Source organism: Phytobacter sp. V91, from assembly GCF_965644225.1.
In the GTDB taxonomy this organism is placed as follows: domain Bacteria; phylum Pseudomonadota; class Gammaproteobacteria; order Enterobacterales; family Enterobacteriaceae; genus CBFFRJ01.
The window spans coordinates 1-57,671 of the sequence record NZ_CBFFRJ010000003.1; the positions used below are offsets into that span (position 1 = coordinate 1).

At 54.2% G+C, this 57,671-nt stretch carries 51 protein-coding genes (1 of these 51 running past the window's edge); 19 read left to right on the forward strand and 32 right to left on the reverse strand.

Going from position 1 to position 57,671, the window contains the following annotated elements:
- From ACSZO4_RS00930 to ACSZO4_RS00940, 3 genes are all read right to left on the reverse strand, one after another.
- Nucleotides 1-335, reverse strand: a 335-nt coding sequence (locus ACSZO4_RS00930; protein ID WP_437886954.1) for a transposase, incomplete at its 3' end; no start/stop codon positions are given.
- A 272-nt stretch (nt 336-607) separates the two neighbouring features.
- Entirely contained in the window at nt 608-826 is a 219-nt protein-coding gene (locus ACSZO4_RS00935; RefSeq protein WP_437886955.1) for a helix-turn-helix domain-containing protein, read from the reverse strand.
- Nucleotides 827-918: 92 nt separating this feature from the next.
- Nucleotides 919-1,149 (reverse strand): helix-turn-helix domain-containing protein, encoded by a 231-nt coding sequence (locus tag ACSZO4_RS00940; RefSeq protein ID WP_437886956.1) that lies wholly within the window; start codon nt 1,147-1,149, stop codon nt 919-921.
- Between the two features lie 105 nt (nt 1,150-1,254).
- Between ACSZO4_RS00940 and ACSZO4_RS00945 the strand changes: the two genes are divergently transcribed.
- From ACSZO4_RS00945 to ACSZO4_RS00955, 3 genes are all read left to right on the forward strand, one after another.
- Complete coding sequence (locus ACSZO4_RS00945; RefSeq protein ID WP_437886957.1) at nt 1,255-1,503, forward strand: helix-turn-helix domain-containing protein; 249 nt, start codon at nt 1,255-1,257, stop codon at nt 1,501-1,503.
- A gap of 207 nt (nt 1,504-1,710) precedes the next feature.
- The gene (locus ACSZO4_RS00950) at nt 1,711-2,517 is read left to right on the forward strand and encodes an AraC family transcriptional regulator (protein ID WP_437886958.1); all 807 of its coding nucleotides are present in this window, start codon (nt 1,711-1,713) and stop codon (nt 2,515-2,517) included.
- Nucleotides 2,518-2,563: 46 nt separating this feature from the next.
- Complete coding sequence (locus ACSZO4_RS00955; protein ID WP_437886959.1) at nt 2,564-3,214, forward strand: LysE family translocator; 651 nt, start codon at nt 2,564-2,566, stop codon at nt 3,212-3,214.
- Nucleotides 3,215-3,238: 24 nt separating this feature from the next.
- Here the strand turns inward: ACSZO4_RS00955 and ACSZO4_RS00960 are convergent, their stop codons facing one another.
- Nucleotides 3,239-3,430: a YfgG family protein gene (locus ACSZO4_RS00960; RefSeq protein WP_437886960.1), complete on the reverse strand. Its 192-nt coding sequence runs from the start codon at nt 3,428-3,430 to the stop codon at nt 3,239-3,241.
- A 341-nt stretch (nt 3,431-3,771) separates the two neighbouring features.
- Here ACSZO4_RS00960 and ACSZO4_RS00965 point away from each other — a divergent pair, with 341 nt between their 5' ends.
- Complete coding sequence (locus ACSZO4_RS00965) at nt 3,772-5,991, forward strand: EAL domain-containing protein (protein ID WP_437886961.1); 2,220 nt, start codon at nt 3,772-3,774, stop codon at nt 5,989-5,991.
- A 10-nt stretch (nt 5,992-6,001) separates the two neighbouring features.
- On the opposite strand, the gene ppx is transcribed toward ACSZO4_RS00965, so the two are convergent.
- The 4 genes from ppx to purM form a co-directional block, all read right to left on the reverse strand.
- Nucleotides 6,002-7,543 carry an exopolyphosphatase gene (gene ppx / locus ACSZO4_RS00970; RefSeq protein WP_437886962.1) on the reverse strand — a complete coding sequence of 514 codons (1,542 nt, stop codon included), beginning with the start codon at nt 7,541-7,543 and terminating at the stop codon, nt 6,002-6,004.
- A 3-nt stretch (nt 7,544-7,546) separates the two neighbouring features.
- Nucleotides 7,547-9,613: a polyphosphate kinase 1 gene (gene ppk1 / locus ACSZO4_RS00975; RefSeq protein ID WP_437886963.1), complete on the reverse strand. Its 2,067-nt coding sequence runs from the start codon at nt 9,611-9,613 to the stop codon at nt 7,547-7,549.
- A 233-nt stretch (nt 9,614-9,846) separates the two neighbouring features.
- Entirely contained in the window at nt 9,847-10,485 is a 639-nt protein-coding gene (gene purN / locus ACSZO4_RS00980; protein ID WP_437886964.1) for a phosphoribosylglycinamide formyltransferase, read from the reverse strand.
- On the reverse strand, nt 10,482-11,519 hold the full coding sequence (purM, locus tag ACSZO4_RS00985) for a phosphoribosylformylglycinamidine cyclo-ligase (RefSeq protein ID WP_437886965.1): 1,038 nt from the start codon (nt 11,517-11,519) through the stop codon (nt 10,482-10,484). Before purM ends, purN begins: the two co-directional genes overlap by 4 nt.
- A 278-nt stretch (nt 11,520-11,797) precedes the next feature.
- Between purM and upp the strand changes: the two genes are divergently transcribed.
- The 3 genes from upp to ACSZO4_RS01000 all read left to right on the forward strand — a co-directional run bounded on the left by upp (nt 11,798) and on the right by ACSZO4_RS01000 (nt 14,666).
- Nucleotides 11,798-12,424, forward strand: a complete 627-nt coding sequence (gene upp, locus ACSZO4_RS00990) for a uracil phosphoribosyltransferase (RefSeq protein ID WP_437886966.1) — start codon at nt 11,798-11,800, stop codon at nt 12,422-12,424.
- Nucleotides 12,425-12,579: 155 nt separating this feature from the next.
- Nucleotides 12,580-13,869, forward strand: coding sequence for a uracil permease (gene uraA / locus ACSZO4_RS00995; RefSeq protein ID WP_437886967.1), 1,290 nt, complete (start codon nt 12,580-12,582; stop codon nt 13,867-13,869).
- A gap of 95 nt (nt 13,870-13,964) precedes the next feature.
- Nucleotides 13,965-14,666: a DnaA inactivator Hda gene (locus tag ACSZO4_RS01000; RefSeq protein ID WP_437887024.1), complete on the forward strand. Its 702-nt coding sequence runs from the start codon at nt 13,965-13,967 to the stop codon at nt 14,664-14,666.
- A 34-nt stretch (nt 14,667-14,700) separates the two neighbouring features.
- On the opposite strand, the gene arsC is transcribed toward ACSZO4_RS01000, so the two are convergent.
- Together arsC and bepA are read right to left on the reverse strand one after the other, a co-directional pair.
- Nucleotides 14,701-15,060, reverse strand: a complete 360-nt coding sequence (gene arsC / locus ACSZO4_RS01005; RefSeq protein ID WP_437886968.1) for an arsenate reductase (glutaredoxin) — start codon at nt 15,058-15,060, stop codon at nt 14,701-14,703.
- 12 nt (nt 15,061-15,072) lie between these two features.
- The gene (gene bepA, locus ACSZO4_RS01010) at nt 15,073-16,536 is read right to left on the reverse strand and encodes a beta-barrel assembly-enhancing protease (protein WP_437886969.1); all 1,464 of its coding nucleotides are present in this window, start codon (nt 16,534-16,536) and stop codon (nt 15,073-15,075) included.
- A 224-nt stretch (nt 16,537-16,760) separates the two neighbouring features.
- Between bepA and ACSZO4_RS01015 the strand changes: the two genes are divergently transcribed.
- Nucleotides 16,761-17,828 (forward strand): AI-2E family transporter, encoded by a 1,068-nt coding sequence (locus tag ACSZO4_RS01015; RefSeq protein WP_437886970.1) that lies wholly within the window; start codon nt 16,761-16,763, stop codon nt 17,826-17,828.
- A gap of 124 nt (nt 17,829-17,952) precedes the next feature.
- On the opposite strand, the gene focA is transcribed toward ACSZO4_RS01015, so the two are convergent.
- The 14 genes from focA to ACSZO4_RS01085 form a co-directional block, all read right to left on the reverse strand.
- Nucleotides 17,953-18,810, reverse strand: coding sequence for a formate transporter FocA (focA, locus tag ACSZO4_RS01020; RefSeq protein WP_437886971.1), 858 nt, complete (start codon nt 18,808-18,810; stop codon nt 17,953-17,955).
- A 154-nt stretch (nt 18,811-18,964) separates the two neighbouring features.
- Nucleotides 18,965-20,911, reverse strand: a complete 1,947-nt coding sequence (locus ACSZO4_RS01025; RefSeq protein ID WP_437886972.1) for a sigma 54-interacting transcriptional regulator — start codon at nt 20,909-20,911, stop codon at nt 18,965-18,967.
- 223 nt (nt 20,912-21,134) lie between these two features.
- The gene (locus ACSZO4_RS01030; protein WP_437886973.1) at nt 21,135-21,545 is read right to left on the reverse strand and encodes a formate hydrogenlyase maturation HycH family protein; all 411 of its coding nucleotides are present in this window, start codon (nt 21,543-21,545) and stop codon (nt 21,135-21,137) included.
- Entirely contained in the window at nt 21,538-22,314 is a 777-nt protein-coding gene (locus ACSZO4_RS01035) for an NADH-quinone oxidoreductase subunit B family protein (protein WP_437886974.1), read from the reverse strand. The genes ACSZO4_RS01030 and ACSZO4_RS01035 overlap by 8 nt, the downstream gene beginning before the upstream one ends.
- A complete protein-coding gene (gene hyfH / locus ACSZO4_RS01040) occupies nt 22,311-22,859 on the reverse strand; it encodes a hydrogenase 4 subunit H (protein ID WP_437886975.1) in 549 nt (182 codons plus the stop codon). The genes ACSZO4_RS01035 and hyfH overlap by 4 nt, the downstream gene beginning before the upstream one ends.
- A 10-nt stretch (nt 22,860-22,869) precedes the next feature.
- Nucleotides 22,870-24,597, reverse strand: a complete 1,728-nt coding sequence (locus ACSZO4_RS01045; RefSeq protein WP_437886976.1) for an NADH-quinone oxidoreductase subunit C — start codon at nt 24,595-24,597, stop codon at nt 22,870-22,872.
- Complete coding sequence (gene hyfF, locus ACSZO4_RS01050; RefSeq protein ID WP_437886977.1) at nt 24,594-26,183, reverse strand: hydrogenase 4 subunit F; 1,590 nt, start codon at nt 26,181-26,183, stop codon at nt 24,594-24,596. Before hyfF ends, ACSZO4_RS01045 begins: the two co-directional genes overlap by 4 nt.
- Before the next feature lie 4 nt (nt 26,184-26,187).
- Nucleotides 26,188-26,838, reverse strand: a complete 651-nt coding sequence (gene hyfE / locus ACSZO4_RS01055; protein WP_437886978.1) for a hydrogenase 4 membrane subunit — start codon at nt 26,836-26,838, stop codon at nt 26,188-26,190.
- An 11-nt stretch (nt 26,839-26,849) separates the two neighbouring features.
- A complete protein-coding gene (locus ACSZO4_RS01060) occupies nt 26,850-28,289 on the reverse strand; it encodes a hydrogenase 4 subunit D (RefSeq protein ID WP_437886979.1) in 1,440 nt (479 codons plus the stop codon).
- A 16-nt stretch (nt 28,290-28,305) separates the two neighbouring features.
- Nucleotides 28,306-29,253 (reverse strand): respiratory chain complex I subunit 1 family protein, encoded by a 948-nt coding sequence (locus tag ACSZO4_RS01065; protein WP_437886980.1) that lies wholly within the window; start codon nt 29,251-29,253, stop codon nt 28,306-28,308.
- A 13-nt stretch (nt 29,254-29,266) separates the two neighbouring features.
- Nucleotides 29,267-31,288: a hydrogenase 4 subunit B gene (hyfB, locus tag ACSZO4_RS01070; protein ID WP_437886981.1), complete on the reverse strand. Its 2,022-nt coding sequence runs from the start codon at nt 31,286-31,288 to the stop codon at nt 29,267-29,269.
- Nucleotides 31,288-31,908: a 4Fe-4S dicluster domain-containing protein gene (locus ACSZO4_RS01075; protein WP_437886982.1), complete on the reverse strand. Its 621-nt coding sequence runs from the start codon at nt 31,906-31,908 to the stop codon at nt 31,288-31,290. The genes hyfB and ACSZO4_RS01075 overlap by 1 nt, the downstream gene beginning before the upstream one ends.
- Before the next feature lie 287 nt (nt 31,909-32,195).
- Nucleotides 32,196-32,666: a thioredoxin-dependent thiol peroxidase gene (gene bcp, locus ACSZO4_RS01080; RefSeq protein WP_437886983.1), complete on the reverse strand. Its 471-nt coding sequence runs from the start codon at nt 32,664-32,666 to the stop codon at nt 32,196-32,198.
- Nucleotides 32,666-33,238: a glycine cleavage system transcriptional repressor gene (locus ACSZO4_RS01085; protein ID WP_437886984.1), complete on the reverse strand. Its 573-nt coding sequence runs from the start codon at nt 33,236-33,238 to the stop codon at nt 32,666-32,668. The genes bcp and ACSZO4_RS01085 overlap by 1 nt, the downstream gene beginning before the upstream one ends.
- Nucleotides 33,239-33,383: 145 nt before the next feature.
- Here ACSZO4_RS01085 and dapA point away from each other — a divergent pair, with 145 nt between their 5' ends.
- From dapA to ypfH, 6 genes are all read left to right on the forward strand, one after another.
- Nucleotides 33,384-34,262 carry a 4-hydroxy-tetrahydrodipicolinate synthase gene (dapA, locus tag ACSZO4_RS01090; protein ID WP_437886985.1) on the forward strand — a complete coding sequence of 293 codons (879 nt, stop codon included), beginning with the start codon at nt 33,384-33,386 and terminating at the stop codon, nt 34,260-34,262.
- 16 nt (nt 34,263-34,278) lie between these two features.
- A complete protein-coding gene (gene bamC / locus ACSZO4_RS01095; RefSeq protein ID WP_437886986.1) occupies nt 34,279-35,313 on the forward strand; it encodes an outer membrane protein assembly factor BamC in 1,035 nt (344 codons plus the stop codon).
- A 106-nt stretch (nt 35,314-35,419) separates the two neighbouring features.
- Nucleotides 35,420-36,133 carry a phosphoribosylaminoimidazolesuccinocarboxamide synthase gene (purC, locus tag ACSZO4_RS01100; RefSeq protein WP_437886987.1) on the forward strand — a complete coding sequence of 238 codons (714 nt, stop codon included), beginning with the start codon at nt 35,420-35,422 and terminating at the stop codon, nt 36,131-36,133.
- 126 nt (nt 36,134-36,259) lie between these two features.
- Nucleotides 36,260-37,123 carry a KPN_02809 family neutral zinc metallopeptidase gene (gene ypfJ, locus ACSZO4_RS01105; protein WP_437887025.1) on the forward strand — a complete coding sequence of 288 codons (864 nt, stop codon included), beginning with the start codon at nt 36,260-36,262 and terminating at the stop codon, nt 37,121-37,123.
- Between the two features lie 21 nt (nt 37,124-37,144).
- Nucleotides 37,145-39,160: a tRNA(Met) cytidine acetyltransferase TmcA gene (locus ACSZO4_RS01110; protein WP_437886988.1), complete on the forward strand. Its 2,016-nt coding sequence runs from the start codon at nt 37,145-37,147 to the stop codon at nt 39,158-39,160.
- Nucleotides 39,161-39,237: 77 nt separating this feature from the next.
- On the forward strand, nt 39,238-39,933 hold the full coding sequence (gene ypfH, locus ACSZO4_RS01115) for an esterase (RefSeq protein ID WP_437886989.1): 696 nt from the start codon (nt 39,238-39,240) through the stop codon (nt 39,931-39,933).
- A gap of 41 nt (nt 39,934-39,974) precedes the next feature.
- Here the strand turns inward: ypfH and ACSZO4_RS01120 are convergent, their stop codons facing one another.
- Genes ACSZO4_RS01120 through ACSZO4_RS01130 form a run of 3 tightly spaced genes read right to left on the reverse strand, consistent with a single transcriptional unit; the run spans nt 39,975 to nt 41,672 of the window.
- Nucleotides 39,975-40,172: a YpfN family protein gene (locus ACSZO4_RS01120; protein ID WP_437886990.1), complete on the reverse strand. Its 198-nt coding sequence runs from the start codon at nt 40,170-40,172 to the stop codon at nt 39,975-39,977.
- Nucleotides 40,173-40,184: 12 nt separating this feature from the next.
- On the reverse strand, nt 40,185-41,312 hold the full coding sequence (gene dapE, locus ACSZO4_RS01125) for a succinyl-diaminopimelate desuccinylase (RefSeq protein ID WP_437886991.1): 1,128 nt from the start codon (nt 41,310-41,312) through the stop codon (nt 40,185-40,187).
- A 3-nt stretch (nt 41,313-41,315) separates the two neighbouring features.
- A complete protein-coding gene (locus ACSZO4_RS01130; RefSeq protein ID WP_437886992.1) occupies nt 41,316-41,672 on the reverse strand; it encodes an ArsC family reductase in 357 nt (118 codons plus the stop codon).
- 486 nt (nt 41,673-42,158) lie between these two features.
- On the opposite strand from ACSZO4_RS01130, the gene ypfM reads away from it, so the two are divergent.
- Nucleotides 42,159-42,218: a protein YpfM gene (gene ypfM / locus ACSZO4_RS01135; protein ID WP_100181659.1), complete on the forward strand. Its 60-nt coding sequence runs from the start codon at nt 42,159-42,161 to the stop codon at nt 42,216-42,218.
- A gap of 100 nt (nt 42,219-42,318) precedes the next feature.
- Here ypfM and acrD read toward each other — a convergent pair whose 3' ends face one another.
- Nucleotides 42,319-45,432 (reverse strand): multidrug efflux RND transporter permease AcrD, encoded by a 3,114-nt coding sequence (gene acrD, locus ACSZO4_RS01140; RefSeq protein WP_437886993.1) that lies wholly within the window; start codon nt 45,430-45,432, stop codon nt 42,319-42,321.
- A 193-nt stretch (nt 45,433-45,625) separates the two neighbouring features.
- Nucleotides 45,626-47,326 (reverse strand): nitrate/nitrite two-component system sensor histidine kinase NarQ, encoded by a 1,701-nt coding sequence (narQ, locus tag ACSZO4_RS01145; RefSeq protein WP_437886994.1) that lies wholly within the window; start codon nt 47,324-47,326, stop codon nt 45,626-45,628.
- A 224-nt stretch (nt 47,327-47,550) separates the two neighbouring features.
- Between narQ and aegA the strand changes: the two genes are divergently transcribed.
- From aegA to ACSZO4_RS01160, 3 genes are all read left to right on the forward strand, one after another.
- Complete coding sequence (aegA, locus tag ACSZO4_RS01150) at nt 47,551-49,530, forward strand: formate-dependent uric acid utilization protein AegA (protein ID WP_437886995.1); 1,980 nt, start codon at nt 47,551-47,553, stop codon at nt 49,528-49,530.
- A gap of 69 nt (nt 49,531-49,599) precedes the next feature.
- On the forward strand, nt 49,600-50,175 hold the full coding sequence (gene nudK, locus ACSZO4_RS01155; RefSeq protein ID WP_437886996.1) for a GDP-mannose pyrophosphatase NudK: 576 nt from the start codon (nt 49,600-49,602) through the stop codon (nt 50,173-50,175).
- A gap of 128 nt (nt 50,176-50,303) precedes the next feature.
- The gene (locus ACSZO4_RS01160) at nt 50,304-51,347 is read left to right on the forward strand and encodes a DUF1176 domain-containing protein (protein WP_437886997.1); all 1,044 of its coding nucleotides are present in this window, start codon (nt 50,304-50,306) and stop codon (nt 51,345-51,347) included.
- Here the strand turns inward: ACSZO4_RS01160 and tkt are convergent.
- Nucleotides 51,344-53,338 carry a transketolase gene (gene tkt / locus ACSZO4_RS01165; protein WP_437886998.1) on the reverse strand — a complete coding sequence of 665 codons (1,995 nt, stop codon included), beginning with the start codon at nt 53,336-53,338 and terminating at the stop codon, nt 51,344-51,346. The two genes, ACSZO4_RS01160 and tkt, sit on opposite strands and share 4 nt — an antisense overlap.
- 350 nt (nt 53,339-53,688) lie before the next feature.
- Here tkt and maeB point away from each other — a divergent pair, with 350 nt between their 5' ends.
- The gene (gene maeB / locus ACSZO4_RS01170) at nt 53,689-55,968 is read left to right on the forward strand and encodes an NADP-dependent oxaloacetate-decarboxylating malate dehydrogenase (protein WP_437886999.1); all 2,280 of its coding nucleotides are present in this window, start codon (nt 53,689-53,691) and stop codon (nt 55,966-55,968) included.
- Nucleotides 55,969-56,059: 91 nt separating this feature from the next.
- On the opposite strand, the gene ACSZO4_RS01175 is transcribed toward maeB, so the two are convergent.
- Nucleotides 56,060-57,331: a DUF1963 domain-containing protein gene (locus ACSZO4_RS01175; protein ID WP_437887000.1), complete on the reverse strand. Its 1,272-nt coding sequence runs from the start codon at nt 57,329-57,331 to the stop codon at nt 56,060-56,062.
- A 21-nt stretch (nt 57,332-57,352) separates the two neighbouring features.
- Nucleotides 57,353-57,671 carry the 3' end of an oxygen-dependent coproporphyrinogen oxidase gene (gene hemF, locus ACSZO4_RS01180; protein ID WP_437887001.1) on the reverse strand. Its footprint extends 584 nt past the window's final position, so 319 of the gene's 903 nt are visible here — the last part of the coding sequence; its start codon lies beyond the right edge, outside the window; the stop codon is at nt 57,353-57,355.

Below are 57,671 nucleotides of genomic sequence, written 5' to 3' on the forward strand. Positions count from 1 at the left end.
AGGGCCAGCACCTGTTCACCGGCGTTATGTTTCTCCAGAAAATGACGGAAATTCATGATGGTGGTGCGGTCGGGGACACAGCAGTCGATACCGGCAAACTGACGAAATGGCAGCATGTCATGAAGGGCATCTTCGGCAGCACTGTCACTGAGGTCAAACCAGAGTTGCAGGCAGTGAATACGCAGCATGAGCAACAGGGGAAAAGGTCTGCGTCCCCGTCGGGATGAGGGATAGCAGGGAAGCAGCATATCAGCGATATCGTGCCATGGGACAAGAACATCCATACGGTCAAGGAACTGTTTTTTGCGGGAGGAATAGCTGGAAAGTGCGGGCATCGTGAAAAATCTATGGCAAAGAAAGCCTTATGTTCTCATAACTGACGATTAAATCGCACCTTCCTTAGTACCATTCCTGTAGGGTATGAAAATGGGGAATTTTTTCCAGGAAAAAACTGGGCTGCCGGATGTTTTGACGGCTCTTCCGGGATTAACAATATACTTTTAGTTAGGTGAACTATTTGGCTAAGAATTGGAGTCATTTTTTCTCATATTCTTAATAAGAAGATGTGATATCAGTGATCATTTCTACACACTATTCGACTAGAAATCTAAAGATCAAACAAATCCTTCATTTTAATCTCCAACCCGCTAGCAATAACCCCAATTACTTCCAAAGTGGGATTTCTCACGCCTCGCTCAATCCCACTGATATAAGTGCGATCTAAACCACACTTATCTGCAAAAGCCTCTTGCGAGAGCCCGGCCTTTAAGCGAAGAGCTTTAACGCGTTGCCCGAAGCGCAATGTGATGTCTTTTGTATTTTCCATGCAAATAAGCATTAACTCTTGTTGCTTATCAGACCACGGACGATGAGTCACATATGAGAGATTTTGTCGATTTAATCGATAAAGTTGGAATGTCAGGCTGGATCGTGAAATACGAACAGTGATGCCAGTTCGGTGTGAAGGGCAGTGGCGAGAATATAAAGTACTTCAAGCGTTGGGTTGCGGGTACCACGTTCAATACCGCTGATATAGGTGCGATCGAGTCCACACTTATCGGCAAAACTTTCCTGCGAAAGTCCGGCCTCGAGTCTAAGTGCTCTGACACGCTGTCCCAGCAGGACTTTGACATCTTCTGATCTTTTCATGCGACAAGCATTAGTATTTGATGATTATAAGTCCACGGACTATTAGTCACATCTGTAAGGCTTTGTGCTACTATGTGACTTATAGTCAACATGAAAGGAGATCATATGAAACATCAGGACTGGCATCCCGCAGATATCATTGCGAGTTTAAGAAAAAAAGGAACTTCACTGGCCGCACTTTCCCGTGAGTCGGGGCTGGCTTCATCCACGTTAGCCAATGCATTGACCCGCCACTGGCCGAAAGGGGAGCGACTAATCGCTGAAGCTCTGAATACTCAACCAGAACAGATCTGGCCTTCACGCTATCAAGGTAATAAAACTTATCGCGAGAAGCAGAAAGAGCAGGTGACGTAAGCGTAAGGCTGATGACAACGCTTGGATGCCCGATGGCGAAAGCTTATCGGGCCTGGACCGGAATGGTTGCCCCAGGCCGGATAAGGCGCTGGCTGTCATCCGGAGAAAAGGTTTGTCAGCACTTCGAAGTCAGTGCGATCGGCGGTTTTTTATTTTCGCTATACAGCATAGTATTGAGCCTCTTAATCAGCAGATCCAGGAGGCACAATGACCACGCGCAATATCGAACAAGGCTTCTGGCGTTCAGAATCTGCCCCCTGGATTGAGCTGCGCACCACCTGGCAGAGTACGCAGGCCTATAAACTGCATCAGCATCCGCAGCTGTCTGTTGGCGCGATCCTTGAAGGCGAGACGCTGGCCTGGTGCGGTGGGCAGGAGTATCACCTGCAGCCTGAAGAGATGATCCTGATTGCACCCAGGGCAGCGCACAGCTGCAACCCGGTTGCCGGGATCCCCCGGAGTTACCATATGCTCTATCTCGATCAGCAATGGTGCCTCGAACAACTTGGCTGGCCGGTCGATGCCACGCTGTGCTGCGAACAAACCCAGTTGCGCTGTCCCGCGTCGCTTGGTGCATTTAAACGCGTCACTGAACTGCTCCAGAAAAACGAGACTGATGCGCTACCCGCTGCCGTCCGTGCATTGCTGGCGGTATTGCCGGGACTAAAAATACGTGCCCCAGGTCCGCAAGATTTTCAGGAGATGCAGTCGGCGCTGCAGGCTGATTTTTGCGGCGCTCCCTCGCTGGACAAACTCGCCAGTCATTATGCGCTGCGCAAAGAGACGCTGATCCGTCAGTTTAAACAGGCCACGGGGCTGACGCCTGGCGCCTGGCTGAACAATGCCCGCGTTGAGTTTGCTAAAAACCGGCTGCGGGCAGGGGGGGAGATTACCGATGTGGGTTATCAAAGCGGCTTTGCCGATCAAAGCCATTTTCACCGCACTTTTGTCAGTTTTACCGCCTCTACGCCGCGCCAGTATGCCCGGTCGCGATCAATATCCGACAATAAATAACGCCGCACCCTGACTACAGTGACCTTCTTTGGTTTTTGAGGTCACTATGTCATTTATCGCATATTTTATTCCTGCCGCCTTCCCGCTCCTGGCCCTGTCACACTTTGTGGCGTTGATAAGCCCGGGCCCTGATTTTTTTCTGCTGGCGGGGTACGCCATTCGCTACCGTCTGCGCGGGAGTGCGGGAATCGGGCCGGGCATTGCGCTGGGGAACGCGCTCTATATTGTGCTGGCGCTGTACGGCTGGCATCTGTTGCAGGACTACACCCTGTTATTTCGCGGGATTGAAATTGCTGGTGCGTTGTATCTGATCTGGATTGGCAGCCATCTGCTGCGCAGTCGCCCACAGCAATTAACACTGAATGCGACTGCTGAAGGTTGCCCGACTCTGCGCAAACAGTTCCTGCTGGGGCTGGGCTCGGCGCTGCTGAATCCCAAAAACGCACTCTTCTATCTGGCGCTGATGACCTCGATTCTCGGGGCAGGGGTCACGCTCCCACAGCAGATATTTTCCGGGATATGGATGAGTGTTGCCGTACTTGGCTGGAATCTGCTGGTTGCCGCCCTGATCGGTTTATCCGCCGTGCAGGCGCGGATCACATCATATGTTCATATCATTGAGCGGCTTGCCGGGGGCATTCTCGCGGGATTCGGCGTGCTGATGATCCTCGCGATGCTTCGTCACGCATGGGGATAACAATGTCTGCATTTATCCGTCGGGTTAGCGCTGTGCGGCAGGGTCGACAGGTTGACTGATTTGCTGGGACTGGAGCTTATCCTGATGGTGATACCAGGCGCCAATTGAGGAATAAATAAAACGGCCGAAGAAAAAGATAAAGCTGATAAGCAGTACGATACGGGTCATGCGACTGTCAAATCGATGTCGTTTTCGCATAGTGGTTGCCTGACTCACAATGGTTCCCTGGATAAGCCCTGTAAAAAGGGCGACAGCAACATTAAGTCACAGAGTGCTGATAAGGTCAATTCATCGCCAGATAAAAGCGAAATCAGCAAAAACATAACTTTAAATAATATAAATAAATTAAACATTTAGCGTGGAAATGATAAATTCATTTTCACGAGAAAAAAAGTAAGAAAAAATTTAACTACCCCGTCTTTGTTGATATAAGTCAATTATTACGTGTGGCTGGGAACTAAAATTTCTGCTCGTTTATCGCGTTGGGCCTAAACAGTCAGGATGGATGCCTGCCTGAACACTCCCCCTCAGGACCCTAGGTTGTATACCGAGCATCTATGACTTTCAAGAAACAGTACCGGCAGTATAAAGACAGATGGTGGGCGCTGCCTCTCATCCTGCCTTCTCTGTTGCTTCCTTTGTTCAGTATGGCTAATACTTTTACTTCGTTGTCTGGCGAAGGGGTTGCTCTTTTTTACCTGCCCATTGCCGTACTGATGAGCCTGATGGCGGTTTACGGCCTGGCGGCAGTTCCCGGAATGATTATCGGGCTGGTGCTGTTTTTTAGCCCGGATGAGCCGTGGCAACTTGTGGCGCAGACGCTGCATTTACTGGTGCCGGTCATGCTCAGTTGGGGAGGATACCGTGTTTTTGTGACCCGCAGGCACAACATTGCCTACGGTGATGCCCGCCTGCTGGTTCAGCGCCTGTTCTGGCAGGTATTTTGCCCGGCAACCCTGTATGTGACCATTCTGCAATTTGTTATCTGGTTATCGCTCTATGACACGATATTAAGTAATACCAATGCGTTAACCCTGGATATTCATCTGCTTATTGATTATCAGGCGATCCTGGTGGGGACGCTAATCGGCATCCCCACCTGCTATCTGCTGATTCGTATCATCCGCAATCCCCGCTATCTGCGCAGCTGGTTCTCGCAACTGCGAAATGAATGCGATCCTAAAGTGACCCGTGCCGAACAGGTTATCTGGCTGGCGTTAGCGGCAGGGCTCATCATTCTGCTGTTACGTCCGTTGACCGAAAGCAGCACCATTTTCGGGACCAGCTACACCTTATCGCTCATTCTTCCGGTGATGCTGTGGGGTTCGCTGCGCTTTGGCTATCGGCTGATTACTTTGCTCTGGGCGCTGTTGCTCGTGGTGTTTGTTCATTATTTCTACCGCTATCTGCCCGTGTATTCCGGCTATGAAGTCCAGCTGGCTATCGCCTCATCCTGCTATCTGGTTTACACCGTCATCATTCACTGTGTGGCGCTGCTGGCGACGCGTCAGCGGCAATTGCATGAGCGTGCCCGGCGTCTGGCGTATCTGGATCCGGTGGCGCATATGCCTAACCTGCGCGCGTTGAGCCGCGCCCTTGCTGACTCACCCTGGTCGGTATTGTGCCTGTTGCGTATTCCGGAGCTGGAGCTGCTGGGGCGTAACTACGGCATTATGTTGCGCATTCAGTACAAGCAAAAGCTGGCGGAGTGGATCGGGCAACTGCTGGATACGGGGGAAGATGTGTATCTGCTGACAGGCTACGATCTTGCCATTCGGATGCACTCCCGCTCGCACCAGAGCCGGATTGAGGAAGTCGACCTGCTGATTAAGCAGTTTCGTTTTTCCTGGGATGATATGCCGCTGCAGCCGCAGGTCGGGATGAGCTATTGCTATGTCCGCTCACCGGTTCAGCATCTCTATCTGCTGCTGGGGGAGCTAAGCACCATTGCGGATCTGTCGCTGGCAACCAATCATCCGGAAAGCCTGCAACAACGCGGAGCGGTAAATCTGCAACGCAGCCTGAAAGGCAAGGTGGACATGATGAGCCGCCTGCAGCGCGCGCTCGAAGAGAACCGCTTCAGCCTGATGGTGCAGCCCATTATTGGTATGCGCGGCGACAACTATCATGAAATATTGCTGCGCATGAAAGAGGAAAACGGCGAGTACATCCATCCTGATGTTTTCCTTCCCGTTGCCCATGAGTTTGGCCTTTCATCGCGCATCGATCTGTGGGTTGTTGAGCATGTTCTGAGTTTTATGGCCGCGCAGCGTGAACGTCTACCGGGTCAACGTTTCTCCATTAACCTCTCGCCGACCTCCGTCTGTCGGGCCCAGTTTTCCCTCGAAGTCGGGCGGTTATTGCGTAAATACAATATAGAAGCCTGGCAGCTTATTTTCGAAGTCACTGAGAGCACTTCACTGTCGAATTTACGTCAGGCCAACCAGACGCTGAGCCAGTTACAACAGATGGGATGCCGGGTGGCAATCGATGATTTTGGCACCGGCTATGCCAGCTATGCGCGGCTGAAAAATGTGAATGCGGATATTCTCAAGATCGACGGCAGCTTTATCCGCAATATTGTTTCCAACAGCCTGGATTACCAGATTGTGGCCTCTATCTGTCATTTAGCACGGATGAAGAAAATGCTGGTGGTGGCGGAATATGTCGAAAGCGAAGAGATACGCAGCGCAGCAATTGCGCTGGGTATCGATTATTTACAGGGCTATTTGATAGGCAAACCCGTACCGGTGGAAAGTCTGCAACGGGATGCGTAACGGCCTGATCTCAGGCCGCGACGTCGGGTGCTTGTTCTTCTTCGATCTTCAGTCGCCAGCCGGTGACCGATTCCCAGTAATCCTGCTCTTTTTCCAGATCGAACAGCACCAGAGCATTCTGGCTGAACCAGTCGTGCGGGAAACTCAGCGTCCAGTGATTATCGTCCGTGGTCAGACGCAGGGTCGGCGGCGTGGTGGTCGCCTGACGTTGGTTATTAAGCAGCACGCCAAGACGTAAAATCTGCACCAGCGGCAGGAACTGCTTTTTCCTGAACAGGGTGAAGCGGGGCAGATCGTCGAGCTTGATCCCCTTACGGTGATAGCGCACAAGCGTTGCCATCATCAGCTGCTGCTCCTGATTGAAGCCGGGCAAATCACTGTGTTGCAGAATATAGGCCGAATGGCGGTGCATACCGCTGTGGTTAATATTCAGCCCCACTTCGTGCAGCATCACCGCCCATTTGAGCAGGGCGGCCAGCTGCGGATTCGCCTGCTTCGGGTTTTGCGCCTGCCACTGATCAAACATATTGGTGGTGGTTTCCAGCACCCGGCGGGCCTGATCCCGGTCAATATTGTACTGACTGGCAAGCGCCTGTGCGGTGCGGCTGCGGATATCCTGATGACGGAAGCGACCTTCCATCTCATACAGAACGCCTTCGCGTAGTGCGCCGTCAGACAGGCGTAGCTCGCGAATGGCCAGCGCATCAAAGACGCCACACATAATGGCAAGGCCAGGCACAAAGACCGCTTTACGCTCTTCAGAAAGTCCCGGCAGGCTGAGTTCGTTGAAATTTTTGAATTTCAGTACTTCAGCGACCAGCTTATCGAGGCGCTCCGGGGTAATAAAACCGTCTTTTTCCCCCATGGCCAGCAGGACTTCATGGGCGGCTTTGATGGTGCCGGAGGCACCGAGCGCAACGTTCCAGCCCTGAATACGGTACTGCCATGCCAGGGTTTCCAGTTTTTGCACCGCTGACATCCGGGCGCGCTGGAAGCTTTCGCGATTCAGGGCGCCACCGGGGAAATAGGTCTGGGCAAAGCTGACGCACCCCATCCGGCGGCTTTCCACCATGCGAGGTTCAAAATCTTCACCGATCACCAGCTCAGTCGAGCCGCCGCCAATGTCGATCACCAGCTTGCGGCCTTTTTCCGGTTGGGTATGCTCAACGCCCATAAAAATCAGACGCGCTTCTTCGTTACCGGAAATAATCTCGATAGGGTAAGGAATAACCTGCTCGGCGCGCTTAAGAAATTCAGCTGCATTACGCGCCTGACGCAATGTGTGGGTACCCACAATGCAGACGCTGGAAGGCTCAAAACCCTGCAAGCGCTCAGCAAAGAGCGACAGGCAGTTCAGCCCACGCTCCATGGCCTCTTCACTTAGCGTGCTGTTGGCATCAAGGCCGTCGGCCAGATGCACGCGCTGCTTGAGGCGGCCAATTATTTGCATCGCGCCATCCACGACGCGCGCGATTACCATATGAAAACTGTTCGAACCCAGGTCGACCGCGGCAAATTCCTGCGGGCGTGGCGTGTTGTCATTTATCGGCATAGATTAATCAGGCTGTTCAAGTGAAGTCAGGTATTCATGAATCGCGAGCTGCGCGCGCACTTTACGGCGATTGCCGCGCGGCACATAACGATTACTTAGCTCTTTATCGACATAGCGGGCTTTCACGGTATCACTGAACAGAATGTCGATGATATCCAGTACTTGCTGCCTGAGGCGCGGGTCAAGTAACGGCGCTGCCACTTCGATACGGTAATCGATATTTCGCGTCATCCAGTCGGCTGACGACAGATACACTTTCTTGTCGCCACCATTATCAAAAATATAGATCCTGTCGTGCTCAAGGAAACGGTCAACAATGCTAATTACACGAATATTGTCGCTGATGCCACTCAGTTCAGGGATCAACGAACACATACCGCGTACCAGCAGGTTGATCTGGACACCGGAGCTGGATGCCGCATACAGCCTGTCTACCAGCCCTTTATCAACAAGGTTATTGATTTTCAGGGTGATGCCGGCAGGCAGTCCTTTCTGCGCATTGGCAATCTCTTTGTCGATCATCTCATAGAGAAGTGGACGTGAATTTTGCGGCGATACCAGCAGATAGTCGAAATGCACCGGTCGGTAAGGGTTTTCAATAAAGCTGAATACCCGACGAACTTCATTGGTGATACGGGCATCGGCGGTCAGTAAAGAGTAGTCGGTATAGATACGAGCCGTCTTCTCGTTAAAGTTGCCGGTGCCAATATGGGCATAACGCACAATCTCTTCCCCTTCCATACGCGAAATGAGGAACAGCTTGGCGTGAATTTTCAGGCCCGGCGCGGAGAAGATAACCTGCACACCGGCTTCGGTCAGACGTTTGGCCCAGTGAATATTCGCCTCTTCGTCGAAACGCGCCTGCAGTTCCACCACGACGGTCACTTTTTTACCATTGTGGGCGGCATGGATCATCGAGTCGATAATGCGCGAATCTTTTGCCACGCGATAGATGTTGATCTTAATCGCCAGCACGCTCGGGTCAAATGAGGCCTGGCGCAGCAGTTCAAGCACATGCTCAAAGGTGTGATACGGATAATAGAGCAGCACGTCCCGCTCGCGAACGGCATCAAAGCCATTACGGAATTTATCAAACCAGACGTGACGCAGGCGCGGCAACGGCTTATTCACCAGGTTGGCTTTGCCGACGTTCGGGAAGCCAATAAAGTCTTTAAAGTTGTGGTAGCGACCGCCAGGAATAATGGAGTCAAACCGGGAGATGGTCAGCTTATCACGCAGCATATCCACCATTGCATCCGGCATATCGCGCTGATAGACAAAACGCACGGGCTCTGCGGTCAGACGCTGCTTAAGGCTGGAGGACATCAGCTCCATCAGGCTCGATTCCATCTCGTGGACCAGATCATACTCGGAATCACGGGTCATCTTCATCGAGTAGGCATTCAGCGAATCGTAATCGAAAAAGCCGCTGAAAATATCATCGAGACAGTAACGCAGAATGTTATCCAGCAGGATCATCGGCTTGCGACGGCGCGGCGCTTCCGGCGGCAGGTTGACAAAGCGTGGCACCTTGTCTGATGGAATTTCCAGCAGGGCGTAACGAATGGTATCGCCACGAACAATTTCGACCGCCAGATAGGTGTAATCGTCTTTTAAGAATCGAATCAGGTTGGTTTCGCGATTAATCAGCGTCGGGGTAATGTGCTGGCGTAAGTAGTGTTTGAAATAGTGGCGCAGCCAGGTTTGCTGGTTAACGGAAAGCTGACGTTCGTTAATCAAAAAGATTTGATTACGCGCCATCTCAAGCAGTAAGTCATTGTACAGAGAGTCAAATTCCTGGTCGGCTTTCAGTACTCTGGTCTGGATTTTACCCAGCAAATGACGTGACTGGGTGTTCGTTCCTTGTCCTTGTTCTTCGCTAATAATGATACGGCGCTTAAGTTCTGCGAAACGGACCTTATAGAACTCATCAAGGTTATTGGAATAAATGCCAAGAAAACGCATACGCTCGATAAGCGGGTTGCTTTTGTCCGCGGCTTCCTGCAGAACGCGCTCGTTAAAGCACAACCAACTCAGTTCTTTTTCCAGATATAACTTTTCCTGACCCATTACAGCTTACACTCCAGTTAACTCTCGGGACACGGCAATGCCTGCTCGCCAGGCGGTGTCCTCGTGTGCAGGTAAACGTTATTGTCGTTTGCGCGAGAAAGACACCACATATTATGGCGAGCTTTGCCATCAGATGTCCAACTGTGACAGATAAGTATGACAGTAATCTGATTGTCATCTTAATATAGACGTTGCGCGTGACGTTAAGTCACGCGCAAACAAAGAAAAACAGCTTAATCAGCCGCGTAGCCTTGTGCAGGCAAGCAGACACCATCCAGCCAGGCCTTATTCTCCTGCATGGCAAGACGCCCATCGACAAACCAGCCGACCACCAGTGGATAAATGGCATGTTCCTGGGTTTGCACGCGGGCAGTAATGTCTTCTTCCGTGTCATCCGCAAACACCGGGATTTGCGCCTGCAAAATAACCGGGCCGCCATCCAGCTCATCAGTAACAAAATGCACGGTAGTGCCGTGAAGTTCGTCGCCGTTTTCCAGTACCTGACGGTGAGTATTGAGGCCAGGATATTTGGGCAACAGGGAAGGGTGGATATTAATAAGACGTGTAGCGTAATGGGCGACGAACGCCGGGCTGAGGATACGCATATAGCCTGCCAGCACGACCAGGTCCGGCGCGTAGGCGTCAATTTCCTGCATCAGTTGGCGGTCGAAGCCTTCGCGACTGGCAAACTGCGAAGCCAGAAGGGCATGAGCGGGAATACTGGCTTCCCGCGCACGTTCAAGGCCGAACGCGTCGGCCTTATTACTGAATACTGCCCTGATGGTGCCATTGATTTTCTTTTGTTTGCAGGCATCAATAATCGCCTGCAAATTGCTTCCGCTGCCGGAAATAAGCACCACTATATTTTTCATTCGATGATCACGCGCTCACTGGAATCGGATGCTTTGATAATACCGATTCTCCACGCGTTTTCACCTTTGGCATTCAACAATGCGATAGCCTTATCAGCTTCCGCTTCCGGCAGAGCGATAACCATACCAACGCCACAGTTAAAGGTGCGGTACATTTCATGGCGGCTGACGTTGCCAGCGCTTTGCAGCCAGTCAAAGACGGCTGGCCACTGCCAGGACGCTTCGTCAATCACCGCCTGAGTGTTGTCCGGCAGCACGCGCGGGATATTCTCCCAGAAGCCGCCGCCGGTCAGGTGGGCAATGGCGTGTACGTCCACATTTTCAATCAGTTCCAGGATTGATTTTACGTAGATGCGGGTTGGCGTCAGCAGGTGATCGGCCAGTGATTTACCTTCGAGCTGGGTGGTTTCCGGATCGCAACCGCTCACTTCAATCACTTTACGCACCAGCGAGTAACCGTTGGAGTGCGGACCGCTGGAAGCCAGAGCAATCAGTACGTCGCCATCGGTAACTTTCGAACCGTCGATGATCTCAGATTTTTCAACCACGCCGACGCAGAAACCCGCAACGTCATAATCTTCACCGTGGTACATGCCCGGCATCTCTGCGGTTTCACCGCCGACCAGCGCGCAACCTGATTGCAGGCAACCTTCGGCAATACCGGTTATCACGCTGGATGCAGTATCGACGTCCAGTTTGCCCGTGGCGTAGTAGTCGAGGAAGAACAGTGGCTCAGCGCCCTGTACCACCAGGTCGTTCACGCACATGGCAACCAGATCGATCCCGATGCTGTCGTGACGTTTCAGATCCATCGCCAGGCGCAGTTTTGTACCCACGCCGTCAGTGCCGGAAACCAGTACTGGCTCACGATATTTTTGCGGCAATGCGCACAGCGCGCCGAAGCCACCCAGGCCGCCCATAACTTCAGGACGACGGGTTTTCTTCACCACGCCTTTGATTCGGTCTACCAGAGCATTACCTGCGTCAATATCAACACCGGCATCTTTGTAGCTAAGAGAGGTTTTATCGGTCACTGCTTGAGTCCCCACGCGTTTGCTTGCGGTTCACCCGCCATTTTTCAGGCTGCCAGCTGAAACAGGGCGGGTGACAGAAATAAAATTCGGCGCAATTCTAACAGTGAAGGCAAACGTTTGCGAGTCCATTATTTCAGGGCAGTGAGGATTCTTAGGATATACTCTTTTCCAGTCTGATTGATCAGGATCAACGCCGTATCTGTAGCGCAACGGAAAAAAAGCGGTATAATCCGGCGATTTTTTTTGTGGCTACCACCTTTTAGGGGAAGGAGAAGAGTATGAAGGTTGTGGAAGTAAAACACCCACTCGTCAAACACAAGCTGGGACTGATGCGCGAACATGACATCAGCACTAAACGCTTTCGTGAACTCGCCTCGGAAGTCGGTAGCTTGCTGACCTATGAAGCGACTGCTGATCTGGAAACAGAACGCGTCGTGATCGAGGGCTGGAACGGCCCGGTAGAAGTTGAGCAGATCAAAGGTAAAAAAATCACCGTAGTGCCGATCCTGCGTGCCGGCCTTGGCATGATGGAAGGCGTGCTGGAACACGTCCCGAGCGCGCGTATCAGCGTTGTCGGTATTTATCGCAACGAAGAGACGCTGGAGCCGGTACCTTACTTCCAGAAGCTGGTTTCCAATATCGACGAACGTATGGCGCTGGTCGTTGACCCAATGCTTGCCACCGGCGGTTCCATGATCGCCACCATCGACCTGCTGAAAAACGCCGGCTGCCACAGCATTAAAGTGCTGGTGTTGGTTGCCGCGCCGGAAGGCCTGGCTGCGCTTGAGAAAGCTCACCCTGATGTCGAGCTGTACACTGCCTCGATCGACAAAGGTCTTAACGAGCACGGATACATTATTCCGGGCCTCGGCGATGCTGGTGACAAAATCTTTGGTACCAAGTAAATGATTTAAAAATTAAAGCCGACTTTAGAAGTCGGCTTTTTTTTGGCGTAAACCACAACAGAATCCACCTGATTGCATCACGCAGTTTATAAAACTGTGCGATGAACGATGGGTGGAACATATACAACAACACGTAACACTTAGAGGAAAACACTATGACGCGCCGTGCTATCGGGGTGAGTGAAAGACCGCCGCTTTTACAGACAATCCCGCTTAGTTTGCAGCACTTGTTCGCTATGTTTGGCGCAACCGTGCTGGTGCCAATCCTGTTTCACATCAACCCGGCCACCGTGCTGTTGTTTAATGGTGTCGGAACGCTGCTGTATCTCTTTATCTGTAAGGGTAAAATTCCGGCTTACCTGGGTTCCAGCTTTGCCTTTATTTCACCGGTGCTGCTGCTTCTGCCGCTGGGCTACGAAGTGGCGCTGGGTGGATTTATCATGTGCGGCGCGTTGTTCTGCGTCGTCGCTTTTATTGTGAAGAAAGCGGGCACGGGCTGGCTGGATGTGATGTTCCCGCCTGCGGCAATGGGCGCAATCGTTGCCGTCATCGGTCTGGAACTGGCCGGTGTCGCAGCCGGTATGGCCGGTTTGCTGCCAGCTGAAGGGCAATCCGCAGACACCAAAACGGTGATTATCTCGATGGTGACGCTGGGCGTGACGGTGTTCGGTTCGGTGCTGTTCCGTGGTTTCCTTGCCATCATCCCGATTCTGATTGGCGTGCTGGCGGGCTATGCGCTCTCCTTCGCCATGGGCGTGGTTGATTTCACTCCGATTGCCAAGGCGCACTGGTTTGCTCTGCCGACCTTCTACACCCCGCGCTTCGAATGGTTCGCTATTTTCACTATTCTGCCAGCAGCGCTGGTGGTGATTGCGGAACACGTGGGCCACCTGGTAGTGACGGCGAACATCGTGAAGAAAGACCTGATCCGCGATCCTGGCCTGCACCGCTCCATGTTTGCCAACGGCTTCTCCACCATGATTTCCGGTTTCTTCGGCTCCACGCCGAACACCACTTACGGTGAAAACATCGGCGTGATGGCGATTACCCGCGTCTACAGTACCTGGGTTATCGGCGGGGCGGCAATCATCGCCATCCTGCTCTCCTGCGTGGGTAAACTGGCGGCGGCTATCCAGATTATCCCGGTTCCGGTCATGGGCGGCGTTTCTCTGCTGCTGTACGGAGTAATCGGTGCATCCGGTATTCGCGTGCTGATCGAATCTAAAGTGGATTACAGCAAAGCGCAAAACCTGATCCTGACCTCGGTTATTCTGATCATCGGGGTGAGCGGCGCGAAAGTGCACATTGGCGCCGCAGAGCTGAAAGGCATGGCGCTGGCGACGATCGTCGGCGTGTGCCTGAGCCTGATCTTCAAACTGATCAGCGTCCTGCGCCCGGAAGAAGTGGTACTGGATGCCGATGACAGTAAAGCAAAAACGCACTAAAGGTCATCAGTAAACCGGGTTTGCTGCCCGGTTCAAACGCAGTGCAGTTTTATGATAGACTCACTGCGTTTTATTAAAGCCCTGTTGAGGTACGTCTGAACACACCGGCACAGCTTTCCCTGCCACTCTATCTCCCTGACGACGAAACTTTTGCGAGTTTCTGGCCGGGCGACAACCCTTCTTTGCTGGCGGCATTGCAAAATGTCCTTCGCCAGGAGCATAGCGGATATATCTATCTCTGGTCGCGTGAGGGCGCAGGTCGCAGCCACTTGCTGCACGCCGCCTGTGCCGAGTTGTCGCAACGAGGTGACGCAGTGGGCTATGTTCCGCTCGATAAGCGCACCTGGTTTGTCCCTGAAGTACTGGACGGCATGGAGCACCTTTCGCTGGTTTGCATCGATAATATTGAGTGTATTGCGGGTGACGAACTCTGGGAAATGGCGATGTTTAATCTCTATAACCGCATTCTGGAGTCCGGAAAAACGCGATTATTGATAACCGGCGACAGACCGCCGCGCCAGCTTAACCTCGGCTTACCGGATCTGGCTTCGCGCCTCGACTGGGGGCAAATCTACAAGCTGCAACCCCTTTCCGATGAAGACAAACTGCTGGCGCTGCAACTGCGTGCGCGGCTACGTGGGTTTGAACTGCCGGAAGACGTGGGGCGTTTTCTGCTTAAACGCCTGGACAGAGAAATGCGTACCCTGTTTGATACGCTGGATGAACTGGATCGCGCCTCGATTACCGCGCAACGTAAACTGACCATCCCGTTTGTGAAAGACATTCTCAAACTGTAGGCCCGGTAAGCAACACGCCACCGGGCTTCCTTACTTAGCTGACGATCTCCAGCACCTGTTCAGGTGGGCGACCAATGCGCGCCTGGCCTTTGGCGACCACAATCGGGCGTTCCATTAACTTTGGATTGTCGACCATTGCCTGGATCAACTCACTTTCACTCAGTTGGGCGTTATCCAGCGCCAGTGATTTATAGAGATCCTCTTTTCTGCGCATCAACTCCCGTGCGCTGGACATACCCAGCATATGCAGCAGAGACTTGATGGTGGGCGCATCTGCCGGTGTGTCCAGATACAGCACCACTTCAGGTTCAATCCCCTGGCTCTTGAGCAGGTTCAGGGTCTCGCGGCTTTTGGAGCAACGGGGATTATGATAAATCTGCACCGCGTCAGTCATTTTTTCTCCTTTTTACATCTTCTCAAACGGGTGGAATGTTTTCTGTAGCTGGCGAAGCTGATCGATACGGGCGTCATACCGGGCCTGCTGCAAACTGCCCAGCTTGACTTGAGAACTGGCGCTGCTCAACAGCGAAATCGCCTGATCAAGGCGGCCAGTCAGAGCCAGGCCTTCTGCACGGGCGGCAAGTTCCAGATCGCGATGATTCAGCGCCGCTTCCGCCTGCGCCAGCAGATCCCAGCCATTCACATCTTCCTTCCAGGTGAAGGTGAAGCGGTTGAGGATTTTTTGTGCTTCAGCGGGTTGCCCACCGGTTAAATACGCATTGGCGAGGTTGAGTTGCAGCACCGGATTGCTTTTCAGGTCTTTGGCATTTTTCAGGCGATTAATCGCCTCACTGTTTTTGCTTTGTCCTAAATCGATATCGGTCGCCAGATCGAGAAACCAGGCATTATTGGGATCATTGCTGAGCAGCGGTTGCAGCGTTTTCATGGCATCCGCGTATTTTTGGCTGTCCATCGATTGTAACGCCCGACCATACTGTGCCGCGCGCTGTTCGCGAATATTGCCTTTTGCCCATGCGTCAAGCTGATCGCTGGTGAGCTGATTACGCCCGGATTTGTACATGCCGAGGGTTCTGGCTTTCGCCAGATAAAAATCCTCTGAGGATTGCACAACCACCGGGCGCATCTGGTTGGCGCGGTTACGGGCATCAGACAGACGGCTTTCCGGCAAGGGGTGCGTCAGCAGGATTTCTGGCGGCCTCGTGGAATAACGCGCCTGGTCGAGCAGTTTCTCCAGAAAAGTGGGCATTGCCTGAGGATCGAAACCGGCACGTTGCAGCACCTGGATCCCAATACGGTCCGCTTCCTGTTCATTCTGCTGGGTAAAGCTGATCATGCCCTGGCGGGTACCGGCCAGGGTGCCAGTTAACGCCGCCATCCCGGCCTGTGGGCTGGCCATCGCCAGTAAAATTGAGCCCAGAGCCCCCGCCCAGGTAAGAGGGGCGCTACGTTTCTGATCTTCCATTGCCCGCGCCAGATGACGTTGCGTGACGTGGGAGATTTCATGCGCCATCACCGAGGCGAGCTGACTTTCGTTGTCGGCGTAACGGAAGAGCGCCGAATGCAGCACCACGTTACCGCCAAAAAAGGCGAAGGCGTTGATCTCGTCATTATTGACCAGATAAAAGTGGAAGGGGGTCTTCACTGAATCGGCGTGGGAGACCAGTCGCATGCCAAGGCTGTTAATGTACTGGACCAACAAAGGATCGTTGATCAATGGGGCGCTGCCACGCAACTGGCGAACATAGAAGTCACCCATCTGCATTTCCTGTCCGATTGACAGGGTGCTTCCTGCTGAGGTTCCCATATCCGGCAGATTATCTACCGAGTCCGCGAAGGCGGGCGCAGCCGTGCTAAAGGTCAGGGCTGCGATAAGGGTTGCGACCAGCGTTTTTTTCAACTGACTGAACATAACCTCTGTCCTGTATATTGAGTGTTACCGTTTGACCAAAAGCGCGAAACTTTGTTCCTGCGCGCTGGAAAAGGGAGTTTAGCCGCGTTATTCATAGATTAAAATCTTTTTACCCGCAGGCGGTGTTTCAGTGCAAAGGCATTAAAAAGCGAAGTCTTTTTTGTGACATTTCGATACACTTCGTCTACTCACCTCGCTCAATCCGGCTCTCCCGGAAGGAATTTATGCTCGAATTGTTGATGCAGTGGTATCGCCGTCGCTTTAGCGATCCTGAAGCGATTGCGTTACTGGTCATTCTGCTGGCAGGTTTTGTTATCCTTTTCTTTTTCAATGGCCTGCTGGCACCGCTGTTGGTTGCCCTGGTGCTGGCTTACCTGCTCGAGTGGCCGACCGTTCGCCTGGAGCGTATCGGTATCTCCCGCCGCTGGGCCGCCTCGCTGGTACTGATTATCTTTGTTGGCATCTTAATGGTGATGGCTTTTGTGGTGATGCCGATTGCCTGGCAGCAGGGGATGAACCTGATCCGCGATATGCCTGGGATGCTCAATAAACTCTCCGACTATGCCGCCACGCTGCCCCGGCGTTATCCGATGTTAATGGATGCGGGCATCATTGATGCGATGGCGGAAAACATGCGCACCCGAATGTCCGGGATGGGCGACTCAGTGGTCAAATATTCCCTCGCCTCGCTGGTGGGGCTGCTGACGCTCGCGGTCTATCTGGTGCTGGTGCCGCTGATGGTCTTTTTCCTGGTGAAAGATAAAGAGCAGATGCTCAACGCGGTACGCCGTGTACTGCCGCGCAATCGCGGGCTGGCAGGCCAGGTCTGGAAAGAGATGAACCAGCAAATCACCAACTATATTCGCGGCAAAGTGCTGGAAATGATTGTGGTGGGCGTCGCTACCTGGTTTGGTTTTTTACTCTTTGGCCTCAATTACTCGTTGCTGTTAGCCGTGCTGGTGGGCTTCTCGGTGTTGATCCCCTATATCGGCGCGTTTGTGGTCACCATCCCGGTTGTCTGCGTGGCGCTGTTTCAGTTCGGCGCAGGCACCGAGTTCTGGAGCTGCTTTGCGGTCTATCTGATTATTCAGGGGCTGGACGGCAATCTACTGGTGCCGGTGCTCTTCTCCGAGGCCGTCAACCTGCATCCGCTGGTTATCATCCTGTCAGTGATTATTTTTGGCGGTCTGTGGGGATTCTGGGGTGTGTTCTTCGCCATCCCGTTAGCGACGCTGGTCAAGGCCGTTATCCACGCCTGGCCGGACGCACCGGTGGTTGACGAACCGCATTAATTTTTACTCAGTGCGGCCTGTTTCCCCTCTCCTCAAAAAGAGGCGAGGGGTGGAATGGGCCTGTTTCTCAATTTGATAACTGGCCTGAGGCGATATTGATAAAAAGGGGCCAGTTGCAGCGCCATCAGTGCCTGTTATTTTGATTACGCAGATAGATAATCCAGTAGGTCACGCCCACCAGTAATCCACCGCCGATAATATTGCCGATGGTTACCGGGATCAGATTGGCGGTAATAAAATTACTGACGGTCAGGGCCGGGAAGTTATCCGGCGAGGAGTGTACCGTCGTCCAGAATGTGTCCGGGGCAAAATCACGGATAATAATCGCGAGTGGGATCAGAAACATATTGGCGATGCTGTGCTCAAATCCGCTGGCGACAAACATACCAATGGGTAGCAGCATTGCCATGATTTTATCCGTCAGCGTATGGCCGGAATAACTCATCCATACCGCCAGACAGACCATTAAATTACATAATGTGCCGAGGCAGACCGCCTCAATAAAGGTGTGGTGCATTTTATGGTCAGCGGTCTGTAATACATTAAGCCCCCACAGACCATTGCCGTTCATATGTTGCCCGGCGAACCAGATCAGGGCGACAAAGAACAGCGCACCCACCAGATTCCCCAGATAGACCAGGACCCAGTTGAGCAGCAGCTGCCCCCAGCTTATCAGCCCGCTGGCTTTCGCCATCACGGTAAGCACCGTTGAGGTAAAGAGATCGGCGCCACAGACCACCACCAGTATTAACCCCAGCGAGAAGCAGACGCCGCCCGCCAGTTTTGTCAGCCCGCTTGCCGGTGCCGGACCCATGGTGACAGTGATATAAAAAACAAAGGCGATCGAAATAAATACACCAGCGGTCACGGCGAGAAAGAAGGACAATTCTTTCTTCTTGCTGACTTTATATAAACCTGCCTGTTCGGCAACTTTTGCCATTTCTGCGGGTAGCCGCAGATCAAAAGCGTTGCTGGTATCCATAAGTATCTCCTGATTTCCGTGCATAAAGGACGGCGCAGATCGCGCGGGACAATATTGAAACTCGCCGTTTTATGCACAGCCCGTACCAGCTCAGGAGAAATTCCGGGGCGAAAGCGTTAATTGGTTCACAGTTAACGTCAGGAGAAAGACAGGGTTACAGGACTTCCCGTACGGCAATACCCAGCCGCTGCATACGTGACAGCAGGGTTGTACGTTTCATTCCTAATTTGGCAGCAGCACCGCGCGGACCCGCAACAATGCCATTGGTTTCCCGCAGCACCTGAATGATCCGCTGGCGCTCTTCTTCATCATTTTCAGGCGGTTCGGTGTGAATTATCTCTGCAACACGCGGTAAGGGAAACGGAAAGGGATCGTGCCCGACCGGCTGAACCATGCTGGTCGATTGCGTATTGAGGTGCAGGCTCAGGGTATTGTCCCGGGAGAGTAGTACGGCACGTTCAATGATGTTTTCCAGTTCGCGCACATTGCCAGGCCACTCGTAGCGTATGAGCTGGCGCATCGCATCAGCAGGAATGGTGTCGACGGCGCGATTGAGGCGTCGCGACAGCTTTTGGGTGAAATAGCGGGCCAGCAGGGGAATATCGTCCGGTCGATCGCGCAGCGGCGGCAGCATCAACGGGAACACGTTGAGACGGTAAAAGAGATCGTTACGGAATTCGCGATCAATCACCATCTGCTTGAGATCACGGTTAGTGGCGGCAATCACCCGCACGTTGACCGGGATGGTTCGCGTCCCGCCAATACGCTCAATCTCCCGCTCCTGTAACACGCGCAATAGCTTAGGCTGTAGCTCGATGGGCATATCGCCAATTTCATCAAGGAACAGAGTGCCGCCATCGGCCATTTCAAAGCGCCCGCGGTGGGTGTTGATCGCCCCGGTAAAGGCCCCTTTATCGTGACCAAACAGCTCACTTTCCAGCAGACTTGAGGGGATCGCCGCGCAGTTAATTTTCACCAGCGGTTTGTCTTTGCGCAGGCTTAACTGATGAATGGCGCGGGCAATAATCTCTTTTCCGGTCCCCGTTTCCCCCAGAATCAACACGGTGCTGTCACTCAGGGCGACAATATCGACCTGCTGCAGGACATCGCGCATGGCGTCACTTTGATAAACGATATCGCCAAAGGTCTGATTAGAGAGGATCTGCTGGTTAAGTTTGCTGTTTTCGTTTTTGAGATTTTCCTTCACATGCGTGACTTTGCGATAGGCATCGGCATTATCGACGGCAATGCCAATTCTGTCGGCAATCTGGCGAATTAATCGACAGTTTTGCGCGCTGAATATTGTCATATCCCGGTGGGATAGCACCAGCACCCCGGTGGACTGATGGCTGAATGCCAGCGGTAAGATAAATACCGCCTCCATGCCCGTCGCCAGCGATGCAAGCAGTGGATCGCTGCTCCATTGCTGCGGGTCGTCCTTCTTTTGTAGCAAGGATGGATGATGCTCATTGAGCGCACTTGAGAGCAGCGCGCTTTCACTGCGCAAGGGGTGATGCTGGCTGACCGGCTGCGGCGAGGTGAAGTCGGTTGAGTGCCAGATTAGCTGGCGGGAGCGCAAGGCATCGCGCAGCACCATGCTGACGCTGTCCACGCCAAAGAAGCGATGAATTTCCCGGGAAACATCCACCACCAGTTCATCAATATCCAGATGAGAGAGTACGGTATTGGTGATGTCGACCAGCACCCGGTCATGGTCACGATCCTGCTGTAATGTCGCCAGGGTAGTTTCCATTTCGCCCCGGGCGATATCGCCTTCCAGCCCTTGCGCCGCCAGTCTTGCCAGCCAGGCGAACATGGTATTGTCGGTGTCGCAGAATTTTCCGCCATCGGTACGCACGAAGCGCAACTCCGCCATCGTATCACTGGCAAGTAAAATCATATGGACGGAGCTGTCGCTGACCTGGCCGACGTACTCCTCGGCAGAAAACTCGTCGCTACCGTCGTCGAAACAGCGGTAAAAACAGTGGTCGCCAGGGCGTAATTCAATAAACTGGATGGGGCTGAAGGGAGGCGGTAGAGGAATGAACGCCCGTAGCAGGGACGCTTTATCTTTTTGTTCCAGCAAACGCTGTAAAATCATGGGTACCGCATCCTTCCAGAATCAATTGCACACAAGCAGACAAAAAAGAGTGAAGGCCAGCATTGAGTGACCCCTTACCGTTGTGTTCGCGTGATTTTTATTTATCAGTACATAAACAGGGCCACGTATTATCCTACTATAACCCTGTTTTTTGTAGTGTTAAGCGCTTCACGGATACACTAATTGTCATACTAATTGATCAGGATTGGATAAAACCTAAATTTTACCTCAACAGGCGGACCATCAGATAAATAGCGGGTTCCTGCGCAATATCTTGTAAATGCTGGAGCATTTGTTCACTCCAGTCGCGCCAGGGCGATTCGGCTTCAGCCGCCAGGCGGGCAAAAGCCGGTGCCAGGGTATTGACGTGGCTGGCATCGATAACAATCTCGCCAAAGGTTAACAGCCCGCGCATTTTGCGTTGTGCTTCACCCTCCAGCAGATCAACCCAGGCCTGGTAGCCATCGAGCGGACATTCAAGCACCACATTCAGGCAATCGATCACCCCCACGTGATGACCGATTGCCAGTGAGTAATACATCACCTGGCGGCTCTTTTCTTCCACATTAACGCTGTCGTCAACAAACTTCTGCCGCAGCGTCCAGAACATGACTTTAGCGCCGTACTCAGCCATTATGACGCTCCATTTCAACAATTAGTTGTTGCACGATGCTCGTCAGACGAGGGTCTGCCGCCTGTTGCAGCCAGGCGTGAATACGCGGCAAACGCTGCGTCGGTTCTCCTTCACTCAACAAGGCAAAAAAGCGTTCGGCGATTTCCCGCCCCTGGCGATAGCCAGCCAGTTGGCGAGCCAGACGCTCAATATGCACACGCATTGCCAGCGGCACCGCAGGCCAGCGTATGCTGGCGGTTTCCCCCTCGGCCTGCTGGTAATCGATGGCATGCAGTTTCTGCTCAAGTAGACCTAAGGCGACCGCAAAACCGTGAATGGTGGCGGCAGGTGTCGGCGGGCAACCAGGGATCCAGACGTCAATGGGGACGATAGTATCGCTACCACCCCAGACGCAGTACAGGTCGTGGAAGATGCCGCCGCCGACCCCGCATGCGCCGTAAGATATCGCAATTTTATGATCCGGCGCGGAGTGCCAGGCGCGCAGAGCAGGCATGCGCATGGCGCGGGTTACCGCCCCGGTAAACAGCAAAATATCGGCATGACGGGGCGAGGCCACCACTTTGATGCCAAAACGCTCGGCGTCGAACAGGGGAGTGATGGCGGAGAAAATTTCGATTTCGCACCCGTTGCACCCGCCGCAGTCAACCCGATAAACATAGGCAGAACGCTGGATATCACGCAGCAGCACCTGCTTGATTTTCTGCGCTTCGTCATCCAGCGAAATCGGCTGGCTGACATGTTGTGACAGCGTCAGGGAATCGGCACTCATGCTTGCTCCTTAAGATGGTAATGAACGTTGGTACTGCCCCGGTGCTCCAGTGACGCCCGGCGTTTACAGGCCGGGCATACCTCCGCCTGAGCGCGCAGCGTCGCCAGAATTTCGGGATTGGCCTGATGCATCGCCAGCAGCTCTGTGGCCAGCGCGACAGATTTCTCCGGAGCGAAAGGCTGATGGCATTCAGAGCAATGTTGCAAACGGAAAGTGGCGCGCACATAGAGATCGGCTTTGCGGGTCACGGCCAGTTCGAAATCTTCCGTCAGGCGAATAGCATGGGTCGGACACACTTCTTCGCAGCGGCCGCAGTAAATACAGCGGCCAATAAAGAGCTGCCAGGTGCGGGCGTTATCGTCCGGTGAGGTTTCCATCGTCAGGGCGTTGGCCGGGCACGCTGTGGTGCAGGCTCCGCAGGCGATACACTGCTGCGCATCAAGCTCAGGTCGGCCGCGAAAGCCAGGGCAGACATCCAGCGGTGCAAACGGGTATTTCACCGTCACGTCGCCTGCCCTGAGAATGGTTTTCAACAATTTAAGCATCGTATCCTCCTTATTTCAGCGGCGAGTTGCGACGTTCAATACCGTAACGCTCGATCTCTTTGTACGGCACGGTGGTGGATTTGCGTTTACGCACGTCCACCAGAGTGACACGGTCTGTACAGGAGTAGCAGGGATCGAGGCTGCCGATAATCAGCGGCGCATCGGACACGGTGTTGCCGCGCAGCATATAGCGCAGCACCGGCCAGTTCGCGTAGGTCGCCGCACGGCAGCGCCAGCGGAACAATTTTTGGTTGTCGCCGAGCATACTCCAGTGCACATCTTCGCCACGCGGCGCTTCAACGTAGCCGAGGGCGAATTTATGCGGCTGATAGGTGAAGCCTTCGGTCAGCAGCGGGGTGTTCGGCAAATTATCCAGGGCATATTCAATCATCGACAGTGAGTCGAAGGTCTCTTTGATCCTGACCATCACCCGGGAAAATACATCGCCATCAGGCCAGCTGAATAAGGTTTTCGGGATATTGCCATAGTCGGCATAAGGGTGATCAAAACGAAGATCGCGGTTAAAGCCGCTCCCGCGGATCAGCGGCCCGACCGGGCTGTAATCACGCGCTATCTGCCTGTCCAGTACGCCGACGCCTTGCGTGCGCTGACCGATATTGGGCGTGGAGAGCAGCATGTCCACCAGCTGCGTCACTTCGGCGCGCATTTCGCGGACCAGCTGGATGGTTTTGACGCGCTGCTCTTTAAGCACATCGCGACGAATGCCGCCAATCAGGTTCAGGCCGTAGGTTTTACGCGACCCGGTAAGCAGCTCTGCCATGGTCATCGATTTTTCGCGGATGCGGAAAAACTGCATAAAGCCGGTATCAAAGCCGACAAAGTGGCAGGACAGGCCGATATTCAGTAAATGGCTGTGCAGACGCTCCACTTCCAGCAGTACCGAGCGAATAGTGTGAGCCCGTTGCGGGACCACAATGCCGAGCGCGTTTTCCACCGAAGTGGTGTAGGCCACGCTGTGGGCGAAACCACAAATGCCGCAGACACGGTCTGACAGGAAGGTGACTTCGTTGTAACCCATGCGGGTTTCCGCCAGTTTTTCCATACCCCGGTGGACATAGAACAGGCGATAGTCGGCATCGACAATTCGTTCGCCATCAACAAACAGACGGAAGTGGCCCGGTTCATCGGAGGTGATATGCAACGGGCCAATCGGCACGATACGCGCAGAATTGCCCCCTTCATTGATAAAGGAGTAGTTTTCCGTGTCGGTGGTGGGTTCCGGGCGCAGGCGGTAATCCATGGTGTCTTTGCGCAGCGGATGCAAATCATCCGGCCAGTCATCCGGTAGTAACAGACGGCGTTGATCCGGTAAGCCCACCGGGATCAACCCGTACATGTCACGGATCTCACGCTCGCCCCAGACCGCAGCCGGAACCTTCGGGGTGACGGACGGGAATTCGCGGGTGGCGGCATCCACCAGCGCTTTTACCACGATCCAGCATTTTTCTGCCCCTTCCATCGACAGGGCATAATAGACCCCGTAATGGCCATTCAGCGTGCGTTCGTCGTTGCCGAACAGCACCGGCAGCCAGCCATCGTGTTGATAATAGAGGTAATGAACGATGTCCGGCAGCAGGTTGAGCTTCACCGTAATAGTGGTCTGCTCAAAGGTCTGCCGTTCTTCTTCAAGAATGGCCCCTGGAAATTGCGCGTTTAGCGCCACAAGGTATACCGCACCACGAGGGGCATCAAGACTGACACTCTCTAAATAACTCACTTTAACTCTCCCTGAACCCGTGCGGGCGTAGCTGTTGCGGCGGTGGTGTCGAAGGACGCCCACAGCCAGCTAAATTGTGTTGATTGTTCATCGTTGCCAGACATCACGATGGCTGATGCGCTGGCCAGCATCTTGCTCACCGGCTGTGGAATATGGGTGCCCATGACCAGCATCATCACCAGCAAAATCACCATGGGCAGCGTGGTCAGCCAGCCGAGTTCTCCACTTGCGACCTCCTGCGGCGGAGCGGCGAACAGGACTTTAGCCACCATGCGTACCAGCCCGCCAAGGACGATGGTCAGCAGCAACAGCAGCACAATGGTCAGGGTTAAATGGTCGGCGGCAAGCCCGGCGGTGACGGTCATAAACTCGCTGAGGAAGATATTGAATGGCGGCATGCCGCCAAGCGCCAGCGCACCGCCGCCCAGCAGAACGGCGGTAAAGGGCATCACTTTGAGCATGCCGCAGACCACGTTCAGATTGCGGGTGCCGTATTTGAGCAATACGTTGCCGGAGCCACAGAACAGCAGCGTTTTGGCGAGACTATGGTTCAGGGTGTGCAGCAGGGCGGCCAGAATCCCCAGCGGGCCGCCGATACCCAGAGCGACCGCCACCAGACCCATGTTTTCCACGCTGGAGTATGCCAGCAGACGCTTGATGTCCTGCTGTACCAGAATAAAGAAGGCAGCCACTGCAACGGAGAGCAGGCCAAATATCATCAGCAGCATATTGGGGAAGCTGTTGCCAATGGCATGGCAGATGATGATGTAATAGCGAATCAGCACCAGCAGCGCGCAGTTCAGCAATACCGCCGAGAGCAGAGCGCTCACCGGGCTTGGCGCTTCACTGTGGGCGTCCGGCAGCCATGCGTGCATCGGAAACAGCCCGGTTTTGGTCCCAAAGCCAATCAGGACAAAGACAAAGGCCAGCACCATTAACGTCGGGTCGAGTTTGCTGCTCTCTTTGAGCACTTCGGTCCAGAAAATGGCGTGATCCGGCTCGGCCATAAAGCTTGCGGCATTGGCGTACACCAGCACGGTGCCGAACAGACCAAAGGCCACGCCGACAGTACAGATGATGATGTATTTCCATGCCGCTTCCAGCGACGAACGCTGACCGTAAATGCCCACCAGAAATGCTGAACTGAGGGTGGTGGCTTCAATCGCCGCCCACATCACAATCAGGTTATTGCTGGTGACCACCAACAGCATGGTGAAAAGGAACAGATGGAAAAAACCGTAGTAGTTGCACAGCGTGCCGACGGTTATCTCCCCATGATCCACTTCGTGGCGCATATAACCAATGGAGTACAACCCGGTCAGAAAACCGATAATCCCCAGCAGCGACAGGAACAGGCCGCTCAGGCTGTCGATATGTAACCAGCGATGGGCGGCAAAAATTTCGCCCTCTTTGACCGCTTCCGCCACCGTCCACAGTGCTACTACCATCAACACTGCAATGCCGAGGGTATGCACGAACGTGACAATCCCCCGGGCTGCGTCGCCGCGCAGTCGGCAGGCAAAACAGAGCACGGAAATCAGCAGAGGCGTCAGCAGTAGCAAAGTGAACATCAATGCATGACTCATGTCGTTATCCTTTCAGCGCGGTGAGGTTGTTAACATCCAGCGTGCCGTGGGTGCGCCAGATTTTTCTCGCCAGCAGCGTCATCACGATCACCGCGAAAATGGCATCGGTCGCGATACCGATCTCCACCAGCTCCGGCGCCCGCCAGGCCAGCAAAGCCAGCACCAGATGCGAGCCGTTTTCCATCAGGCAGTAGCCGAACACCTGGCGTAGAATATTGCGTTGGCTGATGATGCACAGCAGTCCCAGCAGGAAGTGACCGAGCGCTACCGCCAGCGCCGGTTTTAACTGGGCGACCATGGGTAACTGCACCGGACGGACCACAAACCAGCACAGCAGAACGATCCCGGCTGCCATCAGCACCAGCGCCGCCGGGCCAAACAGGCGCTCTCCCTGCCCGGCAGGGGCCATTTTGCGAAACGCATAACCCATAATCAGCGGTACCAACAGGACTTTGGTAAAGAATGCGCTGATGGACCACATCCGCAGTTGTTCAGCATCAAGTAGCACCGAGAGGGTGAAAAATATCGATACCAGCACCAGCGATTGCAGCGCGTACAGCCAGCAGGAGACGGTGTAGCGTCTGGCGCAGGTGACCAGCAGCGAGGTGAACATCATCAGCCCCGCGAGGTTGTTAACTAAAATTGTTCCAGTCATCTTCGACTCCCTTAACCCATCCAGGCTGCGGCAATGACGCTTGAACACAGCGACATCACCACCAGAACTATCAGTACCACACGCATTGACCAGGGCAGCGGCGCGGCCTGAGCCACTTCATCACTCGCTTCACCCGGTACCACACGTCCGAACCAGTAAATAAACCAGCCGAAGCTGGCGACCGACTCCACCAGCGCCAGGATCATGACGGCGAGTAAAATGGGGTACTGGTCTGAGAGGGAAAAACCGGCGGCGAACAGTGGGAATTTACTGAAAAAGCCACTGAAAGGCGGCACGCCGGTAATGGCCAGCGCCGCGACGCAGAAGCCGATGCCAGCCAGCGGCAAGGTGCGCATCACGCCGCGCAGACGCGGCAGCATACGGGTACCGCAGCTGTAGCTCAGCGCTCCCGCCACCAGGAAGAACAGGCTCTTGGCGAACGAGTGGTTGAAGATGTAAACCATCCCCGCGTTGAAGGCCATTTTCGACCCGAAGATGGAAAGCGACAGCGCGAGGAAGATCCATGCCAGTTGCGAGATGGTTGACCAGGCGAGCAGGCGCTTCATATCTTTTTGCGGCAGGTACATTAAAAAGCCGTAGACCAGCGTCAGCGTCGCCATCGCCACACCCACCCAGCCGATAAGGTGTGGGATCTCTCCACCTGCGGCGATGGCGCGGGCAAAAATATAGACCCCCACTTTGACCATCGATGCAGCATGTAAGTACGCACTGACCGGCGTCGGCGCTTCCATCGCATCCGGTAGCCAGGCCTGTAATGGCAACTGCGCCGACTTACCCCAGCCCGCAAACAGGATGCCGCCATAGACAATAAAGCTGGCGTTACCCTGCAACTGGTTCATGGCGCTCAGGGCAAAAGTACCGGTTTGCAGGAACAGCGTGGCCGCCGCCAGATAAAGCCCCAGTGAACCCACATGGGTAATGAGCAGGGCTTTCATTGCCGAACGCTGGGATTTCTCCGACTGGTAATAGCTGATTAACGCCCAGGAACAGCCGCCGGTGATTTCGAAAAACAGCAGCTGCCCGAGCAGGGTGGAAGAGAGCACCAGCCCCGACATGGCGCCAATAAAGATCAGCAGAAAAGCGTAATAACGATTGCTGCCATCGTGAGGATGCTCGCGGTTAGCGCGGGTTAAATAGCCGGTGGAGTAGAGGGCGACCAGCAGACCGAGGAACACCACCACAAACAGGATCAGGGTGCTGATTCGGTCAACCGTCATGCCAAACAACGCGACCTGACCGACGCTCAACAGCGGAATATCGACCGCCTCGCTGCCCGCTGCGTGAAAACCTGCCGCCAGCGCAACGGTGGCGAAGGTTGCCAGTAACGCGACAACGGTGGCAAACATGGGGGCGGTCTGCCTGGGGGCCAGAGAAACAGCCAGTGCGCCGATAAACGGCAGCAGCAGGACTGTCAGGGCAAGAGTTTCCATAGTTATTCAGCGCTCCTTACAGACCGGTTAACCAAAGAACATACGACAGCGCGGCAAGACTGAAACCGAGCCAGGTAAGGTGGTGAGTCAGTAAGAACCGACTACGCGCCAGGGAGTTTTCCACCACGGAGGCCAGCACAAATACCACCAGTAATTTGACCAGGGTGATAATCAGCGCCAGTAGCAACGCGCCTGCGCTCAGGGTTCCGGCATTACCGAAGGGGAAGAACAGCGCCAGGAATAACGAGGCCATCACCACCTGTTTTAAGCCGATCCCCCATTTCACCAGGGCAAGGCCCGCGCCGGAGTACTCGGTAAGCGGACCTTCCTGCAACTCCTGCTCGGCTTCGGCGACATCGAAGGGGATTTTGCCCATCTCGATAAAGCAGGCGAAGCCGCAGGCCAGCATGGCAAGCAGAGTGGCGACGGGAGAAATCCAGCCGCCTGCCAGCGTTGTGCTGATGGCGCCCACGTTGGTGGACCCCGCCAGCAGCGCCAGTACCAGCAGCGAGAGGATCAACATAGGTTCAACCAGGATCCCCAGCGTCAGTTCACGACTGGCGCCGATACCTGCGAACGGGCTGCCGGTATCCAGCCCGGAGAGGGCGAAGAAGAAGCGGAACAGGGCAAAAAGATAAATCAGAGTGATAAGATCGCCGGCTCCGGCGAAGGGCGATGCGTGGATAAACAGCGGTAAGGTCATGGCGACCAGCAGCATGCTGCTCAGCAGTACCCAGGGCATAACACGAAACATCAGACCGGAAGAGGCGGGAGCCACTTCCTGGCGTTTAAGCAGTTTTTGCAGATCGCGGTAGTCCTGCAAAATCCCCGGTCCGCGTCGGGAATGCATACGGGCGCGGATCTGCCGGGAGATCCCGGTAAATAAAGGCGTCAGGGCCAGCAGGAACGCCGCCTGGAAGAGAGCAAACAGGCCCATCGTCCAGTCAGGGGTTGGTTCTAACATGTTCTCTCCCTCCTCAGACGGCAATAGTCAGCAGCAGGATCACCAGCGCGGCGATCACATACAGGCAATAAAGACGGAAATCACCGCTTTGCAGATATTGCACCGTACGGGCAATACGTTTGGTCAGGCTGACCAGCGGCTGGATGATTTTGTCGTCCCAGAATGGTTCGGTACGGGTAGCGGCAAGCGTTACGCCACCCAGGCTTCGACTCAGTTGATCGGAAGGATCAAGCCACTTGCGCATCTGATAGAGCGGGCCGAACATCACGCGCAGAGGTTGGGTAAAACTGCCCGCGGAAGGGGCCATCCCTTTTTCCCAGGCATAGCCGCAGGCCCAGGCATCGCCGGTGCGACGAAAGCGGCCCCGGGTCTGGCGATTGATATACCAGAAGATCCCAGGTATCAGCGGCAGTACGATAAGCAGCAGGAAGACCACCGATGGCGTCAGTACCGCCTGCTGCGCATCGCCGGGCAGCAGCGTGGCTCCCGCGGCAACCGCAAGGGTTTCCTGCGTGGCAAGAGACTGCGCGATAAGCAGCAGATGCGGGGCGATAACGCTGGCACCCACGCCTGCCAGCACGCAGAGCAGCGCCAGGATGCACATCGCCGTGACCATCGGCCACGGAACTTCACGCGCCTGTTCGGCTTTTTCGCTGCGGGCATTGCCGCAAAAGCTGATGCCATACACTTTGACAAAACACATTGCCGCAAGCGCCCCGGTTATGGCCAGCATTACGATGGCGATGGGGCCCGCCAGGCGGGGAATAATGGCGTCAACGCGGGTCAGAGAGAACAGAGACTGGTAGGTGTACCATTCGCTGATAAAACCATTAAGCGGCGGCATCGCGGAGATGGCCAGGCAGCCAATCAAAAATGCGCCAGCGGTCCAGGGCATCCGTTTCGCCAGCGCGCCCATTTTTTCCATATCCCGGGTATGCAGGCGAAAGATAATCGCTCCGGCCCCAAGAAACAGCAGCCCTTTAAATAAGGCGTGGTTGAGCAGATGGAACAGCGCGCCGAGCAGGCCGATGGCGGCAATCACCGGATGGTTGAGCGCGATACCGGCCATGCCGGTGCCGACCCCCATCAGAATGATGCCGATGTTCTCCACCGTGTGCCAGGCCAGCAGGCGTTTAATGTCATGTTCCGCCAGCGCATAGAGTACCCCCAGCACCGAAGAGACCGCGCCAAACGCCAGCACCACCACGCCCCACCATAGCGGAATGCCGCTGTGGCCCAGCAAATCGATGCCGACTTTGATAATCCCGAAGATACCGATTTTTACCATCACGCCGGACATGAGTGCTGAGGCGTGTGACGGTGCCGCAGGGTGCGCGCGGGGGAGCCAACTGTGCAACGGCAGCATCCCAGCTTTGGCGCCAAAGCCGAAGAAGGCCAGCAGGAACACGCTTGAGGCAACACCCGGTGAAAGTGATAGTTCCCGGAAGCTGGCAAAATCAAGGCTGCCGCTCTGCCGCCACATCAGGAAGAAGGCGACCATAATCAACACCGAACCTGCGTGGGCAATAAAGAAGTAGAGCAGCCCGGCGTGAATGGACTCATCGTCCTGCTCGGTGATAACCAAAAACCAGGAGGCCAGCGACATCATCTCGAACAACACGATAAACCAGAAGGCGTTGTCCATGACCACCAGTCCGACCATCGAGGCGATAAACAGGTTCATAAAGAAGCCCATCGCCCCGACACCCTTGCCGAGATATTCACGTACATAGGAGAGCGAATAGAGGCCGCACACCGTCACCAGCAGCGAAATCACCAGCACCATAAAGGCGGCAAGGCTGTCCATTCGCACCACGAAGTGGGCAAAGGCGAAAGGCCCCGGCGTTTGCCAGAGCAAGGTTTGGCCCGCAGCAAGGGCGGTCACGGCGCTGGCAAGGCCGAGTAAACCGCCCGCCATCGCCGAGATGCCCGCGACCTTAATCGCCAGGATTTCATGCCGGGCAATCAACAGCGAAACAATGCCCCCGGCAACGTATAAAAAGAGTGACCACATCAATAATTGCAGGGCATCCATTAGCGTTGCTCCGGCGAAGTTGAAGAGGAGTCGAAGGCCATATCCGTCGTATTCACCGCCGCCATCAGCCTGCGCGCCGCTACCTGTTTATTGAGTGCGTTTTCATCCACCAGGTGCAGGGCATGGGTTGGGCAGGCTCTGATGCAGGCCGGGCCTTCGGGCAGGAACTGGCAGAGATCGCACTTAACCGCAATGGTCTGGACGCCAGCATTCCAGCGTAAAAACGGATGCTGAGTTTGTGGGCTGTCAGGAACATCCCTGAGCTGGGTTTCGGCAACAAAATGTTCGTAGCGAGTGGGAACATTCACCGGGTGACTGCCTGACGGGGTGATCGCCCCAAACGGGCAGACCAGACCACAGAGTTTGCAGCCGATACACAGTGTTTCGTTGAGGTAGACGGCATCATCCTGAAAAGATATCGCGTTTACCGGGCAAACCTGTTTGCAGGGGGCGTCGTCACAATGTCGGCACATCACTGGCGCGGTCTGGGTGTTGGTTTTCACCAGCGTTAACCTCGGGTGATGCTGCAACCCCTGGGTTTTATGTACATCCGAACACGCGGCAAGGCAGGTATTGCATCCTATACACCACTCGGGATCTGCAATCACAAAGCGGTTCATGTCGGCTCCTTGAAAGAGAACTAAATTCGTTGAGCCTGCTTAAGCATAAGATATGCCAATATTAAAAATTATTAATTTTCAAAGTGTTATGTTTTTGTGCGCGCTTTATAAGAGCAAAAGTGATGGTCAGAGAAGAGGGGCAGACAAGACATCGGCACAAGTGTCGAGAGGATTACTGTAGTGTGATGTAGATCACAAAAATGAACAGGGGAAGAAAAGTCGAGAGGCAAATATAATGACGGCCCGCGAGGGCCATCATTGAATGCAGTTTGTTTACGCTGAAAAGATCAGGCGTTTTCTTTCAGCCAGTTAAGCACGACGTCGTGGTGATTACTGGTTTTGAAATCATCAAACACATGTTCGATTTTACCGTCGGCATCAATCAGGAAACTGGTGCGATGAATGCCGTCATAGGTTTTGCCCATAAAGGATTTTTCACCCCAGACGCCAAACTGCTCGCAGGTCTGATGATCCTCATCAGAGAGCAGGGTAAAATTGAGTAGCTCTTTTTCGGCAAAGCGGGAAAGTTTTTCCGACTTATCGGTGCTGATGCCCAGAACGTCGACACCAACTTTTTTTAACTCGTCCATGTTATCGCGAAGGCCACATGCCTGCACGGTACAGCCTGGGGTCATTGCTTTCGGGTAGAAATAGACCAGAACACGCTGTCCCTGGAAGTCGGTCAAATTTACTTGTTCTCCGTCTTGATCCGGCAAGCTAAATTTCGGTGCAATATCACCGGCTTTCAGTGGATTCATTACTTAACTCCATCCTGTTCATCATGCTGTGAATAGTTGACGACATTTATACTGCCCTGTGCTTTCAGTTCTGTACATAGGGCTTTGAATGCCTGCTCAATATTTGATGCATCCTGTGACGCCGGACTGTGCGCAGTGATTTGAATAAACAACTGCGCGGCGCTCTCCGGACTGGCGGGTTGCGTTCGGGAAACCAGCTCAGCAATGTTCATCTGATGCGCGTCAAATAACGCCGTGAAGCGTTCAATCAGATGCGGGGAGTCGGCAACCTCGACCTGCACCCACACGGTCGCGGGCAAGGCTGGACGAGGTTTGGCAATGGTTCGCTTCATGACGATCAGCAAATCCAGTTCTGCGCCCTTTAAGGGTAACGTCGACTCAATCAGCGTGATGGCGTTCCACGAACCGGAAAGCAGCATAATAAAGGTGAATTCATCGCCCAGCATCGCCAGGCGGCTGTCTTCGATATTACAGCCACAGCTGCTGACGTGACGAGTGATAGTGTTAACGATACCAGGCCTGTCGGCACCCAGTGCAGTGATAACCAGAAAATGTTGTGATGAAGCTGTCAAACCGGTGCTTCCTGTCAAACCTGAGGTAATCATAAGGAAAGCATAAAAAAAACCGGCATACAACAGCGGGAAGCCCTCAGGTCACTTGCTTTTATTACAGCACCACACGTACCATTGAGATTCTTGTTTGCACAGAGGATGGCCCATGTTCACGGGAAGTATAGTCGCGCTTGTCACGCCAATGGATGATAACGGTAAAGTCTGTCGGCCAAGCCTGAAAAAACTGATTGATTACCATGTCGCCAATGGAACGTCGGCGATAGTTTCTGTAGGAACAACCGGAGAGTCCGCCACCCTCAGCCATGATGAGCATGGCGATGTGGTACTGATGACGCTGGAACTGGCAGACGGGCGCATCCCGGTTATTGCCGGAACGGGTGCGAATGCCACCGCCGAGGCCATCAGTCTGACCCAGCGCTTCAACAACAGCGGCGTTGTGGGTTGCTTAAGCGTCACGCCTTATTACAACCGTCCTACCCAGGAAGGTCTGTTCCAGCACTTCAAAGCCATCGCAGAACACACCGATCTGCCGCAAATTCTGTATAATGTGCCGTCGCGTACAGGCTGTGATTTACTGCCTGAAACCGTGGGTCGCCTGGCGAAAATTAAAAATATTATCGGTATTAAAGAGGCCACCGGGAACTTAAGTCGCGTTCATCTGATCAAAGAGCTGGTTTCAGATGACTTCATTCTGCTCAGCGGCGACGATGCAACCGCAATGGACTTTATGCAACTTGGCGGTAACGGCGTGATTTCCGTCACCACCAACGTGGCGGCGCGTGATATGGCCGATATGTGCAGACTGGCAGCGGAAGGGCAATTTGCTAAAGCGCGCGAGATTAACAGGCGTCTGATGCCATTACACAACAAACTATTTGTCGAACCCAATCCAATCCCGGTCAAATGGGCATGTATGGAGTTGGGGCTTGTGGCAACCGACACGCTGCGCCTGCCGATGACACCGATTACCGACAATGGTCGTGAAGTGGTTCGTTCGGCGCTTAAGCATGCCGGATTGCTGTAAAGTTTAGGGAGATTTGATGGCTTACTCAGTACAGAAGTCGCGCCTGACGAAGGTGGCGGGTGTTTCGCTTGTCATGCTGCTCGCAGCCTGTAGCTCTGATTCACGCTATAAGCGTCAGGTTAGTGGTGACGAATCCTATCTGGATGCAACGCCGCTTGCGGAACTTCATGCGCCAGCTGGCATGATCCTGCCAGTACAACATGGCGAATACACCATTCCTGTCACGCAAGGCAGCGGTGCTCTTGGTAAAGAACTGGATATCCGCCCACCGGCCCAACCGCTGGCGCTGGTTACGGGCGCGCGCACTCAGTTTACCGGCGACACAGCAACGCTGATGGTGGAAAACGGCCGCAATACCAACCTGTGGCCGCAGGTTGTCAGCATTATTCAGGCGAAAAACTTTGCTATCGCTAAACGTGATGACGCCAGCCAGACTTTATCCACCGATTGGGTTGACTGGAATCGCCTCGATGAAGATCAGCAATACCGTGGTCGCTATCAAATCTCGGTCAAACCGCAGGGCTACCAGCAGGCGGTGACCGTCAAACTGGTGAATCTGGAACAGGCGGGTAAACCGGTGGCTGATGCCGCTTCATTGCAGCGTTACAGCACCGAAATGTTGAACGTTATCTCCGAAGGTCTGGATAAATCGGTGACTGCCGCGCAGAACGCCGCAGAAAATCGCAGCGTTACCTCGCTCGATGTGCAGAGCGCCGCGGACGACACCGGTCTGCCAATGCTGGTGGTGCGTGGTCCGTTCAACGTGGTATGGCAACGCCTGCCGGCAACGCTTGAAAAAGTGGGTATGAAAGTGACCGACAGCACCCGCTCTACGGGTAGCATGGCGGTAACCTATAAGCCATTGTCTGACAGTAGCTGGCGTGAACTGGGTGCGCGCGATCCGGGGCTGGTTTCCGGTGACTACAAACTGCAGGTCGGGGATCTCGATAACCGCAGCAGCCTCCAGTTTATTGACCCGAAAGGACATACGTTGACGCAGTCGCAGAATGACGCCTTGGTGGCCGCATTCGAAGCCGCTTTCAACAAGTAATGACAAGGGCCGGAAACCTCCGGCCTTTTTTTATTTCATCGACGCAAACGTGTGCGTCGGGGTAAAATAGCTTTTTAGTTAAATCATCACACCTGGAGTGACAAAGATGCAAAAGCAAGCTGAGTTGTATCGTGGCAAAGCGAAGACCGTATACAGCACGGAAAACCCGGACCTGTTGGTGCTCGAATTCCGCAATGATACGTCAGCAGGGGATGGCGCGCGTATTGAGCAGTTTGACCGCAAAGGCATGGTGAACAACAAGTTCAACCATTTCATTATGAGCAAACTGCAGGAAGCGGGTATCCCTACTCAGATGGAAGCGCTGTTGTCTGACACCGAATGTCTGGTGAAAAAACTGGATATGGTGCCGGTCGAGTGTGTGGTGCGTAACCGCGCTGCCGGTTCACTGGTTAAACGCCTGGGCATCGAAGAAGGCATCGAGCTGAACCCGCCGCTGTTCGATATGTTCCTCAAAAACGACGAAATGCACGATCCGATGGTCAACGAGTCTTACTGCGAAACCTTCGGTTGGGTTAACAAAGAAAATCTCGCACGCATGAAAGAGCTGACTTACAAAGCCAACGATGTGCTGAGTAAACTCTTTGATGACGCCGGACTTATCCTCGTTGATTTCAAACTGGAGTTCGGTCTGTACAAAGGCAAAGTGGTGCTGGGTGATGAGTTTTCCCCGGATGGCAGCCGCCTGTGGGACAAAGAAACGCTGGATAAAATGGACAAAGACCGCTTCCGCCAGAGCCTGGGTGGCCTGATTGAAGCCTATGAAGCCGTTGCCGGCCGTCTGGGTGTTAAACTGGACTGATCCCGCCTTCATCGCGCCTGACCAGAGGATCTACGTATCCTCTGGTTTTCTGCATCTTTTTTCTTATGGTAATCCTTCCCGCAACCGCCTACTATCACCTTTATTAGATCAGAAGTTGAGGTGTTTATGCGCTGGCAAGGGCGTCGAGAAAGTAACAACGTTGAAGACCGGCGTAACGAATCCGGTGGACCTGTCATTCGCGGCCCTGGCTTTCGCCTGCCGGGCGGCAAAGGCGGGATTATCCTGCTGGTTATCGTCATTTTCGCCAGCTACTACGGTGTCGACCTGACGGGGCTGATTACCGGCCAACCGGCGAACACGTCCTCACCACAATCCTCCATCAGTCCGCAGGATGATGAAGCGGCCAAATTCACCAGCGTCATTTTTGCCACCACTGAAGATACCTGGGGGCAAATTTTCGAGAAAATGGGCCGTAGTTACCAGCAACCTAAGCTGGTGATGTACCGCAACCGTATCACCACGGGCTGCGGCACCGGGCAATCCATTATGGGGCCGTTCTACTGCCCGGCAGACAGCAAAGTCTATATCGACCTCTCTTTTTATGACGAGATGAAAAACAAACTGGGCGCCGATGGCGACTTCGCTCAGGGCTATGTGATTGCTCACGAAGTGGGTCACCATGTCCAGAAACTGCTGGGTACTGAAGCCAAAGTGCGCCAGTTGCAGCAGGGAGCAAGTCAGGCGCAGAGCAATGCGCTCTCCGTTCGTATGGAACTGCAGGCGGACTGCTATGCCGGTGTCTGGGGCCATAGTATGCAGCAGCAGGGCGTGCTGGAAGCCGGCGATCTGGAAGAGGCGCTCAATGCCGCCCAGGCGATTGGCGATGACCGTCTGCAACAGCGCAGTCAGGGACAAGTGATCCCCGATTCCTTCACCCACGGCACCTCGGCGCAGCGTTACAGCTGGTTTAAACGGGGTATGGAAAGCGGCGACCCGGCGCAGTGTAATACGTTTGCTCCAGGGCTTTAATTGATAGCAGGGAAGGGCAGGATGCAGCATCTGAATACTCTGAGTGCGCAAATGGCGCGCGAAGGGATCCGTCGACTGCTGGTCATCGCCGGCGATGAAGCCTGGAGCGGGCAACAGGCTCAGCGTCTGCGTGAAACGCTTTTGGGCGACTGGTTATGGGTGGGAGAGACGACGGAAGGTTTGCACTGCGCCCCTGCTGCGTTGACCACGCTGCTTGGGCGCGAATTTACCCATGCGGTGCTGGATGCGCGTCGGGGCTTTGATGTCGCCGCCTTTGCCGCCCTGAGCGGTACCCTGAAGCCGGGAAGCTGGCTGGTGCTGCTCACCCCGCCTTTGCACGCATGGCCCCAACAGCCCGATGCGGACAGCGTCCGCTGGTGCGACAGCGCTGAACCTGTTCCGACGCCGCGCTTTGTCGACTATTTTTGCCGCACGCTGCAACAGAATGACGATGCGCTTATCTGGCGGCAGGGCGATTCGCTCTCACTCCCGGTCATCACCTCCCGGCCCGTATGGCATGCCGCAACCGGCGCACCTGAGCGCGAGCAGGCGGAAATTCTGGACGATCTGCTCGCGATGTCGGCTGGCGTTATGACCGTCACTGCTCCGCGTGGAAGAGGTAAATCAGCCCTCGCAGGCATGCTTGTGGCGCGGCTGAAGGGGGAGGCGATAGTGACAGCGCCTTCCCGTGGCTCGGTGGAGGTACTTGAACGCTACGCTGGCGAGATGACGTTTATGGCCCCGGACAGACTGCTGCAACGGATTACCGATAATCCCGCCTCACTTGCGGACTGGCTGATCGTGGACGAAGCCGCCGCTATTCCGGGCCCACTGCTGCATGCCCTGGTCAGCGCGTTTCGCAAGGTGTTGTTAACCACCACGGTCGAGGGCTATGAAGGCACGGGGCAGGGCTTTATGCTGAAATTCTGCGCCCGTTTTTCGCCGCTGACGCATCGGCGTTTGCACACGCCACTGCGCTGGGACGCAGGCTGCCCGCTGGAGACGTTTGTCAGCGATCTGTTGCTGTTTGATGAGAAAACCGTGCTGGCAACGCCCACGGGGACGGGATGCATTCAGTCCCTCAACCAGGACGACTGGCTGGAAGATACACGGCTTCCCGGCGCACTCTATCGGCTACTTGCCAGCGCGCATTACCGAACTTCGCCGCTGGATTTGCGCCGGATGATGGACGCTGCAGGTCAGCATTTCTGGGTGACAAAAACGACGACCGATATTCTGGCGGGCCTGTGGCTGGTGGAAGAAGGAGGGCTATCTCCGGAGCTGAGCCAGGCCGTGTGGGCGGGGTTTCGTCGGCCACGGGGTAATCTGGTGGCACAGTCACTCGCAGCACATGGCGGTAGCCCGCTGGCGGCCACGCTGCGTGGGCTGCGGGTCAGCCGCATTGCCGTTCATCCCTTTCGTCAACGTGAAGGCTTAGGCCTTGCGCTGATACGTCATGTTCATGCCCACACCACCGGTTGCGATTATCTCTCCGTCAGTTTTGGCTATACCGCAGAACTATGGCGTTTCTGGCAGCGGTGCGGGTTTCAGCTGGTGCGGCTGGGAAGCCACCGGGAAGCCAGCAGCGGCTGTTTTACGGCGATGGCTTTACTGCCGTTAACCGCGGCAGGCCAGGCACTGGCGAGCCATGAGCAACAACGCTTAGCCCGGGATCTGCCTGGGCTTGATGAATGGAAGACGCTCAGGCTGCCGCTGGCGGAAAGCTCAGCGAATAGCGCCATAAATGATGATGACTGGCTGGAATTAAGCGGTTTTGCTTTCGCCCATCGCCCGCTCTCTGCATCGAGGGGGGCATTAATGCGCGTTCTGCAGTGCAGTGACCTGCCCCTTAGCGGATTACGCTTAACACTTATTGATAAGCTTGCCGACCATGAAATCGCCAGCCAGCTGGGGCTTTTGGGGCGTAAAGCGGTGCTGGCGATGTTGCGCCAGGAAACTGCCTCAGCGCTTGTCCGCCTTGATGGCGAGCGTGCAACAAAAATGAAAGAGTGGGTACAACAGCTGCAATTTTTTTAACAAACTCATTCAGTTAAATGTCATGGTCATTATTCCTCTGCGGCGTACACTGCTTTCAACAAATGAAGGAGACCGCCATGAAACATGACTATTTTATTGTGCAAAAACCGGATAACGCCGCTAAGCAATTACTGCTTTTTTTTCATGGCGTTGGCGACAACCCGGCCAATATGGGCAACATTGCCAGCTGGTTTGTGCCGCACTTTCCTGAGGCGATGATTGTGAGCGTCGGTGGCGTGGAGCCATGCGGCCCCAACGGTCGGCAGTGGTTTTCCGTACAGGGCGTAACCGAAGATAACCGCCAGGCGCGCATCGATGCCATTATGCCGGTGTTTATCGACACGGTACGTTACTGGCAGCAGCAAAGCGGCGTTGGCCCTCAGGCTACCGCGCTGGTGGGATTCTCGCAGGGGTCGATTATGTCGCTTGAGAGCCTGAAGGCGCAGCCAGATCTGGTCTCCCGGGTGATTGCGTTCAATGGCCGTTTTGCCAGCCTGCCGAACACCGCCTCTGCAGCCGCAACCGTCCACCTTATTCATGGCGGTGAAGATCGGGTTATCGATCTGGCGCATGCGGTTGCCGCTCAGGAAGCTCTATTGGTTGCAGGTGGTGATGTGACGCTGGATATCGTCGAGCATTTAGGCCATGCGATTAGCGAGCAGAGCCTGCAGTTTGCCCTTGATCATCTGCGTTTTACGGTACCAAAACATTATTTTGATGAAGCGTTGAGCGGCGGTAAGCCCGATAACGACTCACTTATTGAGATGCTGTAAAACAGATGGCCCGGTAGCTTACTACTTTCCGGGCCATATTATTACTTGTGCTGGTCTTTCTTCGGCCAGTCGTCTTCGTCATCCCACTTATCGTTAAAGTCACGATGTGGCGGCAGATCGGGTTTGTTGGCGAGGAACTTCTTATGATCGACGCGCTTCAGATCTTTAATCACGTTCAGAATGACGCCGAGCAGAAACACCAGTACCAGAATCCACCAATATTTTGTTAGCCAGTCCATGCTTCCTCCCCGTCAGGCGATGATATTTTCCATAATGCGTTGGTACATCCGTGCCAGCAGTTGTAAATCGGCGGCGTTCACGCATTCGTTGATTTTATGAATGGTGGCGTTAACCGGTCCCAGCTCCACCACCTGCGTCCCCATACGCGCGATAAAACGCCCGTCGGAGGTGCCGCCGGTCGTCAGCAACTGCGGTTTGATCTCATTATAGTGCGCAATGGCGTTGACCACCGCGTCTACCAGCTTGCCGCGACCGGTCAAAAACGGCTGGCCTGACAGCCACCAGTCAATGGTGTAACGCAAGCCGTATTTCGCCATCAGCGCTTCAACCCGTGCTTTGATCATCTCGTCGGTCAGCTCGGTACTGAAACGGAAATTGAACTGCACATACAGGTCGCCAGGGATGACGTTATTGCTGCCGGTGCCCGCCTGGATATTGGCGATTTGCATACTGGTTGGCGGGAAATATTCGTTGCCTTTGTCCCACTCGATAGCCACCAGCTCGTTGAGCATAGGAGCGGCACGGTGCACCGGGTTATCGGCCAGATGCGGATAAGCAACGTGCCCCTGCACGCCATGAATGGTCAGATTGCAGGTCAGCGAACCACGGCGACCATTTTTGACCACATCACCGACGATGGCAGTACTGGAGGGTTCGCCGACCAGGCAGTAGTCGAGACGCTCATTGCGCGCCATCAGGGTTTCAACCACTTTCACCGTGCCGTTGGCCGCACTGGCTTCTTCGTCAGAAGTGATAAGAAAAGCGAGTCGCCCTTTATGGTTGGGGTGTGCGGCGACAAAACGTTCCGCCGCAACGACCATCGCCGCCAGCGAGCCTTTCATATCTGCCGCACCGCGACCAAACAGCATGCCGTCACGGATCGTGGGTTCAAACGGCGGATTGATCCACCGCTCTGCATCACCGGCGGGAACCACATCGGTGTGGCCTGCAAAGGCCAGAGTTTCCCCCTGACCGCGCCATGCCCAGAAATTTAGCGTGTCGCCAAAATTCATCGGCTCAATGGTGAATCCGATAGCACGCAGGCGTTCAATCATTAACGCCTGGCATCCTGCGTCATCGGGACTCAGAGAAGGGCGACGAATAAGCTGCTGCGTCAGCTCAATAACCGGGCACGACATATACTACACCTCGTTGAAAAACTTCTCATAACTGGATTCATTGAAACCCAGCAGCATAGGCTTACCGGGCGCGCAGAGCAATGGGCGTTTGATGATTGCCGGCATTTCTTGCATTAAACTGGCGGCAGATTGCGCGTTATTGATGGTTGAGCGCAAAGATTCATCCAGTTTTCGCCAGGTGGTTCCCCGGGTGTTGAGTAAGGCTTCCCACCCCAGAGCATCAATAAAACGCTGTAATAAATCGCTATCAAGGCCGTCAACGCGATAGTCATGAAAGCGATACTCAACCTGATGTTCTTCCAGCCAGCGACGGGCCTTTTTGATGGTGTCGCAGTTTTTGATGCCGTAAAGCGTATACATGGTGAATCCTTTTGTCTTAAATTTGGTTAATTGCGCAGGAAATTAGAATAATAGTAATAAGCCCGCTGGCAGCATAATATCATTTGCAGAGTAATGATTTTGCCATTAATAAAATAAGGCGTCAGGATCATATCAAAAAGATGTACTAGCGTAGAAGAGTGGGTCTGGAATATGCCGTAAGAACCTGGGCAATTGCACTGATCTGTATTGGCGTTTTAATAAACAATTCTTTTACCAGGCGGTAAAATTTGCACCTGATGATTACAGGAAGACAACTTCCTTTCCACAAGGGTAAAAAGTCATCAGGGCAGTATACATAAGGCTTCCCGCTGCGTTCTCTCGTTGTACCAGCGTGCTATTACAATATTCTTTTGCTGATTTTATCCGCGTAAAAACTTTGCGATACCAATCAAACTAATTGGTTAAAATATCTTCACATCGCCATCAGCTTCTCTTAGAATACGCTCAATAATAAGAGAGGTAGTTATGATTGAACATGAACTGGGGAACTGGAAAGATTTTATCGAAGGCATGCTTCGTAAATAATTTCCTGAAGAATCATTAAGCAGTGAGAGCTTAAAACGATAAAGTGTGAATAATATCACGCAGTAAAAGGCGACTTAACCGTCGCCTTTTTTACTGTGATTTATTTCTGCGGTTCTTTAAGCGGAAAACGGCGTCTGACCAGCACGAAGAACAGCGGAACAAAGAAGATGGCGAGGATTGTCGCGGAAATCATCCCGCCAATCACCCCGGTTCCGACGGCATGCTGGCTGCCCGATCCGGCGCCGGTGCTGGTCACCATCGGCAACACGCCAAAGATAAAGGCCAGCGAGGTCATCAGGATCGGACGCAGACGCTGGCGGCAGGCATGCAGCGTGGCGGACAACAAATCCTGACCTTTGGCATTGAGCTCGTTGGCAAATTCGACGATCAGAATGGCGTTTTTGGCCGATAACCCGATAACGGTCAGCAGCCCGACCTGGAAGTAGACATCATTTTCCAGACCGCGCATCCAGGTAGCGAGTAGCGCGCCAATGACCCCCAGCGGCACCACAAGCATGACAGAGAACGGCACCGACCAGCTCTCATACAATGCCGCCAGGCAAAGGAACACCACCAGCAACGAAATGGCGTACAGCGCCGGTGCCTGCGAGCCGGATAAGCGTTCCTGGTACGACATTGCCGTCCACTCCAGGCCAAAGCCGCCCGGAAGCTGGCTGACCAGTTTCTCCATTGTATCCATGGCGGTCCCCGTACTGACGCCAGGCGCTGCTTCGCCGACAATCTCTACTGCGGCATAGCCATTGTAACGCTCCAGACGCGGTGAGCCGGTTTCCCAGCGCGAAGAGGCAAATGCGGAGAAGGGCACCATGCCGCCGCTGTTGTTACGCACAAACCACAGGTTAATGTCATCGGGCAGCATGCGGTATTTTGCCGCAGACTGGACGTAAACTTTCTTCACGCGTCCCCGGTCCATAAAGTCATTCACATAGCTTGAGCCCCAGGCGGTTTGCAGGGTGTCATTAATATCGTCAATTGAGACGCCGAGCGCCTGGGCTTTGCGCTGATCAATATCCACCTGCAATTGCGGACTGTCATCCAGACCATTGTGGCGCACACGGGTTAACAGGCTATTGCTGTCGCTCATCTCAAGCAGCTTGTCACGGGCGGCCATCAGGGCGTCATGCCCAGCACCCGCATGGTCCTGCAGCTCCATATCAAAACCAGCCGAGCTGCCCAGGCCGCTGATGGCTGCCGGACTGGTGGCAAACACCCGCGCCTCATTAATATGGCGGAAAGCTTTAGTGGCGCGTTCGATAATGGCAAAAGAACTGCCCGTGGCGGGATCTCTGGCTTCCCAGTCTTTGAGACGAATAAACATACGCGCCACGTTTTGCCCGTTCCCTCCAGGCCCGGAACCGACGGTGGCAAACACCGAAGAGACATTATCCTTCTCATTTTTAAAGAAGTAGTCTTCCACCTTCTGCACCACTTTCAGCGTCTGTTGCTGGGTTGAGCCGCCGGGCAATTGCACGGAGGTGATAAACATCCCGCGGTCTTCCTGGTGCAAAAACGACGTCGGCAGGCGCAGGAAAAGCACCACCATCGCCCCCAGCAACAATACGTAAAGCAGAAGCCAGCGCAGACTGCGGTGGAGAATTTTACCAACGCCGCTTTCATAGCGATCGGCATTACGGTTAAACCAGCGGTTGAACGCGCCGAAGAAACCTTTCTCGCTCTGGTGCTCACCTTTATGCAAAGGCCTTAATAAGGTGGCGCAGAGGGCAGGGGTGAGGATCATCGCCACCAGCACTGACAGCACCATTGCAGAGACGATGGTGATGGAGAACTGACGGTAAATCGCCCCGGTTGTGCCGCCAAAGAAGGCCATGGGGATAAAGACGGCGGAGAGCACCATAGCAATCCCCACCAGCGCCCCCTGGATCTGGCCCATCGATTTACGCGTCGCCTCCCTGGGTGACAACCCTTCTTCCGTCATAATGCGTTCGACGTTTTCCACCACCACAATGGCATCGTCCACCAGCAGGCCGATGGCCAGCACCATTGCAAACATGGTCAGGGTGTTAATGCTGTAGCCGAAGCCGTAGAGCACCGCAAAAGTGCCCAGCAGTACCACCGGTACGGCAATGGTCGGGATCAGGGTGGCGCGGAAATTTTGCAGGAACAGATACATCACCAGGAAAACCAGCGCTATCGCCTCCAGCAGGGTTTTCACTACATCAATAATGGAGGCTTTAACAAAGGAGGTGGTTTCATAGGCGACTTTGTATTCCAGGCCATGAGGAAAATAGTTCGCCAGTTCATTGAGTCGGTTAATGACCAGCTCCGCCGTCTCCATTTCATTGGCGCCGGAGGCCAGTTTAACGCCCAGCCCGGAAGCGGCATGTCCGTTGAAACGGCTGAGATAGTCATATTTCTCTGAGCCCATTTCCACGGTTGCCACATCACCCAGTTTGACCTCGGAACCATCCTGGTTCACCCGCAGGGTAATGGCCCGGAACTGCTCGGGCGTTTGCAGCAATGACTGCGCATTGATACTGGCATTCAGCGCCTGGTTATCAACGGAAGGGGTGCCGCCAAGCTGACCAACGGCAATCTGCGCATTCTGGGATTTAATCGCACTGGTGACATCGGCAGTGGTCAGTTGCACGCTGTTCAGCTTTGCCGGATCGAGCCAGATACGCATCGAATATTGCGAACCGTAGGCGTCAATGTCCCCCACGCCGTTTACGCGACTTAGAGGGTCCTGAATATTACTGGCAACATAGTCGGCGATATCCTGCTTATCCATTGAGCCATCAGTCGATACGAAGGCCAGCGTGAGGATATTGGTATCCCCGGTTTTACGCACCGTAACGCCCTGATTTTGTACCGCCTGGGGCAGTTTGCGCAGTGCGGACTGCAGCTGATTTTGTACCTGCTGGACGGCTTCATCGGGATCCGTACCGGCGGTAAAACTGAGTGTAATGGTGGCCTGCCCGGCGCTGCTGCTCTGGGAAGACATATACATAAGATTGTCGAGGCCCGTCATGTTCTGCTCAATCACCTGGGTAACGGTGTTTTCCAGAGTCTGGGCCGATGCGCCTGGGTAGTTAGCAGTGATACGAACGTTCGGTGGAGCAAGGTCGGGGTACTGCTCAACAGGAAGAGAAATAATGGCCAGTGTCCCGGTAAGACAGATCAGGATCGCCAGTACCCACGCAAAAATGGGGCGATCAATAAAAAAATTCGCCATCAGAAGTTAGACCTCGTTTTACTGCGCATCATTATTTTGGCATTGTCCGAATCAATGTAGCGGGAGCGGTGAACATAATCGTGGAGAAAAAAAGGAGAAAATGTAAATTATCATGCAAAATCAAGGCATAAGCTTGCATAATCGCCCTTAACTTAAATTCCGTCTGAAAGCACAAACCTTAATTTGCGTTTAATTACGTTTGCTGACTTTTGCTACTTAATTCTGCGACAGGAAAACGAAACTGGACCAGCGTACCGCCGCCGGGAGGACGTGAAAAAATGAGGGTGCCATCCAGGCGTTCAGCACGTTCGCGCATGATACTCAGGCCAAAATGACCTTCTGGTCGGGTATCACCTATCCCTTTGCCATTATCGCGAATATAAACCGAATAGAGTCCGTCAGGATCGGTAACGCAGCTGACGGTGATCGCGGTGGCATTCGCGTGCTTGATGGCATTGATAACCGCTTCCCGGACAATTTGCAACACGTTGACCTGCTGCTGGGCATCCAGTGCCAGCGTCGGTAATCGGCAGTCGAGAGTCAGCGCCGCAGAGGTCTGGCTTTGCAAAATATCGAGCGCTTCCCTGAGGGCGGCAGGCAAATCACTTTGTGAAACGCTCAGGCGGAAGGTGGTCAGCAATTCACGCAACTGACGCCAGGCATCGTTCAGCGCCTTTGAAAAATCGGCAATGATCGTCTGCGCCGGAAGATTCTCCTCCGGCACCGCCCGCTTCAGTAATGCCAGCTGGATACGCAGATAGGAGAGCACCTGGGCAAGGGAGTCATGCAGTTCACCGGCAATGGTCGCCCGCTCTTCCAGCAACATCAGTTGCTGATAGTGTTTCTGCGCCTGATTGAAATAAATGCCACGACCAATGATGGTCGCAACGCTTTGCATAAGCGGGGCAGAGGCTTGCGCTGCCGGACTTTGCCAGCGTAATTCGCCAAACACCTTCTCCTGCATGCCCACGGGCAGCGTGCTGACGGGCAGCATATCCTGCAGAGCGCCATGCTCTATCGCCCAGTGTTCTCCTACCCTGAGCGCCAGAAAGGTGGCGGCCTGGTGATCATGGACTATCTGCAGGATATGACGAAAACACATCTCATCGATCTGACCGGTGTTCAGCGCCTGTGAGCACTGATACAACACTTCGAGCCGGCGATGGGCTTCATGGAGATCGTGAGTCTTCTCTTCCACCTGCGCTTCGAGGGTCCGGTAGAGTTTGTGCAATTCACCAGACATACGGTCAAAAGTAGAGGCTAACAGACCTAATTCGTTGTCCAGATGGGCATTGAGTAACGGATATGTAAAATGTCCCTGCTGAATATGCTGGCTGGCAACCATTAACTGATTCAGCGGTTTTACCACCTGCTGACGAATACGTTGCAGGGTGAAAAAGACCAGCATAAAAATGCCGACTGCGCCCAGCAGTGAAATTCCCACCACCAGTAACATTTTGCGCTCAGAATAATGCTGCAGCGCGAGAACGAACTGATCAATGTTCGCGACATACTGCTGAATATTGTTCTGGTACCAGTCACGGTCCTTTGCCGCAACTCGCGCATCCATCTCCGTCCAGCTTTCCTGCAGTTGCGCGTAACGTTTCCCCACAATATCAGGGACATACCAACGGTTAAGCTGTTGTAAGACGGGAGAGTTTAACGACTCCTGATAAATCTGGCGGTGGGCGCTGGTATCGATGGCGCTGCGCTCAAGATCGTAGCCCAGGCGGTAACTTTGCATACGCAAAGAGCCTGCAATGTTGACGGCTTCGGCATCGCGCAGGCTGCTGGCAAGGGTGACAAGGGCCACGCCAGTGGAGAGAAGCGATAACAGGACGATATAAAAAAAGGCTCTGGCCAGGCTTGCTGACACGGGTTGTTTTACGGTCACAAAAGCGATTCCTGCGATCAAAGGTCACCTGGCAACGGGGTGCTGGCGGGTGCACTTTAGATGAGATTAATTTTCATTCATGGCGCAATAAATTGATCTGCAACATGCACGTGACAATTAAGTAACTCTTTTGTGCAAATGTACATTGCCTGACCTGAATAGCCCAGGTAAATACATTGGTCATATAAAAAATAGGGTTTATTAAACCAGAAAAGAAGGTTGCCATGAATCGTTTTATTATGGCTAACAGCCAGCAATGTATAGGGTGTCGTGCCTGTGAAGTCGCGTGCGTGATGGCGCATAATCAGGAACAGCACGTTTTAAGTCATGAACATTTTCATCCCCGAATTACGGTTGTAAAGAATCAGCGCCAGCGCAGTGCGGTGACATGCCACCACTGTGAAGCCGCCCCCTGTGCCCGCAGTTGTCCGAATGGCGCGATCGGTCGTGTTAATGATTCGGTTCAGGTTAACCAGGATAAATGCATCGGATGTAAATCCTGTGCTGTCGCCTGTCCGTTTGGCACGATGCAGATCCTTGTCCAGCCGCTCGGCAACGGGATGGTGAAGGCAACGGCACACAAATGCGATCTGTGCTCTGACCGCGCCGGGGGGCCTGCCTGCGCGCAGAATTGCCCTGCCGATGCCATTCAACTGGTCAGCCGTGAAGGCCTGGCCAGCCTGGCAAAAAATCGCCGCCTGCGCGCAGCCACTCAGGAGGCGCAGCAGTGGCATTCGGTGGCGGCGCTGGCGCCGACCTTCAATTCACGCAAAGTGAAGCAAATGATGCGCACGCCGTCACGCGGCGAGCCGGATAAGCTCGCGATTGCGGCGCGTAAAACCGGTTTTGATGAGATCTATCTTCCGTTTCGCCCCGAGCAGGCGCAGCGTGAGGCGGATCGTTGTCTGGAATGTGGCGAACATAGCGTCTGCGAATGGACCTGCCCGCTGCACAACCATATTCCGCAATGGATTGAACGGGTAAAAGCCGGAGACATCGACGCGGCGGTGGAGTTGTCCCATCAGACCAACTGCCTGCCAGAAATCACCGGGCGCGTCTGCCCGCAGGACAGATTATGCGAAGGCGCCTGTACCCTGCGCGATGAATATGGCTCTGTCACCATCGGTAATATTGAGCGCTATATCTCCGATCGGGCGCTGGCGAAAGGCTGGCGACCGGATCTACAGCATGTTAAAGCCGTGAACAAACGTGTCGCCATTATCGGCGCGGGCCCGGCGGGACTCGCCTGTGCTGATGTGCTGGCACGCCATGGCGTTAGCGCCACTGTTTTTGACAGACACCCGGAAATTGGCGGCCTGCTGACCTTTGGGATCCCGTCCTTCAAGCTCGATAAATCTCTGCTGGCGCGCCGACGTGAAATCTTCAGCGCAATGGGCATTCGCTTCGAACTGAATTGTGAAATCGGTAAAGATATCGCGCTGCAAACGCTGGTGGATGATTACGATGCGGTATTTGTCGGTGTGGGCACCTACCGTTCGATGAAAGCGAACCTGCCGAATGAAGACGCGCCAGGTGTCTACGACGCCTTACCTTTCCTGATTGCGAATACCAAACAGGTAATGGGTCTGGCGGATGCGCCAGAGGAGCCCTATATCAACACCGCGGGTCTTAATGTGGTGGTGCTGGGCGGCGGCGATACGGCGATGGACTGCGTGCGTACCGCGCTGCGTCACGGGGCAGCAAATGTCACCTGCGCGTATCGCCGTGATGAAGCCAATATGCCGGGATCGAAAAAAGAGGTCAAAAACGCCCGTGAAGAGGGCGCTGCGTTTGAATTTAACGTTCAGCCGGTCAACATTGAGCTGGATAAAACCGGTCGGGTGAACGGCATTCGCCTGCTGCGTACGCAACTGGGCGAACCGGATGACAAAGGTCGCCGTAAACCGGTTCCGATTGAAGGCAGTGAGTTTGTGATGCCAGCCGATGCTGTCATTATGGCCTTTGGTTTTAACCCACATTCTATGCCATGGCTGGAAACACAGGGCGTGCAGGTTGATGACTGGGGACGCATTGCCGCCAGCGTTAACAGCCATTACCGCTATCAGACCAGTAATCCTAAGATCTTTGCCGGTGGTGATGCGGTACGCGGCGCCGATCTGGTGGTGACCGCGATGGCTGAAGGTCGCCATGCCGCACAGGGTATGATGGACTGGATGGGCGTTAAAACTCCCGGCAAGCATTAAGGTCACGCCGCGACAAACCAGGCTCCGCCGCGTAATATAGCCCCGACTGTATTACGGTGTGGAGCCTGTATGTCATTTAAAATCGACCTCATCAAAGACAAAATCCTCTCTGATAACTATTTCATCCTGCGCAATATTACCTACGATCTGACGCGTAGAAACGGCGAAGTCATCCGACATAAACGGGAAGTTTATGATCGGGGTAATGGCGCGACTATCCTGCTGTATAACCGTGAAAAACGCACCGTGGTGCTGATTCGCCAGTTCCGTATTGCCTCCTGGGTTAACGGCAATAAAGATGGTCGCCTGATTGAAACCTGCGCGGGTCTGCTGGATAACGACGAACCGGAAGTCTGTGTCCGCAAAGAAGCTATTGAAGAGTCGGGCTACCAGGTCGGCGAGGTACAAAAGCTGTTTGAACTGTATATGTCTCCTGGCGGTGTGACCGAGATAGTCCACTTCTTTATGGCTGAATACGATGACAGCTTACGTGCCAACAGCGGCGGTGGCGTAGAGGATGAGGATATTGAGGTGCTGGAAATCCCCTTTGCGGAGGCTCTCCTGATGGTTTCGAACGGAGAAATACGAGACGGCAAAGCGGTGATTTTATTACAGTATTTAAAATCAACAGGCCTAATGGACTGATTTTGTTAGGGTTAAAAAACTAACCATAAGATAAATCTATCCGATAATTCTGATTGAGAGGCCGACAGGCTGGCACGAAGATATGCGGGGTTGTGTGTCGCTATCTTCTTTCCGGGGTTTTGTCATCCATGCGTTACCGCATTTTACTTGCTTTGATTATGAGCCTGTTTCCGGCGTCGTTGTTATGGGCGGCGCCAGCGCAACAGGCTTTCTCCGACTGGCAGGTAACCTGTAACAATCAAAATTTCTGTCTGGCGCGTAATGTCGGCGAACACCACGGGCTGGTGATGACCATTGGCCGCAGCGCCGGAGCGCACACCGATGCCGCGTTGCGCATTGATCTTGGCGGCAAAGGTCTGACCCCGACTTCTGAGCCACCCGTCGCGCCACGTCTTCGCCTTGATGACGCGCCATTGGTCCTCGCGACTGACCATTGGCAGATAACGCCCTGGCACCTGATGACCGATGATGCTGCTACCATCACCGCCTTCCTGAAAAGTATTCAGGAAGCACAGACCATTTCGTTACAGGACGGCAAGGAGACGATTTCGCTGGTGGGTTTAAAAGCGGCACTGCTGTTTATTGATGCGCAACAAAAACGCGTCGGCAGTGAAACCGCGTGGATAAAAAAAGGCGACGATCCGCCGCTGAGCGTGCCGCCGGCACCGGCGCTGAAAGAAGTCGTGCTGACCAATCCTTCCCCCACACCGCTCACCCAGCAAGAATTGAATGATTTGCTCGATTATGGCAACTGGCGCATGACTAACAGTCAGTGCTCACTTGATCCTGGCCGCCGGGAAGTCAGAGTCGCCGCGCTCACCGATGATAAAGCCCTGTTAATGATTGATTGTGAAGCCGGGGCTTACAATACGGTGGAGCTGGCATGGATGGTCTCGCGCGAAAAACCCATCTCTTCACGACCTCTGCGTCTGAAATTGCCCTTTACCCCCGCCAGCGGCAATAACGAGATGGAGTTGATGAATGCGGTGTTTGATGAAAAAACACGTGAATTAACCACGCTGGCGAAAGGCCGCGGGATAGCCGATTGCGGCGTGATGACCCGCTGGCGGTTCAACGGCCAGCGCTTCAATCTGGTGCGCTATGCCGAAGAACCGAATTGCGATAACTGGCATGGGCCAGACGCCTGGCCCACTCTGTGGGTAACGCGTTAGGCGCCAAGCACGCGTTTCGCTTTCTCAACCACATTCTCGACGGTAAAACCAAAATGCGGGAACAGCTTATCGGCAGGGGCTGATTCACCGTAGGAGGTCATGCCGATAATCGCCCCTTTCAGCCCGACATATTTATACCAGTAGTCGGCAATTCCGGCTTCAACAGCGACACGGGCGCTGACGTCAGACGGCAGCACCGACTCACGATATTGCTCATCCTGGGCATCAAAAATATCCGTTGATGGCAGGGATACCACGCGCACGTTGTGCCCCTCCGCGCTGAGTTTTTCCGCGGCTTGCAGGGTAATTTCAATTTCTGAACCAGTGGCAATCAAAATCAGATCCGGCCTGCCGTTGGCATCTTTCAGGATATATCCGCCCCGGGCGATAGCTTTCACCTGATCGGGCGTGCGCGTTATTTGCGCCAGATTCTGTCGGGAAAGTATCAGCGCGGTAGGCCCGGAATGTCTTTCCAGCGCCAGCTTCCAGCCCACAGCGGCTTCCACCTGATCGCAGGGTCGCCAGGTGCTGAAGTTCGGCGTCAGACGCAGGCTGGCAAGTTGCTCGACTGCCTGATGTGTCGGACCATCTTCCCCAAGACCAATAGAGTCGTGGGTATAGACCATAATCTGTCGGGCTTTCATCAGGGCCGCCATCCGGGCTGCGTTACGGGCATATTCCACAAACATCAGGAAGGTGGCCGTATAGGGGATAAAACCGCCATGATGGGCAATGCCGTTAGCAATGGCGGTCATGCCAAATTCGCGTACGCCATAATGAATGTAATTACCCGCAGAGTCTTCTTTCAGAGATCGCGAGCCGGACCAGATTGTGAGGTTGCTGGGGGCCAAATCTGCCGATCCTCCCAACAGTTCCGGCAGGGCAGGACCGTAGGTATTAAGGGCATTCTGTGACGCTTTGCGGGTGGCGATTTTGGCCGGTTCGGCTTGCAGTTTCGCAATATAGTCCTGGCTGAGCGTCTCCCAGTTTTCCGGCAGGTCGCCCTTCATTCGGCGTTTAAATTCAGCGGCCAGCTCAGGGTAGGCTTTTTCGTAAGCGGTCAGTTTCTCCAGCCAGGCATGCTGGGCTTTTTCTCCGCGTTCTCGCGCGTCCCATGCTTTGTAAATCTCTTCGGGGATCTCAAAGGCCGGGTATTTCCAGCCCAGTTTCTGGCGAGCGAGCGCCACCTCTGCTTCACCCAGCGGCGAGCCGTGGGACTCTTCTTTCCCGGCCTTGTTAGGGGAGCCAAAACCAATCACCGTGCGGCAAATAATGAGCGAGGGTTTGTCTTTAACGCTCTGTGCTTCCTGAATGGCTTTTTTGACCGCTTCAGGATCATGGCCGTCAATGTCATGCACCACATGCCAGTGGTAAGCCTCGAAGCGTCTGGCGGTGTCGTCGGTAAACCAGCCCTCGGTTTCACCGTCAATTGAAATACCGTTATGGTCATAAAAACCGATCAGCTTGCCCAGTCCCAGCGTGCCTGCCAGAGAACTCACTTCGTGGGAGATGCCCTCCATCAGGCAGCCGTCGCCCATAAACACATAGCTGTAGTGATCGACAATATCATGGCCGGGACGATTGAATTGCGCAGCCAGCGTGCGTTCGGCGATGGCCAGACCGACGGCATTTGCCAGCCCTTGCCCCAGCGGGCCAGTGGTGGTTTCCACGCCGGGCGTATAGCCAATCTCCGGGTGACCAGGTGTTTTTGAATGGAGCTGGCGGAAATTTTTCAGCTCGGACAGGGGTAAATCGTAGCCACTGAGGTGCAACAGGCTGTACAGCAGCATTGAGGCATGCCCATTGGAGAGGACAAAGCGGTCACGATCGTACCAGGTCGGATCGGCGGGATTGTGCCTGAGAAAATCGTTCCATAGCACTTCGGCGAAATCGGCCATCCCCATTGGGGCGCCCGGGTGGCCGGAGTTGGCCTTTTGTACCGCATCCATACTCAGGGCGCGAATCGCATTAGCGAGCTCTTTTCGGGACATAACACTCTCCTTGGTATCGCCGCCGCTGGCAGCGTAGTGGTGGATTTAGTGATATCATCATAATGATTACTGTTTTTACTGCTTTAAATACAAAGTGTTAGCTGAGTCTTCGTGAAGGTGATATTGCCGGGTTTTTACTGCGCATAACCCAAAAGCATAGCAGACCGGGGGAGCCTCGCTGAGGATGGTTTGTAACTATGATGTTAGAAATTGATCGTAATTTTTGTTATGGAGTGGTCAGACTTTGGTTGTGTTCAAAGTTTGCGAATATCTCTGAGGGCATACTGGTCGGCGCATCAGGATCGTTATCACGCTTCAATTCTCTGAAAGATACGTGAAAGGAACAGCAAATGGACGACCAACTAAAACAAAGTGCCCTCGATTTCCATCAGTTTCCCCAGCCGGGGAAAATCCAGGTTTCTCCAACGAAGCCCCTTGCCACACAGCGTGACCTTGCGCTGGCCTACTCCCCAGGCGTTGCCGCGCCTTGCCTTGAAATCGCCAAAGACCCGCTGGCCGCTTACAAGTACACCGCGCGCGGCAATCTGGTTGCGGTGGTGTCCAATGGCACTGCAGTTCTGGGGCTGGGGAATATCGGTGCGCTTGCCGGTAAGCCAGTGATGGAAGGGAAAGGGGTTCTGTTTAAGAAATTTGCCGGCATTGATGTGTTCGATATTGAAGTTGACGAACATGATCCAGATAAGCTCATTGACGTGGTTGCTGCACTGGAGCCAACTTTTGGCGGCATCAATCTGGAAGATATTAAAGCGCCCGAATGCTTCTATATTGAAGCCAAATTGCGTGAGCGCATGAACATCCCGGTATTCCACGATGACCAGCATGGCACGGCCATCATCAGTACAGCCGCAATCCTTAACGGTCTGCGGGTGGTCGAAAAAAACCTCTCCGACGTCAGCATGGTAGTTTCCGGTGCCGGGGCGGCAGCGATTGCCTGTATGAACCTGCTGGTTGCGCTCGGCATGCAAAAGCACAACATCGTGGTGTGTGATTCGAAAGGGGTTATTTACAAAAATCGCGAAGCCAATATGGCGCCGACCAAAGCCGCCTACGCCGTGGATGACGATGGAAAACGCAGCCTGGCGGATGTGGTGGACGGCGCGGATATCTTCCTGGGTTGCTCGGGGCCGAAAGTACTGACGCCGGAGATGGTCAAAAAAATGGCCCGTCAGCCGCTTATTCTCGCGCTGGCAAACCCGGAGCCGGAGATCCTGCCGCCGCTGGCAAAAGAAGTGCGACCAGATGCCATTATCTGTACCGGGCGCTCCGATTATCCAAACCAGGTGAACAACGTATTGTGCTTCCCGTTCATCTTCCGTGGCGCGCTGGATGTCGGCGCAACCGCCATTAACGAAGAGATGAAACTGGCGGCGGTGCATGCAATTGCCGAACTGGCGCATGCTGAACAGAGTGAAGTTGTCGCCTCGGCTTACGGCGATCAGGATCTGAGTTTTGGCCCGGACTATCTGATCCCTAAACCCTTTGACCCGCGCCTGATCGTTAAGATTGCGCCAGCGGTGGCGAAAGCGGCAATGGATTCGGGAGTGGCGACGCGTCCTATCAAGGATTTCGATGCCTATGTGGATAAACTCACCGAGTTTGTCTACAAAACCAACCTGTTTATGAAGCCCATTTTCTCCCTGGCGCGTAAGGATCCAAAACGTGTTGTGTTGACAGAAGGGGAGGAGCCTCGTGTTCTGCATGCCACTCAGGAGCTGATTTCACTGGGGCTGGCAAAACCTATTCTGATTGGCAGACCTGGCGTGATTGAAATGCGGCTTCAGAAGTTGGGGCTGCAAATCCGTCCGGGGGTGGATTTTGAAATCGTTAACAATGAATCTGACCCGCGTTTTAAAGAGTACTGGACGGAATATTTCGCCATTATGAAACGCCGGGGCATTACTCAGGAGCAGGCACAGCGGGCGGTCATCAGCGACACCACCGTGATTGGCGCGATCATGGTTCATCGCGGTGAAGCGGATGCGATGATCTGCGGCACCATCGGCGACTACCATGAACACTACAGCGTGGTGCAGGAGATCTTTGGCCACCGTGAAGGCGTGCATGCCGCAGGGGCAATGAATGCCTTGCTGCTGCCCAGCGGTAACACCTTTATTGCCGATACCTATGTCAACGAGGATCCCAGCGCAGAGCAACTGGCGGAAATTACGCTGCTGGCGGCGGAAACGGTGCGCCGCTTTGGTATTGAACCGCGCGTTGCGCTGCTGTCTCACTCCCAGTTTGGTTCGTCGAAATCCCCGTCAGCCGTCAAAATGCGCGACACTCTGGCGCTGGTCCGCGAACGGGCGCCTGATTTAATGGTTGATGGAGAGATGCACGGCGATGCGGCGCTGGTGGAAAGCATTCGCCATGAACGGATGCCGGACAGTCCGCTGAAAGGTTCAGCCAATATTCTTATTATGCCGAATGTGGAAGCGGCGCGGATTAGTTACAACTTACTGCGTGTTTCCAGCTCCGAGGGGGTAACGGTTGGACCGGTATTAATGGGGGTGGCCAAGCCAGTGCACGTACTTACGCCAATTGCCTCGGTAAGGCGCATTGTCAATATGGTGGCCCTGGCGGTGGTGGAGGCGCAGACTCAGCCGCTGTGATCTTCACTGGGAATTGACTGACGTGATGTCTGCGATCGTCGGTGTATTTGAGGTTGTTCAGAGCCTGATGGCTCAGGCTCTGAACAGGTGTTTATGTTTTCTGATAAGACGTGGCTGTTGTCAGGCACGAAGGGCAGACAAACCCGTAGAGCATCCCTTCCGCAAGTTCATCAATATCCTCGTAACTTATCTGCGCCAGAAACATCATCGTTTGCGCGCATTCAGGGCATTTCGGGTACTGCGCATCCTGAACCCAGGCTGGATGTCCGCCAAGTTGGGAAAAAGTGGTAGGTAAAAATTGATCGGCGGCGAACAGCGGCAGACGAGGTTCACCAGGGTGCAGGCTATTCTCCGGGAGTCTCACCCAGTCGGCAGAATGCTTTTTGGCCAGCATTGAGGGTTTATTTTCGTCAAACCAGCGTGCCTTCCCTTGCGCATCAATCTTTGCGAAAACAGTGTCATATGCTGTACAGCACTCGCAGGTCAGGATCAGAATATGACCTGGCCAGGCACCGGCGCTAAGACCGACAGCGCCTGGCGCAACGTCAAACAGGTGGATCAGCGGCAACGAACAGTGGGGGCAGTTTTCGCCAGACCCGGTGACGGCACGAAAAACGGTGGGTTGTTCTGGCGCCTGTTTTACCAGCTGGGTACATTGCGGGAAATAAAGATCGCGCCGGTGGCCTTCTTCTGTCAGTTCCCAACCTGCCTCGTGCGCGTAGTGATGAGGCGGGACATACAGTGAATCGCACCACAAAGGCGGTGCCTGCCGCCACTGATTAAAGCGCTCAACCACAACGTCATCGCCAATCCAGGCCAGAGTGATAAGGAGCCAGTTACGGTTTTCGTCATCGGTTTCAACCCGCTGTAAAAGCACATCCCTTACGTCTGGCGGCGCCCGGTGAAAAGGCAGGGCCGAACAGAAATCAACATTATCGTCAGCAATCCATTTGCGTAAGCAGGTATCCAGATTTGCCTCTGTAAATGCAGCCAGACAGGTACAAATCTCCTGAGCGACATCATGTGAACCGGTATTGAAAAGCGTTTGCGCATAATTGGCCATGCGCAGACTCTCATCCACAGAGAGTCGTTTATAGAGCATATCGGTTGGAACAGGGCAGGGAACCTGGTGAATTAACGGATCGTTTTCCCGCGGCTCATGTACTAATTTTAACATTTGCACCGGGTCAGTCAGTCCGCTGAAGACGTTAATGGTTTTTCTGTTTTTCTTTATAAACTCGTCATGCTCTTGCCGTCTGCGCGCATTGACGCAGGGCATGCAAAACCCCTCCGTTCTGGCTGCCGTTGCCGGCAGGATCAGGTGCGAACATTGCGGATTTTTACAGGAAATACGTTCATCCATGCCGTCGTGCTCCATGCCGGATTACACCCAGTCTCTTACCTTAATAAATTCACTCAACGCCGCTTCCGGGCTGCTTTCTTCTGGCTGATAGTTATATTCCCAGCGTACCAGCGGCGGCATCGACATCAGGATTGACTCCGTGCGGCCACCGGTTTGCAGGCCAAACAGCGTACCGCGATCCCACACCAGATTGAATTCCACATAGCGACCCCGGCGATAGAGCTGGAATTCACGTTCACGCTCGCCATAAGGCATTGCTTTACGACGTTCGACAATCGGCAAATATGCATCGGTATAACCCTCGCCCACCGCCTGCATAAAAGCAAAACAGGTGTCGAAG

What these genes read in the sequence shown, in the direction of transcription:
- ACSZO4_RS00935 (WP_437886955.1), bottom strand. Translation starts at nt 826, where the DNA reads ATGGAAAATACAAAAGACATCACATTGCGCTTCGGGCAACGCGTTAAA.
- ACSZO4_RS00940 (WP_437886956.1), bottom strand. Translation starts at nt 1,149, where the DNA reads ATGAAAAGATCAGAAGATGTCAAAGTCCTGCTGGGACAGCGTGTCAGA.
- ACSZO4_RS00945 (WP_437886957.1), top strand. Translation starts at nt 1,255, where the DNA reads ATGAAACATCAGGACTGGCATCCCGCAGATATCATTGCGAGTTTAAGA.
- ACSZO4_RS00950 (WP_437886958.1), top strand. Translation starts at nt 1,711, where the DNA reads ATGACCACGCGCAATATCGAACAAGGCTTCTGGCGTTCAGAATCTGCC.
- ACSZO4_RS00955 (WP_437886959.1), top strand. Translation starts at nt 2,564, where the DNA reads ATGTCATTTATCGCATATTTTATTCCTGCCGCCTTCCCGCTCCTGGCC.
- ACSZO4_RS00965 (WP_437886961.1), top strand. Translation starts at nt 3,772, where the DNA reads ATGACTTTCAAGAAACAGTACCGGCAGTATAAAGACAGATGGTGGGCG.
- ppx (WP_437886962.1), bottom strand. Translation starts at nt 7,543, where the DNA reads ATGCCGATAAATGACAACACGCCACGCCCGCAGGAATTTGCCGCGGTC.
- ppk1 (WP_437886963.1), bottom strand. Translation starts at nt 9,613, where the DNA reads ATGGGTCAGGAAAAGTTATATCTGGAAAAAGAACTGAGTTGGTTGTGC.
- purN (WP_437886964.1), bottom strand. Translation starts at nt 10,485, where the DNA reads ATGAAAAATATAGTGGTGCTTATTTCCGGCAGCGGAAGCAATTTGCAG.
- upp (WP_437886966.1), top strand. Translation starts at nt 11,798, where the DNA reads ATGAAGGTTGTGGAAGTAAAACACCCACTCGTCAAACACAAGCTGGGA.
- uraA (WP_437886967.1), top strand. Translation starts at nt 12,580, where the DNA reads ATGACGCGCCGTGCTATCGGGGTGAGTGAAAGACCGCCGCTTTTACAG.
- arsC (WP_437886968.1), bottom strand. Translation starts at nt 15,060, where the DNA reads ATGACTGACGCGGTGCAGATTTATCATAATCCCCGTTGCTCCAAAAGC.
- bepA (WP_437886969.1), bottom strand. Translation starts at nt 16,536, where the DNA reads ATGTTCAGTCAGTTGAAAAAAACGCTGGTCGCAACCCTTATCGCAGCC.
- ACSZO4_RS01015 (WP_437886970.1), top strand. Translation starts at nt 16,761, where the DNA reads ATGCTCGAATTGTTGATGCAGTGGTATCGCCGTCGCTTTAGCGATCCT.
- focA (WP_437886971.1), bottom strand. Translation starts at nt 18,810, where the DNA reads ATGGATACCAGCAACGCTTTTGATCTGCGGCTACCCGCAGAAATGGCA.
- ACSZO4_RS01025 (WP_437886972.1), bottom strand. Translation starts at nt 20,911, where the DNA reads ATGATTTTACAGCGTTTGCTGGAACAAAAAGATAAAGCGTCCCTGCTA.
- ACSZO4_RS01030 (WP_437886973.1), bottom strand. Translation starts at nt 21,545, where the DNA reads ATGGCTGAGTACGGCGCTAAAGTCATGTTCTGGACGCTGCGGCAGAAG.
- ACSZO4_RS01035 (WP_437886974.1), bottom strand. Translation starts at nt 22,314, where the DNA reads ATGAGTGCCGATTCCCTGACGCTGTCACAACATGTCAGCCAGCCGATT.
- hyfH (WP_437886975.1), bottom strand. Translation starts at nt 22,859, where the DNA reads ATGCTTAAATTGTTGAAAACCATTCTCAGGGCAGGCGACGTGACGGTG.
- hyfF (WP_437886977.1), bottom strand. Translation starts at nt 26,183, where the DNA reads ATGAGTCATGCATTGATGTTCACTTTGCTACTGCTGACGCCTCTGCTG.
- hyfE (WP_437886978.1), bottom strand. Translation starts at nt 26,838, where the DNA reads ATGACTGGAACAATTTTAGTTAACAACCTCGCGGGGCTGATGATGTTC.
- ACSZO4_RS01060 (WP_437886979.1), bottom strand. Translation starts at nt 28,289, where the DNA reads ATGGAAACTCTTGCCCTGACAGTCCTGCTGCTGCCGTTTATCGGCGCA.
- ACSZO4_RS01065 (WP_437886980.1), bottom strand. Translation starts at nt 29,253, where the DNA reads ATGTTAGAACCAACCCCTGACTGGACGATGGGCCTGTTTGCTCTCTTC.
- hyfB (WP_437886981.1), bottom strand. Translation starts at nt 31,288, where the DNA reads ATGGATGCCCTGCAATTATTGATGTGGTCACTCTTTTTATACGTTGCC.
- ACSZO4_RS01075 (WP_437886982.1), bottom strand. Translation starts at nt 31,908, where the DNA reads ATGAACCGCTTTGTGATTGCAGATCCCGAGTGGTGTATAGGATGCAAT.
- bcp (WP_437886983.1), bottom strand. Translation starts at nt 32,666, where the DNA reads ATGAATCCACTGAAAGCCGGTGATATTGCACCGAAATTTAGCTTGCCG.
- dapA (WP_437886985.1), top strand. Translation starts at nt 33,384, where the DNA reads ATGTTCACGGGAAGTATAGTCGCGCTTGTCACGCCAATGGATGATAAC.
- bamC (WP_437886986.1), top strand. Translation starts at nt 34,279, where the DNA reads ATGGCTTACTCAGTACAGAAGTCGCGCCTGACGAAGGTGGCGGGTGTT.
- purC (WP_437886987.1), top strand. Translation starts at nt 35,420, where the DNA reads ATGCAAAAGCAAGCTGAGTTGTATCGTGGCAAAGCGAAGACCGTATAC.
- ypfJ (WP_437887025.1), top strand. Translation starts at nt 36,260, where the DNA reads ATGCGCTGGCAAGGGCGTCGAGAAAGTAACAACGTTGAAGACCGGCGT.
- ACSZO4_RS01110 (WP_437886988.1), top strand. Translation starts at nt 37,145, where the DNA reads ATGCAGCATCTGAATACTCTGAGTGCGCAAATGGCGCGCGAAGGGATC.
- ypfH (WP_437886989.1), top strand. Translation starts at nt 39,238, where the DNA reads ATGAAACATGACTATTTTATTGTGCAAAAACCGGATAACGCCGCTAAG.
- ACSZO4_RS01120 (WP_437886990.1), bottom strand. Translation starts at nt 40,172, where the DNA reads ATGGACTGGCTAACAAAATATTGGTGGATTCTGGTACTGGTGTTTCTG.
- dapE (WP_437886991.1), bottom strand. Translation starts at nt 41,312, where the DNA reads ATGTCGTGCCCGGTTATTGAGCTGACGCAGCAGCTTATTCGTCGCCCT.
- ACSZO4_RS01130 (WP_437886992.1), bottom strand. Translation starts at nt 41,672, where the DNA reads ATGTATACGCTTTACGGCATCAAAAACTGCGACACCATCAAAAAGGCC.
- acrD (WP_437886993.1), bottom strand. Translation starts at nt 45,432, where the DNA reads ATGGCGAATTTTTTTATTGATCGCCCCATTTTTGCGTGGGTACTGGCG.
- aegA (WP_437886995.1), top strand. Translation starts at nt 47,551, where the DNA reads ATGAATCGTTTTATTATGGCTAACAGCCAGCAATGTATAGGGTGTCGT.
- nudK (WP_437886996.1), top strand. Translation starts at nt 49,600, where the DNA reads ATGTCATTTAAAATCGACCTCATCAAAGACAAAATCCTCTCTGATAAC.
- ACSZO4_RS01160 (WP_437886997.1), top strand. Translation starts at nt 50,304, where the DNA reads ATGCGTTACCGCATTTTACTTGCTTTGATTATGAGCCTGTTTCCGGCG.
- tkt (WP_437886998.1), bottom strand. Translation starts at nt 53,338, where the DNA reads ATGTCCCGAAAAGAGCTCGCTAATGCGATTCGCGCCCTGAGTATGGAT.
- maeB (WP_437886999.1), top strand. Translation starts at nt 53,689, where the DNA reads ATGGACGACCAACTAAAACAAAGTGCCCTCGATTTCCATCAGTTTCCC.
- ACSZO4_RS01175 (WP_437887000.1), bottom strand. Translation starts at nt 57,331, where the DNA reads ATGGATGAACGTATTTCCTGTAAAAATCCGCAATGTTCGCACCTGATC.